At 40.4% G+C, this 57,671-nt stretch carries 45 protein-coding genes and 1 riboswitch (2 of these 46 cut by a window edge); of the genes, 19 read left to right on the top strand and 26 right to left on the bottom strand.

What is annotated here, in order from left to right:
- The 5 genes from astA to ATS74_RS12695 all read right to left on the bottom strand — a co-directional run.
- Window positions 1–156, bottom strand: the start of a protein-coding gene (astA, locus tag ATS74_RS12715; protein WP_058549263.1) for an arginine N-succinyltransferase. The gene continues 861 nt to the left of window position 1, outside the view; only the first 156 of its 1,017 coding nucleotides appear in the window; the start codon lies at window positions 154–156; its stop codon lies off the left edge, out of view.
- 85 nt (window positions 157–241) lie between these two features.
- Window positions 242–1,447 (bottom strand): aspartate aminotransferase family protein, encoded by a 1,206-nt coding sequence (locus ATS74_RS12710; RefSeq protein WP_058549262.1) that lies wholly within the window; start codon window positions 1,445–1,447, stop codon window positions 242–244.
- 379 nt (window positions 1,448–1,826) lie between these two features.
- Window positions 1,827–2,987 carry an HDOD domain-containing protein gene (locus ATS74_RS12705; protein ID WP_058549261.1) on the bottom strand — a complete coding sequence of 387 codons (1,161 nt, stop codon included), beginning with the start codon at window positions 2,985–2,987 and terminating at the stop codon, window positions 1,827–1,829.
- A gap of 43 nt (window positions 2,988–3,030) precedes the next feature.
- Complete coding sequence (locus tag ATS74_RS12700; protein WP_058549260.1) at window positions 3,031–3,612, bottom strand: anthranilate synthase component II; 582 nt, start codon at window positions 3,610–3,612, stop codon at window positions 3,031–3,033.
- A 179-nt stretch (window positions 3,613–3,791) separates the two neighbouring features.
- Window positions 3,792–4,781, bottom strand: coding sequence for a zinc-dependent alcohol dehydrogenase family protein (locus ATS74_RS12695; RefSeq protein ID WP_058549259.1), 990 nt, complete (start codon window positions 4,779–4,781; stop codon window positions 3,792–3,794).
- A gap of 304 nt (window positions 4,782–5,085) precedes the next feature.
- Between ATS74_RS12695 and ATS74_RS12690 the strand changes: the two genes are divergently transcribed.
- Complete coding sequence (locus ATS74_RS12690) at window positions 5,086–5,325, top strand: YdcH family protein (RefSeq protein ID WP_058549258.1); 240 nt, start codon at window positions 5,086–5,088, stop codon at window positions 5,323–5,325.
- A gap of 77 nt (window positions 5,326–5,402) precedes the next feature.
- Here the strand turns inward: ATS74_RS12690 and ATS74_RS12685 are convergent, their stop codons facing one another.
- On the bottom strand, window positions 5,403–5,756 hold the full coding sequence (locus tag ATS74_RS12685; RefSeq protein WP_058549257.1) for a putative quinol monooxygenase: 354 nt from the start codon (window positions 5,754–5,756) through the stop codon (window positions 5,403–5,405).
- A complete protein-coding gene (locus tag ATS74_RS12680; protein WP_058549256.1) occupies window positions 5,756–6,586 on the bottom strand; it encodes an SDR family NAD(P)-dependent oxidoreductase in 831 nt (276 codons plus the stop codon). Before ATS74_RS12680 ends, ATS74_RS12685 begins: the two co-directional genes overlap by 1 nt.
- Window positions 6,587–6,922: 336 nt before the next feature.
- Between ATS74_RS12680 and galE the strand changes: the two genes are divergently transcribed.
- The 7 genes from galE to glpD all read left to right on the top strand — a co-directional run bounded on the left by galE (window position 6,923) and on the right by glpD (window position 15,938).
- Entirely contained in the window at window positions 6,923–7,936 is a 1,014-nt protein-coding gene (gene galE, locus ATS74_RS12675; protein ID WP_058549255.1) for a UDP-glucose 4-epimerase GalE, read from the top strand.
- Between the two features lies 1 nt (window position 7,937).
- Window positions 7,938–9,002: a UDP-glucose--hexose-1-phosphate uridylyltransferase gene (locus tag ATS74_RS12670; protein ID WP_058549254.1), complete on the top strand. Its 1,065-nt coding sequence runs from the start codon at window positions 7,938–7,940 to the stop codon at window positions 9,000–9,002.
- Window positions 8,992–10,140 carry a galactokinase gene (gene galK, locus ATS74_RS12665; RefSeq protein WP_058549253.1) on the top strand — a complete coding sequence of 383 codons (1,149 nt, stop codon included), beginning with the start codon at window positions 8,992–8,994 and terminating at the stop codon, window positions 10,138–10,140. Before ATS74_RS12670 ends, galK begins: the two co-directional genes overlap by 11 nt.
- Before the next feature lie 19 nt (window positions 10,141–10,159).
- Window positions 10,160–11,161 carry a Gfo/Idh/MocA family protein gene (locus ATS74_RS12660; protein ID WP_058549252.1) on the top strand — a complete coding sequence of 334 codons (1,002 nt, stop codon included), beginning with the start codon at window positions 10,160–10,162 and terminating at the stop codon, window positions 11,159–11,161.
- 31 nt (window positions 11,162–11,192) lie between these two features.
- Entirely contained in the window at window positions 11,193–12,521 is a 1,329-nt protein-coding gene (locus ATS74_RS12655) for an alpha/beta hydrolase family protein (RefSeq protein ID WP_058549251.1), read from the top strand.
- Window positions 12,522–12,730: 209 nt separating this feature from the next.
- Window positions 12,731–14,233, top strand: a complete 1,503-nt coding sequence (glpK, locus tag ATS74_RS12650; protein WP_058549250.1) for a glycerol kinase GlpK — start codon at window positions 12,731–12,733, stop codon at window positions 14,231–14,233.
- Between the two features lie 199 nt (window positions 14,234–14,432).
- Window positions 14,433–15,938 (top strand): glycerol-3-phosphate dehydrogenase, encoded by a 1,506-nt coding sequence (gene glpD, locus ATS74_RS12645; protein WP_058549249.1) that lies wholly within the window; start codon window positions 14,433–14,435, stop codon window positions 15,936–15,938.
- A 62-nt stretch (window positions 15,939–16,000) separates the two neighbouring features.
- On the opposite strand, the gene ATS74_RS12640 is transcribed toward glpD, so the two are convergent.
- Together ATS74_RS12640 and ATS74_RS12635 are read right to left on the bottom strand one after the other, a co-directional pair.
- A complete protein-coding gene (locus ATS74_RS12640) occupies window positions 16,001–16,951 on the bottom strand; it encodes a 2-dehydro-3-deoxygalactonokinase (RefSeq protein WP_058549248.1) in 951 nt (316 codons plus the stop codon).
- A gap of 3 nt (window positions 16,952–16,954) precedes the next feature.
- The gene (locus tag ATS74_RS12635; RefSeq protein ID WP_058549247.1) at window positions 16,955–17,713 is read right to left on the bottom strand and encodes an SDR family NAD(P)-dependent oxidoreductase; all 759 of its coding nucleotides are present in this window, start codon (window positions 17,711–17,713) and stop codon (window positions 16,955–16,957) included.
- 186 nt (window positions 17,714–17,899) lie between these two features.
- Between ATS74_RS12635 and ATS74_RS12630 the strand changes: the two genes are divergently transcribed.
- Window positions 17,900–18,601, top strand: a complete 702-nt coding sequence (locus tag ATS74_RS12630) for a FadR/GntR family transcriptional regulator (protein WP_058549246.1) — start codon at window positions 17,900–17,902, stop codon at window positions 18,599–18,601.
- A 63-nt stretch (window positions 18,602–18,664) separates the two neighbouring features.
- Here the strand turns inward: ATS74_RS12630 and ATS74_RS12625 are convergent, their stop codons facing one another.
- From ATS74_RS12625 to ATS74_RS12595, 7 genes are all read right to left on the bottom strand, one after another.
- Complete coding sequence (locus ATS74_RS12625) at window positions 18,665–20,797, bottom strand: alpha-galactosidase (protein ID WP_058549245.1); 2,133 nt, start codon at window positions 20,795–20,797, stop codon at window positions 18,665–18,667.
- A 472-nt stretch (window positions 20,798–21,269) separates the two neighbouring features.
- Window positions 21,270–22,748 (bottom strand): SLC5 family protein, encoded by a 1,479-nt coding sequence (locus ATS74_RS12620; RefSeq protein ID WP_058549244.1) that lies wholly within the window; start codon window positions 22,746–22,748, stop codon window positions 21,270–21,272.
- Window positions 22,749–22,800: 52 nt separating this feature from the next.
- Window positions 22,801–23,562, bottom strand: a complete 762-nt coding sequence (locus ATS74_RS12615; protein ID WP_058549243.1) for a SapC family protein — start codon at window positions 23,560–23,562, stop codon at window positions 22,801–22,803.
- Between the two features lie 12 nt (window positions 23,563–23,574).
- Window positions 23,575–25,101 (bottom strand): tryptophan halogenase family protein, encoded by a 1,527-nt coding sequence (locus ATS74_RS12610; protein ID WP_058549242.1) that lies wholly within the window; start codon window positions 25,099–25,101, stop codon window positions 23,575–23,577.
- Between the two features lie 185 nt (window positions 25,102–25,286).
- Entirely contained in the window at window positions 25,287–28,031 is a 2,745-nt protein-coding gene (locus tag ATS74_RS12605; protein ID WP_058549241.1) for a TonB-dependent receptor, read from the bottom strand.
- A 186-nt stretch (window positions 28,032–28,217) separates the two neighbouring features.
- Entirely contained in the window at window positions 28,218–29,198 is a 981-nt protein-coding gene (locus ATS74_RS12600; protein WP_373864949.1) for an aldose epimerase family protein, read from the bottom strand.
- A 176-nt stretch (window positions 29,199–29,374) separates the two neighbouring features.
- Window positions 29,375–29,764 (bottom strand): acyl-CoA thioesterase, encoded by a 390-nt coding sequence (locus ATS74_RS12595; protein ID WP_058549240.1) that lies wholly within the window; start codon window positions 29,762–29,764, stop codon window positions 29,375–29,377.
- 33 nt (window positions 29,765–29,797) lie between these two features.
- Here ATS74_RS12595 and ATS74_RS12590 point away from each other — a divergent pair, with 33 nt between their 5' ends.
- Window positions 29,798–30,502: a 2OG-Fe(II) oxygenase gene (locus ATS74_RS12590; RefSeq protein ID WP_058549239.1), complete on the top strand. Its 705-nt coding sequence runs from the start codon at window positions 29,798–29,800 to the stop codon at window positions 30,500–30,502.
- A 20-nt stretch (window positions 30,503–30,522) separates the two neighbouring features.
- On the opposite strand, the gene ATS74_RS12585 is transcribed toward ATS74_RS12590, so the two are convergent.
- The 7 genes from ATS74_RS12585 to ATS74_RS12555 form a co-directional block, all read right to left on the bottom strand.
- Window positions 30,523–31,758, bottom strand: coding sequence for a cysteine desulfurase-like protein (locus ATS74_RS12585; RefSeq protein ID WP_058549238.1), 1,236 nt, complete (start codon window positions 31,756–31,758; stop codon window positions 30,523–30,525).
- A gap of 9 nt (window positions 31,759–31,767) precedes the next feature.
- Window positions 31,768–32,400, bottom strand: a complete 633-nt coding sequence (locus ATS74_RS12580; protein WP_058549237.1) for a 2OG-Fe dioxygenase family protein — start codon at window positions 32,398–32,400, stop codon at window positions 31,768–31,770.
- 196 nt (window positions 32,401–32,596) lie between these two features.
- Window positions 32,597–39,685 carry a leucine-rich repeat domain-containing protein gene (locus ATS74_RS12575; protein WP_058549236.1) on the bottom strand — a complete coding sequence of 2,363 codons (7,089 nt, stop codon included), beginning with the start codon at window positions 39,683–39,685 and terminating at the stop codon, window positions 32,597–32,599.
- Between the two features lie 227 nt (window positions 39,686–39,912).
- Window positions 39,913–42,510, bottom strand: a complete 2,598-nt coding sequence (acnB, locus tag ATS74_RS12570; RefSeq protein ID WP_058549235.1) for a bifunctional aconitate hydratase 2/2-methylisocitrate dehydratase — start codon at window positions 42,508–42,510, stop codon at window positions 39,913–39,915.
- Window positions 42,511–42,807: 297 nt separating this feature from the next.
- On the bottom strand, window positions 42,808–43,869 hold the full coding sequence (locus ATS74_RS12565) for an OmpA family protein (RefSeq protein WP_058549234.1): 1,062 nt from the start codon (window positions 43,867–43,869) through the stop codon (window positions 42,808–42,810).
- A 420-nt stretch (window positions 43,870–44,289) separates the two neighbouring features.
- Complete coding sequence (locus ATS74_RS12560) at window positions 44,290–45,699, bottom strand: protein adenylyltransferase SelO (protein ID WP_058549233.1); 1,410 nt, start codon at window positions 45,697–45,699, stop codon at window positions 44,290–44,292.
- 2 nt (window positions 45,700–45,701) lie between these two features.
- Window positions 45,702–46,406 carry a DNA-3-methyladenine glycosylase I gene (locus tag ATS74_RS12555; RefSeq protein WP_058549232.1) on the bottom strand — a complete coding sequence of 235 codons (705 nt, stop codon included), beginning with the start codon at window positions 46,404–46,406 and terminating at the stop codon, window positions 45,702–45,704.
- 194 nt (window positions 46,407–46,600) lie between these two features.
- Window positions 46,601–46,797, top strand: a riboswitch (Lysine riboswitch).
- 128 nt (window positions 46,798–46,925) lie between these two features.
- Here ATS74_RS12555 and dapA point away from each other — a divergent pair.
- From dapA to ATS74_RS12530, 5 genes are all read left to right on the top strand, one after another.
- Window positions 46,926–47,810, top strand: coding sequence for a 4-hydroxy-tetrahydrodipicolinate synthase (gene dapA, locus ATS74_RS12550; RefSeq protein WP_058549231.1), 885 nt, complete (start codon window positions 46,926–46,928; stop codon window positions 47,808–47,810).
- Between the two features lie 15 nt (window positions 47,811–47,825).
- The gene (locus tag ATS74_RS12545) at window positions 47,826–48,566 is read left to right on the top strand and encodes a 2,3,4,5-tetrahydropyridine-2,6-dicarboxylate N-succinyltransferase (protein WP_058549230.1); all 741 of its coding nucleotides are present in this window, start codon (window positions 47,826–47,828) and stop codon (window positions 48,564–48,566) included.
- Window positions 48,566–49,771: a PLP-dependent decarboxylase gene (locus ATS74_RS12540; RefSeq protein ID WP_058549229.1), complete on the top strand. Its 1,206-nt coding sequence runs from the start codon at window positions 48,566–48,568 to the stop codon at window positions 49,769–49,771. Before ATS74_RS12545 ends, ATS74_RS12540 begins: the two co-directional genes overlap by 1 nt.
- A 5-nt stretch (window positions 49,772–49,776) precedes the next feature.
- A complete protein-coding gene (locus tag ATS74_RS12535) occupies window positions 49,777–50,898 on the top strand; it encodes a succinylglutamate desuccinylase/aspartoacylase family protein (RefSeq protein WP_058549228.1) in 1,122 nt (373 codons plus the stop codon).
- 209 nt (window positions 50,899–51,107) lie between these two features.
- Window positions 51,108–52,142, top strand: coding sequence for a phospholipase A (locus tag ATS74_RS12530; RefSeq protein ID WP_058549227.1), 1,035 nt, complete (start codon window positions 51,108–51,110; stop codon window positions 52,140–52,142).
- Window positions 52,143–52,208: 66 nt separating this feature from the next.
- Here the strand turns inward: ATS74_RS12530 and ATS74_RS12525 are convergent, their stop codons facing one another.
- Window positions 52,209–53,102 (bottom strand): bifunctional GNAT family N-acetyltransferase/hotdog fold thioesterase, encoded by an 894-nt coding sequence (locus ATS74_RS12525; protein WP_058549226.1) that lies wholly within the window; start codon window positions 53,100–53,102, stop codon window positions 52,209–52,211.
- A 313-nt stretch (window positions 53,103–53,415) separates the two neighbouring features.
- On the opposite strand from ATS74_RS12525, the gene ATS74_RS12520 reads away from it, so the two are divergent.
- Window positions 53,416–54,129, top strand: coding sequence for a spermidine synthase (locus tag ATS74_RS12520; RefSeq protein ID WP_058549225.1), 714 nt, complete (start codon window positions 53,416–53,418; stop codon window positions 54,127–54,129).
- Here ATS74_RS12520 and dtd read toward each other — a convergent pair.
- Both dtd and ATS74_RS12510 read right to left on the bottom strand, forming a co-directional pair.
- Complete coding sequence (gene dtd / locus ATS74_RS12515) at window positions 54,126–54,563, bottom strand: D-aminoacyl-tRNA deacylase (RefSeq protein WP_058549224.1); 438 nt, start codon at window positions 54,561–54,563, stop codon at window positions 54,126–54,128. The genes ATS74_RS12520 and dtd overlap by 4 nt on opposite strands.
- Complete coding sequence (locus ATS74_RS12510) at window positions 54,564–55,466, bottom strand: virulence factor BrkB family protein (protein WP_058549223.1); 903 nt, start codon at window positions 55,464–55,466, stop codon at window positions 54,564–54,566.
- An 85-nt stretch (window positions 55,467–55,551) separates the two neighbouring features.
- Between ATS74_RS12510 and ATS74_RS12505 the strand changes: the two genes are divergently transcribed.
- The 3 genes from ATS74_RS12505 to ATS74_RS12495 form a co-directional block, all read left to right on the top strand.
- Complete coding sequence (locus tag ATS74_RS12505; protein ID WP_058549222.1) at window positions 55,552–56,208, top strand: DUF2959 domain-containing protein; 657 nt, start codon at window positions 55,552–55,554, stop codon at window positions 56,206–56,208.
- A 130-nt stretch (window positions 56,209–56,338) separates the two neighbouring features.
- Window positions 56,339–57,430 (top strand): MBL fold metallo-hydrolase, encoded by a 1,092-nt coding sequence (locus ATS74_RS12500; protein ID WP_058549221.1) that lies wholly within the window; start codon window positions 56,339–56,341, stop codon window positions 57,428–57,430.
- Window positions 57,431–57,493: 63 nt separating this feature from the next.
- A protein-coding gene (locus ATS74_RS12495; RefSeq protein ID WP_058549220.1) for a CBM9 family sugar-binding protein crosses the window boundary here: on the top strand, window positions 57,494–57,671 show its 5' end (the start). It continues 551 nt past the right edge of the window; the window shows 178 of its 729 coding nt (coding positions 1–178); its start codon is at window positions 57,494–57,496; its stop codon lies beyond the right edge, outside the window.

The following is a 57,671-nucleotide window of genomic DNA, read 5'->3' as shown; positions in this document are numbered from 1 at the left end:
TGACGTTTGTTTAGCAAATGAGCTTACTGAATGGTCAATCTTCTTTTGTAATAGCTCTTCATTTAAAGGCAAAGACGTAAAACCATGCCCTGATTCGTGGGCAATTTTCAGTAATGCTGAGTAATCATTTTGCTGGATTGGGCGAAGGATCATCATGAGTCCGCTTGCTCCCTTATAAATAACGGTAAATAGGATTTACAGGGCAAACAGGGTTTGCCCTTAATTACTTAGCTAGAGTAGTTTATGCGTTTACTACGCTTGCTACTGCTTTTTCAAAGCGTGCCATACCTTCGCGAATGTCTGCTTCGGTAATGACTAGTGAAGGAGTAAAACGAACTACGTCAGCGCCTGCCACTAATGACATTAAGCCTTGCTCAGTACCCGCTACTAAAAACTCTTTAGCACGGCCTTTATATTGCTCGTTTACTACTGCACCAATTAATAAACCTTGGCCGCGGATTTCGCTAAATACGTTGTATTTTTCGTTTACCGCTGCAAGTAGCTCGTTAAATAGCGCTGCTTTTTCTTTTACGCCAGCAAGTACTTCAGGTGTATTTACAGTATCAAATGCAGCTTCTGCAACAGCACACGCTAGTGGGTTACCACCGTATGTAGAACCGTGAGTACCTACTTTAAGATGCTGTGCAATCTCAGTAGTTGTGATCATAGCGCCAATAGGAAAACCGCCGCCAAGTGCTTTAGCTGAAGTTAAAATATCAGGTACTACGTTTAAGCCTTGGTATGCGTATAAATCGCCAGTACGGCCAACACCTGTTTGTACTTCATCAAAAATAAGCAGTGCGTTGTGTTTAGTACATAAATCGCGAACACCTTGAGCAAACTCATCAGTTGGCGAAACAATACCGCCCTCACCTTGAAGTGGCTCCATCATTACTGCACATGTTTTGTCGCTAATTAGTTTTTCAAAAGCAGCTAGGTCGTTGTAATCACAATGAACAATATCGCCAGGCTTAGGACCAAAACCATCTGAGTATGCCGCTTGGCCGCCAACAGTTACGGTAAAGAATGTACGACCGTGGAAACCTTTGTTGAATGCGATGATTTGTGATTTTTCTGCGCCAAATTTATCAAGTGCAAAACGACGCGCTAGCTTAAGTGCGGCTTCGTTTGCTTCTGCACCAGAGTTGGCAAAATAAACTTTGTCGGCAAAGGTAGCATCAACCATTTTTTTAGCTAGACGAAGTGCTGGCTCGTTGGTCATTACATTTGAAAGATGCCAAATTTTTTCGCCTTGCTCTTTTAATGCGCCTACTAATGCAGGGTGGCAATGGCCTAGACAGTTAACTGCAATACCACCAGCAAAATCGATAAATTCTCGACCTTGTTGATCCCATACGCGAGAGCCTTCGCCTCGAACAGGAATTACGCTTGAAGGTGCGTAGTTAGGAACCATTACTTGATCAAATAATTCGCGATTGACTGTCATTTTATTTCCTCTTAATTGTGAGCAACACAAAACATCAAAATAGGTGTTTGGTTAATATTTGTAACCAACTTTATAGGCAAAATCAGACTCTGATAATTGCGCAAAATTGCTTTGTGGTTCAATTTTCAGACGCACATTATTTCAGAATTAATGAGTACTGTCTCGTTAAAAACTTTCATCTACCCCTTGAAAATAAAGGGCTTGGGATATTATTTCATAGATAGTGAATAACTATTAGCAAAGTGAATAAACATCTTTTTTTAGGCTCTTTGCGGCTGCGCATTGAACTGCGGCTAGCTTTGAGCGCTAATAAGTTACTATAGGAAAGCGTGTAGGATGAATGATTAGTCGCAAAAAAATTAACAAAAAATTCAGATTTTTAGTCAATTTGGATAGCTAAATTGGTAAAATTACTTGTTTGAAGGGTTTTTAGTTCCGTTTTAGTGAACTTAAAATACGAAAACCACGACAGTGTTTCGTCGGGCTCAATAAGTTGGTGCTCTTTTAAATTGAGATATTGAGAGTAACAACGTGCTTTTAGCATAATGTTGGTTAAAGGTAGCATTTCGTCATTTTTATCTACACCATGAACAAGCTGCTGCATTACTCCTTTAAACGGTAAATACTTAAACGCCATTTGCTCAATAACTTGAGCGCTTATCGCTAAAGACTTATTACTAAGTAACGTAGTTAAAAATAGCGGGTCGGGTTTTAGCTCTAATAAAGCAGTGTGTAAGTCTTTTTGTTGCTCTTGTCGTGCAATTTGTACTTTGCGCTGCCATACCTGCTCAAACGTTTTTAAATATAAACGTACTAATGCAATTCGCCCTACATCTAATAACATACCCAAAGTAAAAGCATGTATGGGGTTTACCTCGTTAAGCTCTGCTATTTTTTGTGCTGCAATAGCATTGGCCATCGCGCTGTCGCGTAGCCTGCGCTTTAAAAGTGAAAATGGATCAGTACTGTGTGGCATCCAATGACGTACTGCAAATGTAGGAATGACTAGCTGTAAGTTATCAAGCCCAATATAACGAAGCGCCAATGAGGGGCTGTCTACTTTAACTGAAGTGTTTTTACTGCGTTGATTACGGTAATAAGGCAAATTAACCAAGGTTACAAGCTCGCGACCTAGCCAGCTTAAATCGTTAACTAAGGGCTCAAGGCGCCCAACAGATGCCGATTTTACTGCAAGTATATCGAGTATACTGGCAATGCCGTCTTCAATACCTATGGTGCTGTGTATAACACCGTCCATATCTTCGAGCTGTTTAAAAATTGCGGTTTCGATTACTTTATGCAGCTGTTCACTCGCTTGTGCACGATATTTATGATGTGCTGTACTGCTTTGCTGGCGCTTTTGTTGCGCGGCCACTTCAACCTGCAACAAGGTGCGCTGCTTCATCGGTTCGCCGTAATCTATATCAAGGGTATGAATGAAACCAATTTGCTGATGTGCAAAGCTGTGCCCAAGCAATAAATCATGTGCTCGTTGGTCTAATACTTTGGCAATACGCTGCTGGGTTACAAGTTCAGTCATGGCATCCATTCAATTAATATAAAATGCGTTTTGTATTATAACATTAGAAGCGAGTTAAAAAGTTATCAAGCAATTGCAGACCATGCTCAGTTAAAATTGCTTCAGGGTGAAACTGCACACCTTCTATTGCAAGCTCGGTATGAAGTAAGCCCATAATCTCGCCAAACTCACCTTGCTCGGTTTGGCTCCATGCTGTTATTTCTAATTCACTCGGTAGGCTTTGATGCTTAACCACCAGCGAATGATAACGACATACCGTTAATGGATTTACCAAACCTTTAAATACACCTTTATTAGTATGCACTATGGGCGATGTTTTCCCGTGCATTACTTTTTTGGCTCTAATTACGTCACCGCCTAATGCTTGCGCAATAGTTTGATGCCCTAGGCAAATGCCTAAAATAGGAAACTGCCCTTTTAGCTGCTCAACAACACTCAGTGATACGCCCGCCTCATTAGGCGTACATGGCCCAGGTGAAATAACAATATGCTGCGGGTTTAGTTGCTTTATTTGTGCAACAGATATTTCGTCATTACGCTTTACCAAAACGTCTTGGTCTAAGCGCTGAAAATATTGTACTAGGTTATACGTAAACGAATCGTAGTTATCGATCATTAACAGCATTACACAACAAACCTTATTAAATTATCGACCACTCATGTTACGTAGGTGGCGCCAAGCGTTGCATTCTATCACTATTAATTCGTCAATATAAATGAGGTTTGTTTTTCTTGCGTTAGGGCTAAATTTGGAAGAGCTATGAGGATTATAAAGAAGCCGGCTAAAAAGCCGGCCTTAATACATTATTGTACATTTATAACCACTTTACCTATTGCTTGACCGCTAGCTAAACGGTCGTGTGCTTTAGCAGTATCGACAAGTGTAAAGTCTTGCTCATCAAGTACTGGGCGCATGCCGCCTGCTTCAACAATTTGTGCAAGCTTTGCTAGTTTGTCGCCATGATCTTGACGGTTAAAGTCGTGGATCATGGGTATAAGCATAAAGATTACATTTAACGATAAGCCTTTAAAGTGCACAGGGCTTAAATCAAGCTCTAATAAAGAAAGCGTTGTAGATACCTGAGCATTTAATTTTGCCGCTGCAAAAGAGTTAGTCAGGTTACCGCCACCTACAGTGTCAAACACCATATCAAAACCAACGTTGCTTGTGTGTTTTTCAACGTATTGCTCTACAGTTTCGTCTTTAAAGTTAATGCCTGTTGCGCCAAAGCTTTCAATAAGGGCTAGTTGCTCAGCGTTACCGCCTGTTGAGTAAACATCTGCGCCAAAATGCTTAGCAAGTTGTACCGCTAAATGGCCTACACCACCCGCTCCGCCGTGCACTAATACTTTTTCGCCTGCGCTTACATTTGCACGTGTTAAACCTTCAAGTGCTGTAATACCTACAAGTGGAATAGCTGCTGCTTCTTTCATTGTTAGGTTTTTAGGTTTGTGAGCAATTAAACGCTTATCTGCAAGCATAAACTCTGCAAGCGCACCTGGTAAGTCGCCTAGTCCACCCGCACAACCGTAAATTTCGTCGCCTACTGCAAATTCTGTTACGCCTTCACCAACTGCTTCAATGGTACCCGCAAAGTCCATCCCTAAAATACCAGGTAACTTTGGAGCAAATGGTAAGTCAGCACCCATTTGACGAATCATCATATCAATTGTATTTACGCTTGTTGCGGCAATACGAACTAACACATTACCTGCTGTTACTTGTGGTTTTGCAACCTCAGCTGCTACAAACTCTTCAGTGCCACCAAAATTATTAATTGTCATTGCTTTCATGGGTATTGCCTCTGTTATTTGTTGATGTGTAATCTTGTAATGAGGCTTCATTGTAGTTTTACTTGATATAAATGATAATAAAGCTAAATGTACAATCTGTTTCAAAATAATATTTATAGTAGAGTATGAAAATTCTCGCACCACTTTTTTAAAAGTGTAGGCATTAAATAAAATTCTACCCAATTTTTGCGCTATATCAATTTAAGCGCGTTATGGTTGATTTATGATTGTGTAAACCCCAGAGTAATAGATGAAAAGGTAGTAATTCACTTAAGTAACTCATTTTTCCTACTAAGGAGCGAATATGTTAGGCGAAGACCACTCACTCACCAATGACTTCCCGCAATATCTAAATACCATTGCAGAGCTAAATAAAAGCGATACCGAGTTTGCAAAAAAAGCAGATAAGTACGACAAGCTAGACAAAGAAATAAGAGTATTAGAACTTAAAGATGCCCCGATCAGCGATGAACAAATGCACCAGCTAAAGCATGACCGTTCTGAGTTAAAAGATTGGCTCTACGAACGTTTACAACAAGAATAGTATTGTATAAACGAAAAAAGAGCTCACTGATGAGGTGAGCTCTTTAGATCAACAAAGGGTAAAACGTTTACTACTTTCTAATTTACAAACCCACCTATAGGCTTCATAAATATAGTGCTTGGACCTGTAAAGGCTTTGGCAAATTCTTCACTAAGCTGGCTATAAACAGTCACTCGCTGCATATCAACCACACTTAAAAATAACGGGCCGCTTTCGCCCCACCCTTGCAGGTGTAACTTTGCTGCGGCTTCATTTTGGTAACGCTCATAAATATGTACGCTGCGGCTATTCTCGCTAATCGTCCACTCATACATCACCGTACCTGCTTCACTTTTAGCTGAGGTAATAAGTTGCTGCATTACCTCTAAAAATTGATCGTACTTGCCATCTTTAATTTGGCCCTCTACGGTCCAGGTAATTTGCTCACTCACTATACATTACCTAATTTATGCTGCGCTAATACAGAATCTAAGGTATCTACAAGCTGCTGGTTTTTAGCGTTGTTAAGTGCATCAGGGTGTGGAGGAGCAAAGCGCTCTGCATCGTTATCAAAGTAAAGGCCTGTAGCCTCTTTAAATTCATCACTTAAAGCCGCACGACAAAAAATATCAGCGCCTAATTTTAGGTCGCCGCCATCAAGTCCGTATGCATCTTTTACCATTTTACTACCTAGTAACGATTTAGGGTTTACCGATACAACTAGTGGCCCTGTGCTTTTGAGCGCAAGCCCTAAATGACGTGACCACATAGTAATAGCCAACTTACTTTGTGCATAGGCTGCGCTATCTGAAAGTGGCTTATTACCTACTAAGGACTCAAAGTTAACGCTTGATTGCGCAGCAGATGATACGTTTATAACACGCGATTGCGCATTCATAGCAGGCAATAGCAATTTAGTAAGTAAATAAGGGGCAATAGTATTTACCGCAAAACGAGCATCTAGCCCTTCTTTTGTCGTTATATCAGCAAGCTTGTACACACCTGCATTATTAATAAGTACATCAAGTATTTTATCTGCTTGTTGTAAATCGCTCAGAACGCTTTGCGCTAATGTTTGTACTTGCGCCATATCGCTTAAATCAGCAACGTAGGTTGCAGTGCTTGCCTGCGGGTATTGCTCATTTAAGGCACTTTGTACGTTATTTAATTTATCTTGGTTACGGCCATGCAATAATACTGTGTGACCTTGGGCTAGTAACATTTTTGCTGTTTCTAGGCCTATGCCATCAGTAGCACCTGTTAATAAAATTGTTTTATTCATGTTGATCGCTCCTAATTTATTAAATGTTTTTTAACGCACAGTGCACTTTACGGGCAAACGTTTAAACGTATTGCGATGACTGCTGTTTATCAATTTATATTAGCACTGCTTATCTGTGGTGATAATTAGGTCGATAAGAGAATCAGTTTATAGAATTAATTGATAAATCTAAGTATTTGTAAGCGTTTATAAAACAATGTATTTGTATGCTTTACCCTCTGTAAGGTATGTACGTTTTTTAAGCTTTTATTTGTAATAACGCGCAATCATAACTATTGTTTTTAAATCACCTTAATAGTAGTATTTATCATATAAATACACTTTTCGAGAAAACACATGAAAGTTTTAGTTACTGGCGGTATGGGTTACATAGGTAGCCACACATGTATTGCATTACATGAGGCGGGTATTACGCCTGTTATTTACGATAATTTATCTAATGCTAGCCCTCGCGTACTTGACCAGCTCGAAAAGATTACAGGCACTCGCTTTGAGTTTATCCTAGGTGATATTCAAGACGAGCAGCAATTTAAACTTGCGCTTAAACACACCCAAGCTGAGGCTGTATTTCACTTTGCAGCACTAAAAGCGGTTGGTGAATCAACCGAGCAACCACTGCGTTATTACCAAAACAATGTGTCGGGCACATTAAGCATGCTACAAAACATGCAAGATGAAGGCGTTAACCACATTATATTTAGCTCATCGGCCACTGTGTACGGCGAGCCAGACTACCTCCCTATTGATGAAAAACACCCTATACGCGCTACTAACCCATATGGTTGGACTAAAGTGATGGTTGAGCAAGCCATGCAAGACGTATGCAATGCTAACAGCAAATTTATGGGTATAGCGCTTCGTTACTTTAACCCAGTAGGCGCACACCCAAGCGGTTTATTAGGCGAAAGCCCAAATGGTATTCCAAATAATTTAATGCCCTTTATTGCCCAAACTGCGGTAGGTAAACGCGAGGTGGTTAATATTTTTGGTGATGACTACGACACCGAAGATGGCACTGGCGTGCGCGACTATATTCATGTTTTAGATTTAGCTAAAGGCCATGTAGCGGCCTTTATGCAGCACAAAACAGATACCGCCTTTCATGCTTATAACCTAGGCACAGGCCAAGGTTATTCAGTGCTTGATATGATCAAAGCATTTAGCGCATCAGCCAATAAAGATATTCCTTATAAAAGTGCACCGCGCCGAGCAGGCGATATTGCCTGTAATTACGCCGATGCCACAAAAGCGCAAAACACCCTTAACTGGCACGCAGAACTAACACTTAGCGACATGACCAACGATACATGGCGCTGGCAAACTAATTACCCAAGTGGGTTGGAGAGTTAACATGGCTTTATTAGAAAGTACTCACAGACGTAAAAACCCGCTAACGGGGCGTTGGGTATTAGTTTCACCGCATCGTAATAACCGCCCATGGTTAGGCGCAACAGAAGCAGTAAACGAAAGCGTACTGCCAAAACACGATGAAAGCTGCCCACTTTGCCCAGGTAACACCCGTGCAAATGGCGATAGCAACCCAGATTACAAATACACACATGTATTTAGAAATGACTTTGGTGCACTGACGCCTAATGAGAGCGAGCAATCGCAAAGCTTAGAGTCAGACAACGATCTATTTATTGCTGACGAAGCAAGCGGCGAATGCCGTGTGATTTGTTTTTCACCAGAGCATAACAAAACACTACCTGAGCTTGAGCACGATGCCCTGCACGAAGTAGTAAAAACCTGGAAAGACAACTACACAGAACTTGCACAGCACTATGAGTGTGTTCAGGTATTTGAAAATAAAGGCGAGATAATGGGTTGCTCGCAACCTCATCCGCATGGCCAAGTATGGGCACATTCGCACTTATCAACTGAAATAGAAGCCGAAGATACGCAGCAGCTTACCTATTTTAAAAAGCATGGCAGCGCAATGCTTGCCGATTACGTGCAAAAAGAGCAAGCAGATAAAACCCGCGTCGTATTTGAAAACGAACATTGGCTTGTTGTGGTGCCATTTTGGGCAGCGTGGCCGTTTGAAACAATGATCGTAACTAAAGATAACATTCAAAACTTTAGCCAGCTAAACGATGCGCAAACAGACTCTTTAGCACAGGCACTTAAAGTATTAACCACTAAATACGACAACGTATTTAATTGTAGCTTCCCGTATTCTATGGGGTGGCACAATGCACCGGCTAATCGTAGCTCAGATGAGCAACATTGGCGCTTACATGCTCATTTTTACCCGCCGCTACTTCGCTCTGCTACTGTGAAAAAACACATGGTTGGCTACGAAATGCTAGGCGAAAGCCAGCGCGATTTAAGCGCAGAAACAGCTGCCTCTATTTTACAAGCAGCCAGTACCACACACTATAAAAAAACAGCAGGACACACAGATGACGCTTAACGATTTTCAACAACAATTTTTATCACTGTACGGTACGCCTGCTCAAGGTATTGCTGCAGCACCAGGGCGTGTAAACCTAATTGGCGAATTTACCGATTACAACGACGGTTTTGTATTTCCGTGCTCGTTAGAGTTTCGTACTCAAGTTATGTTTAAAGAGCGCGACGACAACATTATTACCGTGCATTCGTTGAATTACCCAGGCGAAAAAGACAGCTTTAGTGTTGATGAAGACATCAGCGAAGGGCAATCGCAATGGGGTAACTATATTCGTGCCGTGTCATTTGTATTAAAGCGTGCGGGCCATACATTACGCGGCGCCGATTTACTGATCGACAGTAACTTACCGCAAGGCAGTGGCTTGTCGTCATCGGCTGCGCTAGAAGTTGCTGTTGGTGGTATGTTTAACCATATTGCACAACTTGGTTTAAGCGAAGAAAAAATTGCATTACTAGGCCAAGAAGCCGAAAACGACTTTATGCATTGCCAATCGGGCATTATGGATCAGCTTATTTCGGCAAAAGGCGAAAACGGCCATGCTCTTTTAATTGACTGTGAAAACCTAGCCACTGAGTCTGTAAAAGTACCAGATGACTTAAACATTGTTATTGTGAACTCTAACTACCCACGTAAATTGGTAGATAGCGAATACAACCAACGTCGTGTTGACTGTGAGCAAGCAGCTGCAAAAATGAATGTAGCCACACTTCGTAAAGCAACCATGGCCACACTTGAAGCAACAAAAGACGCATTGAGCGAGAACGAATACAAACGTGCACACCATGTAATTAGCGAAAACGACCGTGTAATTGCAGCAACTAAAGCGCTGCAAAATAATGACATTGACGCGCTACGTGAGCTAATGGCTGCATCGCACCAGTCGCTTAAACATTATTTTGAAGTAACCGTACCTGCGACCGATGGCCTAGTAGAAATTTGTAAAGAAGCCATGGGCGAACGCGGTGCAGTACGTATGACCGGTGGTGGCTTTGGTGGTGCTATTGTATGTTTATGTCGTGATGCAGAAGTGCCACTAATTAAAGCAGCAGTAGAGCAGCACTACTTTGAACGCTTTAACTTAAATGCCGACATTTACGTATGTTCAGCAGGTTCAGGATTACAAATTACGTCTTTTTAAATTAAATTAAGGAATAAGCATGGCAAAGGTTAATTGGGGAATTATTGGGTGTGGCAATATTGCTCACACCTTTGCTAAGAGCATTGCGCATTGCGCTGATGCTCAGCTTATTGGCGCTGCATCGACGAGTTTGCAGCGCGCAAATGAGTTTGCTACAAACTATTCAATTAAAGGCTATGAGAGCTACCAAGCCCTTATGCAATGCCCAAACATTGATGCCATTTATATTGCCAATACCCACGAGCAACACTTTAAAAGTGTTGCACAATGCTTAACACACAATAAGCATGTACTAAGCGAAAAACCCATTACTGTTAATGCTCAGCAACTCATTACACTTAAAGAACTAGCGCAGCAGCAAAACCGCTTTTTAATGGAAGGTGTTTGGATGCGCTTTTTACCAGCCATAGTAAAACTGCAGCAGCTATTAAGCGAAGGCGTAATAGGCAAAGTACACAGTGTTAATGCCAACTTTAGTCTAGCGGGTGAGTTTGAATCATCACACCGATTAATGAACCCTGCAACCGCTGGCGGCGCATTGCTCGATTTAGGTATTTACCCTATATCGATTGCCGATGTGGTATTTAATAAAACCCCTGAGCAAATTAAATCATTAGTACATAAAAGCACGACCGGCGTAGATGAGCGAAGCGTAACCCTTATAAATTACGGCCAAGGCCAATTTGCACAGCTAAGTAGTGCTTTACAACAAAATGGCCCTACTCAAGCCTGTATTTTAGGCGAGTATGGATATATTCGTATTGATGAATTTGTGGGGGCTCAGTCACTAGAGCTACATTTAAACGCACAACAAATGCAGCGCTTTGATTTTAGCTTTAATGACGATGAAAACTTTAAGTTTGAAATTGATCACGTTAGCGAGTGTATTTTACAGCAGCAAACACAAAGCAGTGTATTACCGCTCAGTACTAGCCTAAGAGTTATGAATATAATGGATGAGCTACGGGCGCAGTGGCAGCTCAAATACAGTGATAGCGTTGAGTCTAACAATCTAAATTAATAATAAAAAATACACACAACAAGGATACACAATGACAACCACACACACATTTAAAGCGCTTTCAAAAGCCTTAGTATTAGCAACGAGCTGCTTATCGGCAAGTGCCGTTTTTGCTGCTCAAAACACGCCAGAGCAACTCTACCCGCCAATAACCAGCGAAGTACTTCCAGAGCTTGCTGCCAAAGGTAGTTACAGCGTTGGCGTAAAAACGCTTGATTTAGTAAACCCAGCGCAGTTTGACCCAGCAACACAAACTCAAAAAGATCGTCCTTTAAAAGTAGAAGTGTGGTATCCCGCAGCGAACACGGCAAAGGCAGCACTAACTAGTTACAGTGATGTAACGCGCACAGGTAAAGCATTTACCCTACAAGCCGATGCAATGCGCGATGTAGCCATTAATAATAAAGAGCACTACCCTGTTATTGTGCTTTCGCACGGTTATACAGGCTATCGCACCATTATGTACTACCTTGGTGAGCACTTAGCGTCGCATGGGTACATAGTTGCTGCCCTTGATCATACCGACTCAACCAATGCTGATGTTGATTTTAAAAACGCACCGTTTTCGGGCTTTTTTAGCACGCTTATAAACCGCTCTCGCGATCAGCAATTTGTTATTAATTACTTTAATGAGCAAAATAACTTTGCCAGCAAGCAAGTAGATAACAACAGCGCAGGTATTATTGGCTATTCTATGGGTGGCTATGGCGCGGTAAATACAATTGGCGGTTGTTATGACTTTAATGAGCAAACAACAGCAATGTTTACGGGCATGAAAGACCCAGCACAAATTAAACAAGTTCAGCAATTACTAAATAGCTGTGCTGGTGGGCAGTATAAAAACCCACAAGTAGATACACGCATAAAAGCCATGGTGGCCTTTGCTCCGTGGGGCGGGCAGCATAACTTATTTAAAGCCGGTGCTATGCAAAACATTAAAGTACCTTCGCTTTATGTAGCGGGCAGCTTAGATGATATATCGGGTTATGAAGGTATTAAAAACCTTTACAATCAAACAGGCAGCTCAGATAAGTACATGCTTACTTACAAAAATGCTCGCCATAATATTGCACCGCACCCTGCGCCTGCTATTGCACAAAGTAGTAGTGAACTAGATATTGGCCATTACTACGAGCCATCGTGGTCTATGCGCACTCTAAACGAGACCAACAAACACTTTGTACTTGCCATGATGGATTGCCATGTAAAAGGCATTACCAGTCAATGTAAATACCTAGATTTACCACAAAACGGCGACCAAGCGGTTGTTGATGGTAAACCATTGCCACAATGGCACGGGTTTGATAATCGCTTTTCAACGGGTATGGATTGGCAACAAGCTAAACCATACACCAAATAATATTAAGTTTTAAGCGGCTATTTTTATATATATAGCCGCCTTCGCGCTTAAAATAATCACAAAATAAAACGCCTGTTATTTAAAAGAGTTAGCAAATAAAACCTGCGTGTTTATTTTTTAATCGGCTATTTTAAGAAAAAACCATTGCCATTAACCTTAGTTAAAGGCAATCTAGTCATATATAAGATAAGATAAATAACACAAATATCATGTCCAAATACATACTCTCAATTGATCAAGGAACCACAAGCTCTCGGGCCATCTTGTTTACAAAAGATGCAGACGTCTTTGGTACAGCACAACAAGAATTTTCGCAGCATTTTCCGCAAAATGGCTGGGTAGAACACGATCCCAACGATATTTGGCAAACAGTGCTAAGTACAAGCCGCGAAGTGCTGGCTAAAAAAGACGTAAAGCCTGAAGAAATTATTGCTATTGGTATCACCAACCAACGCGAAACCACACTGGTATGGAACAAAAAAACAGGCAAACCAATTTATAACGCTATTGTTTGGCAAGACCGCCGCACCAGCGCTTATTGCGAAAGTCTAAGTACTGACGAGCTTTGCCAAACGATTAGCGATAAAACAGGCCTACTACTAGACCCTTATTTTTCAGCCACTAAAGTGCGCTGGATTTTAGACAACGTAGAAGGCGCACGCGAGCAAGCCCTTGCTGGCGAACTGGCTTTTGGTACTGTTGATACTTACTTGCTTTGGCAACTAACGGGTGGCAAAGAGCACCGTACCGATGCAACTAACGCATCTCGCACTATGTTATTTAATATCCATACTCAGCAATGGGATCAAGAGTTACTCGACTTATTCGAAATTCCTGAATCTATGCTGCCACAAGTCATGGACTCAGCAGACGAGTTTGGCTCAACCAGCGAAGATATTTTTGGCGCGCCTATTCGGGTTTGTGGTATTGCCGGCGATCAGCAAGCAGCCCTTGTTGGCCATGCATGTTTTGAACAAGGTATGGCTAAAAGCACCTACGGTACGGGCTGTTTTTTAATGCTTAATACCGGCGAAAAAGCGCTCACATCTGAAAACCGCTTACTGACAACCGTTGCATACAGGTTAAATGGCAAGCCAACTTACGCCATTGAAGGCAGTATTTTTATGGCAGGCGCCACTATGCAGTGGATTGTTGAAGGCTTAAAACTACTAAGCCATGCCGGCGAGAGCGAGTCATTAGTAAAAGATGTACCGCTTGATCATGGGGTATTTTTAGTGCCTTCGTTTACAGGTTTAGGCGCACCGTATTGGGACCCTAACGCACGTGGTGCCATTTTAGGTTTAACGCGCGACTCAGGCATTAGCACCATTGTTGCTGCTGCGTTGCAATCGGTGGGTTATCAAACCAAAGATTTACAAAAAGCAATGGAACGTGATGGCCTTCGCCCAAGCGTGTTGCGTGTAGATGGCGGTATGGTTAAAAATAACTGGGTGCTTACCTTTTTATCTAACATTTTAGGTGCAACCGTAGAGCGCCCAACAGTGACCGAAACCACCTCTTTAGGCGTAGCATACTTAGCAGGCTTACAAACAGGTATTTACGAGTCGACTGAGCAGTTGGCAAAAATGTGGACCTGTGACCGTCGTTTTGAGCCAACAATGAGCGCCGATGAGCGTAACGATTTATACGCAAAATGGCAGCACTGTGTAGCACAAGTTCGTTTATCTAGTGACGATTGCCAGCAGCAATAAAAAATAAGCTGCTAATTTAATTAGCGGCTTATAAATCACAGATAACGCCAGTTAAATAGCGTGTTTTACGCAAAGTGTTTTAAAACGATCAGGATTAAAAATTAACAAGCAAAAAGCGCGGTTATCTATTGTCAAATAAGAGCCACAGCTTTATGATGCTATATGTCTTATTTATATTACAAATAAAAAGGTTAGCTCGGTGGAATTAGCAGATAACGAATATGACTTACTAGTCATCGGTGGCGGAGTAAACGGCACCGGAATAGCAGCTGATGCAGCAGGCAGAGGATTAAAAGTACTTTTGTGCGAACAATCAGATTTAGCCTGCGCAACGTCTTCAAACAGTTCAAAGCTGATCCACGGTGGTTTGCGCTACCTTGAGCATTACGAATTTAGATTAGTAAAAGAAGCGCTAGCCGAACGTGAAGTGTTACTTAAAAATGCACCGCACATTATGTGGCCGCTGACCTTTAGACTTCCACATCAAAAACACCTTCGCCCTGCGTGGATGATTCGCATTGGCTTATTTATGTACGACAATCTAGCCAAGCGCGAAACACTGGCTGGTTCTCGCGGTATTAAATTTGGCGAAAATAGCGTATTAGAACCTTCAATTACTAAAGGCTTTGAATACTCTGATGGTTGGGTGGATGACTCTCGTTTGGTTATTTTAAATGCCCTAGCCGCTCAAAATAAAGGCGCTACCATCGCTACGCAAACTAAGTGTGTAAACGCTAAACGCGAGCAAGACAAATGGCAAGTGACGCTAGAGCAACAAAATAGTAAGGCTAAATATACTATTTCGGCTAAAGGTATAGTTAATGCTGCAGGCCCTTGGGTTGCTAAGTTATTTGACGAAGCACTTATTGAAAAGTCACCACAAAATATTCGACTTGTTAAAGGCAGCCACATTGTGGTGCCTCGCATTCATGATGAAAAACAAGCGTACATTTTACAAAATAAAGATCAGCGTATTGTGTTTGTTATTCCGTTTGAGGATGACTACTCACTGGTAGGCACCACCGATGTTGAACATAAAGGCGCAGCACAAGACGTTAAAATTAGTGATGAAGAAATCGATTACTTAATCGATATTACTAACAGCTACTTTAAAAACCACATTAAACGCGAAGACATAGTACATACCTTCTCAGGTGTGCGCCCATTGCTTGATGACGAGTCAGTTAATGCGCAAGCCGTAACACGCGATTATAAATTAGAGCTTTCAAGCGAAGGTAAGCAAACACCATTACTGAGTGTATTTGGCGGGAAAATTACTACCTACCGTAAACTTGCCGAAGCTGCGGTTAATAAGCTTGAAGAGTTTTACCCGCAAATGAGTGAAGCATGGACTAAGCACAGTGCGCTTCCTGGCGGCGATTTTAGCTCGGTAGAAGCGCTTAAGTCTGAACTTAATGCTGCTTACAGTTGGTTACCAGAAGTGACTCTTAAACGCTTTGTACGTACCTACGGTACTCGTGCAAAACTAATTTTAGGTAGTGCAACACAGCTCAGTGATTTAGGCCAAGACTTTGGCCATGGCTTATTTGCAGCAGAAGTAGATTACTTACTAAGTGAAGAATGGGCAGAAAATGCTTACAACATTTTATGGCGCCGCAGCAAATTAGGACTACGCTTTAATGACGCGCAAGTAGCGACGCTTAATCAATACATTGATAACAAACAAGCAGCTATAAGCGCTTAATGACATTGCTGCTATAACAGCTTCCCGTTAACCCCTTTATAATTTAATCCTTATAAAGGGGTTTATTTTTTTGACTCTAAATTAAACAGGTAATTAAAACCACTCAAAGTGGCTGTTTTAATATCAAACTCAACGCACTTAACGCCTATTTGTTTAAGCGCGGTGGTAAAGCATTTATTAAGCTGCGTTGTGCCAATAACTACGACTTGTGTATCGCTTAGTAATTGCCATTCGCTAGCATGGCGTGCTGCACGTACATCGCTGCCGATTAACACTCCCGATAAGTATGCTTTAGCTTGCACTGGCGTTAACTCTTTTGAAAGCTGGCGAGTTCTTACACTAAAAATGCCATGCGCTAAGTTACCGCTATCGCTGCCTAGGGTCAGCTCACAACCTTGCTCAAATGCCTTAAAGTCAAACTCACCCTCTGCACAGTCATTAGGTATTAATACGCTTTGATGGCAAAGTAAGTCATATAACTCGCCGGTCATCGCCGTTTTAAAATAGGTTATTTGCCCGTCATTTAATAGCACCCACTTTGTGTGAGTACCCGGTAAACAAAGTAATATTTTGCCTTGCTGATACTCGGGGTTTTGCTTTAAAAAACCGAGTATTTGCAGCTCTTCCCCGCGCATAACGTCAAATAAACCATTTTGCAGCGTGCACTTTGTGCCAGGCAATGCCTTTATGGTGTGCCCGTTGCATTCAAAAGTAACAGCCGCACTAAGCAAACCTTCTGGGTTAATTGGGCATTCTAAATAAGGGGTTTCGTGCCAGCCTATACTTGAAGTTATTTGCCCGGCTATATAAATAGGCAAATTTCCATACTGCTGCATCCATACAGCAACAGTATCAATTAGGGTTTGCTCAAAGTTTTGATTAGCTTTAACAACACCTAACCCATCTCTTTGCGCTAATAGTTTAAGTGTTGATTGCGCGTTTACTTCGCACAAATAAGCCCTTAAATGGCTTGTGCCCCAATCAACAGCAATAAAAAAGGTTGAAGTAGCCAAGCTTTAAAGCCTCCCACCGTCAATTTTAATACTTTGACCGGTGATCATACTGCTTTCGTCAGCGGCTAAAAAGAGTGCTAAGTTAGCAACATCATTAGGAGTTACGAGCTTTTTAAGTGCCATGGCTTCCATCCACTTTACTTGCTCTTCTTGTGTAAACCAGCTTGCAAGCTGACGGTCGGTGGCAACCCAGCCGGGTAGTATTGCGTTTACGCGAATACCATGTTCGCCATAATCGCGAGCCAGTGCTTTAGTCATGCCTATTAAACCCGCTTTAGCTGTTACATAACCGGCCATTTGAGGTTGTCCCATAATAGCATTAATAGAACTAAAGTTAATAATACTGCCCGCGCCCTCGCCTTTCATAAAAGACATAGCAACTTGAGAGGCAAAAAAAGCTGGGTTTAAATTTATTTGTAAGCATTGATCCCAATCTTGTACGGTAACGTCTTCACTTGCTTGACGACGATCATTTGCTACATTATTGACCAAAATATTAATAGTACCTAAGGCTGCGCACGCATCGACCAATGATTGCTGGAGTGTGTGTGAGTCGGTTACATCAACCTGCCTGTACCATAAATTTGCATCAGGTAATTCGCTAATAAGCGATTGTGCTGCAGCATCGTCAATATCTATAAATGCCACTTTTGCATTTTGCTTTACAAAGGATTTAACCATTGCTCTGCCAATGCCTGATGCGCCACCCGTTATAAAAACAACTTTGCCAGAAATACTATGATATTGAGCTAGGGTGTCCAAATTAAACTCTCCAAACAACAACTTGCATCAATGTTTTGCTTATTAAAAACGCCAATAGTCGTTATAACGCACTAAAACACTGTGTTAAAATATTTAACTGATTAAAAGTTTATATCATATCCTTGAGTACATTAATATGATATATGATATATAATAAAGTAATGTTTCAATACGGAATCCTACGCAATGAAAAGCCAACCCCGTCAAAATTTAACACAACAATTAACCCATGATCTGGGCTTTGCTATTGTGCGTGGTATTTACCCTGTTAGTGAAGGACTACCGTCTGAAGCTGATTTATGTATAAAGTACGATGTGAGCCGCAGTGCAACGCGTGAAGCGGTTAAAATGCTCTCAGCTAAAGGGCTTATTTCTTCTCGTCCTAAACAAGGTATTCGTGTTTTACCAGAAAGTAGCTGGAATATGTTTGACACCGACGTACTACGTTGGATTTTAAGCAGCAAACCATCACTCTCTTTATTAAAAGAATTTACTCAAGTACGTGTAGCACTTGAACCACAAGCAGCCGCTTTAGCCGCTGTAAATGCCACAGCTGAGCAACTTGCTGAAATAGATAACGCACTTGCTCGCATGGCCGATGCAGATGAAGGCTTGGACGATCCGCTAGAGGCTGACATTGCCTTTCATACCAGTATATTAGTGGCCAGTAATAATCGCTTTTTTGTGCAGTTAACGGAATTTATTAGCACTGCGCTGCGTGTAAGTATTCGTTACACAAACCATATTAAAGGTGTGCCAGGTGCCGATGTAGCAAAACATGCTGATATTTTAGATACGATTAAATCACGTAATCCAGAACGCGCTAAAAAAGCAGTAGAAACTATCTTAGAAGAAGCCTTAGAGCTTATTGAATCTAAACTCGACTAATGGCTTAAAAAACATCATTAAAAAAGGGAGCTAATTAGCTCCCTTTTTACTGGTTATTATATTTTAAGCTTTGTTAAGCTCAAAAATAAGTGATGTTTGCGGGAATGAAATTGGCATTTGCAGGCCAAATTCCATTAGTGCTTCACCGGTAAATGTTTGCCCGTTAACAGCCGCAATAGATGAAGGACGATACTCTTCAAATTTAACAGGCCATACTAAATTAAGTGTGTACTGTGTATCAGCATCTAAACCAACAAAACGAAGCTTATTAGGCGCTGTGCGCGGTGTTTCGCGCACGCTGTTATAAGCAAACAACGCTTTTGATTTTTGCTCGTCGATTAAACCAAAATTAATTGATAAATCGTCACTATCTAGGCGGTATAAATCGGCAGCATGAATAAATTCACGATGTTCTTTATGCAGTGCAATAGCCGCTTTAAGGGTATTGTATTCGTGTTCGGTCAGTTCACGTGGGTCCATTTCGATTCCCATGTGGCCAAACATTGATACCGCAGCACGCATTTCAATACTTACATTACGACCAGTAATATGACAATCACGTGGGCCTACGTGTGCCCCCATAACCGACGATGGGAAGAAGAACGAACAACCACGTTGAATTTCAAGGCGATCGAGCGCATCGTTAGAATCCGACGTCCAAACACGGTCTGTATGTGCTAGTACGCCGTAATCTACACGTGCACCACCTGATGAACAGCTTTCTATTTCAAGGCCTGGGTGCGCCGCTTTAATACGATCAATTAAACGATACAGTGCCAGTGTTTGTTGATGCACGGCTGGCTTACCATCAAAGTTACCTGCATGGTTAATATCGCGGTTCATATCCCACTTAATGTACTTAATAGTTGGGTATTCAACTAAAATATCGTCAATGGCTTTGTATAAGTATTCAACAACCTCAGTGCGCGTTAAATCAAGCACCAACTGGTTTCTAAAGCTTAATTGCTCGTTATTTTCTGAGCCTAATACCCAATCAGGGTGAGCACGGTATAAATCGCTATCTGGGTTTACCATTTCTGGTTCAAACCAAATACCAAACTCCATGCCTAAGCTATTTACATGGTCAATTACTGGCGATAGGCCGTCTGGATAAATTTCGTAATCTACCGTCCAATCGCCTAAGCCTGCGTTGTCGCCTCGACGACCTTTAAACCAGCCGTCATCAAGTACAAAACGATCAATACCTAGTGGGGCTACTTTATCGGCTAACTGCTTTAACGTGTCTACATCGTGGTCAAAGTAAATACCTTCCCACGTGTTGTAATGTACAGGGCGAGATTTTTCACGCTGTGCTTGAGTAAGTAAATTTGCTTTAACAAAACGGTGGAAATTGCGTGAAAGCGCACTAAATCCGTCGCTTGAAAACGAGCCGTAAATACTAGGGCTTTGATACGTTTGACCTTTAGCAAGCGTAAGCTCACCAGGTAATAATAACTCGCCCATTTGCACGTATCGACGACCTTCAGGTAGTAGCTCTGCACGTAGTTTGTTGTTACCACTCCAACCTAAATGAAAGCCGTAACATTCGCCGTGTTGCTCACCTGCACTTTCGTTATGTACTAATAAACCAGGGAATACATCATGTGACGTTTTACCTTTACGGTTTTCGCGTACAAAACTGCCAAGCACTAAATCAACAGATTGACGTTGGAATTCGTTTGACCAGCGCCCTTCAAAACTTACAATTTTGCTTACGCTATCTGGCAGCTGGAACGTTGGCGCTGCACAAAAGTTAACGCTTAGTGGTGAGTCACCTAAATTAGTTAATACAGTATGTGCACTTAAAACATTTGTGTTGTTATCAAGCGTAATGCTGTGAACGACTTCAATACCACGAAGCTCATCTACGCTTACAAACTCAAGCGTTGCTGATGATGGCTGACGAACCTCTTTTAGCTTTGGCCCTACAGACCAAGCAATAGAGTCGTTTACAAGCTCAAGGCCTGGCGCACCAGTAAAGCCTTCACCTAAAAGTGGAGAAAGAGAAATAGGTGCTTCTTCAACCACGGCACATTTTACTTCTTGACGAGTTGCAAGCTGAGTAAGCATTGTTTCAGTTGTTTGCACAGATAGACGCTTACCAAAGTACAGTAATGCCGGTGTTTTGCTCTGGCAGTCGAAAATAACGGTGCTGTTTACACTGTCCAATCGATAAAATGATTTAGTGTCGGCCATGATTTTCCTATCCTCTTCTTCATTGTGTGAGTTATAAATGTTACGAAAGTTGCCTAGCTATATTACTTTCGATGCTTGAGACACAATCTAGCAGATGGTGACATTCAATAATAATAGTATATATCATATAAATTAGATTTTGATAGTCTTTACAGCTTAAATTCCCAGATAAACTCACTGGAAGTACCACTACTACCTAAAGGTTAAGACTAACTTTAGCTTTAATACCAATCTGCTTATATATGAGGTCTATTTAATGTGAAGAAAATTACGCTAGAACCAGGCAAAAACTTTTGTATCTAGTTGTTGTAAATAAAAAATTTTTAACAACGTTATAGGGCAACTTAATTCGTTAAATTGATCAAAGATTTATGCCGGTTGGTATAAAGCCCTGCTACTGCTTTTAATAGATATAAAAAAATCGGTCAGAGTTGCCCCATGACCGATTTTGTCAGCTTAAACTTTTTATATATTATTTTTGTACTTGCGCTTGACCTGAATCATCTAAAGCAGGTGTTTTACCGGCCCATTGCGCGCTCAAACCAAATACTACTTTATTTACAGTTAGTGCAAAGGCTACACACACTATCAGTGTAATTGGCATTAAGTGAATGTAGTGCAAATCAGTATGCAGTGGTGAATTTTCAAAGGTTAGCATGCCATACATAACCACACCTAAAATCACTGCGGCGATACCCGCACGTGCATCAACATTTTTAAATAACAAGCCTACAACAAAGATTGAGAATATAGGCATACTTAGTAAGCCATTTAACTGCTGTAGTAAATTAATAATGCTATCTGCTTGCTGGTAAATTGGCACTAATACTAGCGTTAAGCTTGTAAGTAACAACGTAACGTAGCCGCTTAGCTTTACAACACTTGGCTCTTTATTAAAGTACGCTTCGTGAATGTCACATACATATAATGCTGTTGCTGAGTTTAATAAGCTGTTGTAAGTAGATAACACCGCTGCAGCCATTGCCGCTGCAAATACGCCGGTTAACCATGCTGGCATTACGTCACCTACAATTCGGCCATAAGCTGCATCACCAATGTCGCCATACAGTTTGTACGAAATAATACCTGGCAGTACTACAATTGCAGGGACGATTAAAAAACGAATACCTGCTGCTGCAAAAATACCTTTTTGCGCTTCTTTAACATTTGGCGCAGCCATTGCTCGCTGTGTAATTGTTTGGTTAGTACCCCAGTAATACATTTGAATAAAGATCATACCGGTTAATAGTGTTGGCCAAGGAATTGGTGAATCAGCATCACCAATTAGTGTTAAACGCTCTTGTGGAATACCGCTAAAGTCGTAATCAATTGCATTAAGCGCCAAGAACACAACAAGTATTGCCATACCGAGCACCAGTAGCCCGTTGTAAGTATCTGATACCGCAACAGCGCGTAAGCCACCAAAAAATGCATAAATAGCACCTACAAGAGCAAATGCGGTCGCTATATACATTAGCGGAATATCTACTTTAAACATGGTTTGCATAAATAGCGCACCTGAGTAAATTACCGCTGGCATATAAATAAGTGCATTACCTAAAAAAAACAAACCACCAATAACAGCACGAATGTGCTTGTTGTTATAGCGTTTTTCTAGTAGCTCAGTGGTAGTAGTACAATTGTATTTGTAATAAACAGGAATGAAGACTTTAGCTAAAATAATGAGGCCAATAATCGCTGCTAATTCCCACCAAACAAGCAAGGCCATTTGGTTACCATTCATACCTACTAGTTGGTCGGTACTTAAATTAGTTAGTGTGATTGAACCGGCAACAAACATCCAAGTAAGGCCACCGCCCGCTAAAAAATACTCTTTTGTTTCGCTGTTTCCGCTATTTCTATTTTGGCCGCGGCACTTCCAATATGTAAGCCCACCAATTAAGGCGGTCACAAAGAAAAAAACCACCAACTGCAAAATGTTGTCTGACATGTGTGTGTCTCCTGCGCGTTAACGCAATGTCTGTGTAATAAAAAAGTGCACGCTACAGCGCGTGCGCATCTCGACTTAGTTCTAACTTAATTTGCTTTAAAGGCATAAGTTCGGGACGTTGGTTATGCAGCTTTACCAGTGCGTTGAGTTGAAACAATGAAATAAGCATGCTGTTAAGCACACTTAGGTAACCTTGCTTGTGTAAGTTTGCAATGGTATCGCTATCTAAAGTTTGTAGTTTGTCTTCATCAACGGTGCTTAAACCTTGAATAGTTTGCGCTTCGCCTTGCTCAAACTGCAAAACAATATCTATGTTTTTTATAAGCCCTAACCGCGCAGCTTCTTGGGTAAATTGATACGTTTGGTAATCATTTTTTAAATCGCTTTCAAGTAGCTTTTGCTGCGAATTTAAAAATAAACTTGGGTTACCTTTAGCATCAAATAGCGGCTCACCTTGTTCGGTGCTTAGTGCAGAGCTTTGCTCATCAAAGGCAATAAAATAATCGCTGCTATTTGCTTCACGAGTCATTAAATAAAGGGGATGTGTTTGTATACATACAGGTGTGTAAAGTGCCTGCCACTGGCTGTTATTAACCAATAAACTTTGCCCAGCACTAAAACTTGTTAAACCCGATACGGTATAACTGCCGTTTTGCGCATTCCGCGCTAAAAATATAGGTAAGTCGCACGCGGCTTTTGCCACTTCGTTAGCTCTTAGATTAACTAAGTGCTGCGTTTTTGCGTATTCAACACCTGCATTATGTTTAACTTTTAATGCTTGGTGCTGTGTACTAGATAGTTCACTAATAGCCATAGTTACACATCCTTAAACTGGGTTAGCCGCTAACCACTGCTCAATATAAGCGCGGTGTGGCGGCAAAGTTTGCAACATCTGCTGTGTAAGCTGGCTGTTACGTTCAATTATTTGTTTAGCTTGAGCATCTTGTGAGTACAAATATGCTTGCTTAGTAAAGTCTGGTTTAAAGCCCATGCCATACAACACGTACTGGTAGCTGGCAGCTGGGAATAACTCTAAAGCGCCATGAAAGTCTTGTATCAGTGGGCCACGCGTCCCCCAAAGTAGTAAGTCTTCTTGTAAGCTTTGTGGAATAGTTTCTGGCTGAACATGCGCCTGCCAATATGGTTCAGTGCGTTTAGTAAGCATATAGTGCAGCTTTAAAAAGTCGATAATGCGTTGCCAGCGGTAATCCATTTGTTCGTTAAAACGCTTAGCAACAATAGGCATTACTTGAGTATCGGCTGGCATGTGCTCTGCAACAAAGCGAGACGAAATTTCAACAAGCATGATTGCGGTTGCCTCAAGCGGCTCAACAAAACCTGCCGACATCCCTACTGCAACACAGTTTTTATGCCAAAACTTTTCTCGGTAGCCCGACTCAAAGCTAATTTTTCGGGCGGTTAAGCCGTTTGCAGCATCACCTAAATAGTTACGCAGGTTTTGCTCAGCTTCTTCATCTGATAAGAATTTACTTGAATATACATGACCTACACCACGACGATGCGTTAAGCCTATATCCCAGATCCACCCTGCATTTTGCGCAGTAGCAATGGTATGGCTGGCCAAGGAGTTGTCGTTTTCATCGTAAGGTACTTGCATAGCAAAGGCGCTGTCGTTAAATAATACGTGATCCATTTTTTTAAATGGCACGTTAAGGGCTTGGCCTAATAACAGCGATGAAAAACCAGTGCAGTCTATGTATAAGTCGGCATTTATGGTGCGGGTTTGCTCTTTTAAAGTCAGCGTATCTATAGCGCCGTTATCATCAAGCTTTACTTGTTCTACTGTGCCAATAACATGCTCAATGCCAAGCTTGCTTTTACAGTGTTGTTTTAATAATTCAGCAAAAGCACCTGCATCTAAATGATAGGCGTAGTTACAATTACCTTGATATTCACCTTGAGCAATACCTCTTGGTGCTAGGCTTGCTTCGCAAATATCATGCTGAAAATTAGTTTGTTGTGCGTAATCTTCAACATTATCTAAATAAGGGGCTAAATCTATACGGCCGTATCCTAGCGGTACAGTAAATGGATGGTAGTAAAAGTCGTTATTGCCGTGTGTCCAATTTACAAATTTACCGCCTTGCTTAAAGGTGGCATTACAGGCTTTAAATATATCAACTTCTCGCAAACCAATTTGCTGAAGCGTATTTTTCATCGTTGGCCAGGTGCCTTCACCTACACCAATTGTTGGAATATCTGACGATTCAACCAACATCACTTTTAAGCCATCACCATTTTTACCTTGGTGATACGAAGCTATAATTGCAGCGCTCAGCCATCCTGCTGTACCACCACCAATTACTGCGACTGTTTTTATTGCTTTATTCATAATGGACTACTCTTTGAGTATTTTTTGATAACGTTTTATACAACAAATGCCCGGTAGGGCATTTGGATATAATGTGGTTTCATTTTAGCCAATTAGGTTAACATTACTGCTAAATTAACCTAATTGGTATTAGCACTAATGTGCTGCAATGAAACAAGAGGCCAGAAATTCGCCTCAAACATTAATTAAAACGATCCGCGAATACCAAACGCGTAACGTGAGCCATTATCTTCTACTGAATAGATTTGGTTAGCAAAACGACCTGTTTGAACTAATTCTTCTTCAGTGATGTTGATGCCTTCAGCGAAAACAGTGAAGTTTTCGTTAATATCGTAGCTTGCGCTGATATCCCACTGACCGTATGTTTCAACGTTCACTGGTTCACCATTAAAGCCGTTATCAACTAAGCGTAAAAAGCCTTCACGGTTGTTAAATGCAACACGTGCTTGCCAGTTTTCTTGCTCATAAAACAATACTAAGTTTTGCGAATCGCCTAGGCCTTCTAGCGCAAATGTTTGTGTCGTATCGTCACCTACACTGATGTCGCTATTCACAACCGTCGCATTAGCAATAAAACCAAAACCATTTTCAAACATGTGAGTAACACCCACTTCGAAGCCGGTTACAGTTGCAGACTCACCATTTTGAGGGCGGCTTACAGTGTAAATTTCTGAGCTACCATTTAGTTCGTCATCAGTTTGATCTGTACATGTAGTACACGCATAATCAGGGCCTGAACGGTCAGACATTTCAAATGTTTCTGCACCTGTTAGGGTAACAATAAAGTCGTCAACTTCTTTACTAAATACTGCAAAGCTAAATAAGTTAGCGTCGTTGTAGTACCACTCGTAAGAGATATCCCAGTTTTCTGATTGGAATGGCTTAAGTGCTGGATTACCACCACTTGCCGTTAAGTTTTGACGACGAGGCTCATTAAAGTTAGTTGCTGGAGATAGCTGAGACATAGTTGGGCGAGTAATACTGTCGTACGCGGCAAAACGTAAAATCATATTATCTTGTAGCTCAAGCTTAACATTGAAAGACGGTAGTAAGTTTGAGTAACTTGTACCTTCTTGGATGTTAGTTGCTGGGCCAAATACATTCTGAAACAGTGTTGCATCAGATGTTGGCACTACATCACTAATGAAGCTTTGTATTGCCTCTACTTCAATATCTGTTTCAGAGTAACGTGCGCCCATATTAACGGTTACTGGCATATCAGCTAGGTCAAAGCCAAGCGTAAAGTCCATGTATAAACTAGTAATGTCTTCGTTAATTGTGTAACGGTTATTTTGTAGTGTAGGTTCTACTGGGAAACCTTGATCGGCTAAGTAATCTAGCATTTTATCACCGTCGTAGGTGTAGAATGTATCGATTAAACCTGGGAAGTAATTGCTTGCTTGGTATGCTTCAAAATCAATCTCATCAAGCGGTGCTTGTGTACCGTAACCACAAAACTGACATTGGCTACCAAAAATTTGGAAGCTAGATTTTTCACGTTCTTGACGATAAGCACCAAAGTTAATGCGATCAACTGGACCTTTATCTGGCACGTATTCAAAATCAGCTTTTAGCTCAGTGATTTCATCTTCATCAGTAAATTGGTTACCAATTTCGTTGTAATGAAGGCGTGCAAGGCTAGGATCTGGTAATGAACCATTATCAAAACCATCGTGCTGAACCGTTGGTACACTGCCTGTGCCATCAAAGCTGTAGCTGTTAATAATACCTACAACGTTAAAGCGGTCATTGCCAGCACGGTCGTTTTCAGCCGTTGAACGAGATACATCAAATTTAGCTTTTAATGACTCATTTACTTGCCAATCAACGTTTATACCAAATGCTTTATTAGTTACATCACGTGAATTACGCGTATGAGATACAAAGTCACTTGCAGGGTCGCCACTTGGTGCGCCTAGGCCTACATCTTGAGAGAAAGTTAAAAGTGTCCCTGTTTCAGCATCAATTGTTGCGCTGCCTACACGATCTGGTTCAAACCAAGATGCAAGGTCACGTACTGTAGAGTCAACTTCAAATTTTGAAATCATACCATCAACAGTAATTGTAATATCATCAGATGGTGCGTATTGAAGTACTAAGCTTGCGTTTGTACGTTCACGGTCTTGCTCATCAACTACTTGGTCCCAGTTACGTGGAATGTATGCATTTTCAAACAGTACACCATCAGTAGGGTTAGAAATTGTTTGGCCGCCGCGCCAACCTGCCGTTAAAATTTGGTTATTTTGAAGCTTACGTTGCTGATTAGTAATAGCAAAAAGCACACCTAATTTGTCATCATTAAATGTATTACTAATTAAAAATGATGCTGAAGGTGATACTTCTTCAGATAAGCTTTCGTACATGCCTTTCACAGAACCTAAAACATGTAATCCGCCAAAATCAAAAGGACGAGCTGTAGTTACGTTTACCGTACCACCAATACCGCCTTCTTGAAGCGTTGCTGTATTACTTTTATAAATATCAGCACCGGTGATTTGATCTGCTGCTAATACATCAAAGTTGAATTCACGACCAGCACTGTCTGTCGCAATTTGACGGCCGTTAACAAGTACCGTATTGAACTGTGGGCCAAAGCCACGAATTGTTACCGCTTGGCCTTCTCCACCACTACGGTCAATTGCTACACCTGTAATACGCTGCAGAGACTCTGCTACGTTTAAATCAGGGAATTTACCAAGATCTTCTGCTTTAATTCCGTCGGTTACAACGTTAGATGCTTTTTTATCTAACATTGATGAACGCAAGCTGCTGCGGATACCCGTTACTGCGATAACTTCAACATCTTGATTTACTGTAGGTGTGTCGCCTTCAGCGCCTTGAGCTGCAACGTTGCCGCTTGCCAATACACCAGTGATAGCAATACTGAGCGCGGTTTTCTTGTTGAACGATAACTTATTGTTAATTATCATTTTTTAAAAACTCCTGATTGTGTGTAGTCATTGTGTCGTTGTGGTAGTAAATATATTTCAAATACTATTTATATTATAAATACTTTAAACTAAGCAAAAGTGCAACCTTTTCCTTAATTATAGGTATCATTCAATTACTGTATTTTTGCTTTTAATTTTCTTTTAATTAACATTGGCAGGTTGAATTTACTCAGAAAACGCGTAAATAATAACCTGCTCATAATTTTCTTCTGGCAATAAATTTGCTTTGGGGAAGTTTTCACGATTTGGCGCATCAGGCCAATTTTGCGCTTCAAAACACACAGCTTGGCGTGCTTTAAAAGGCGCACCAACAAAGTTTGCGGTATAAAGTTGCATGCCTGGCTGCGTACTTTTAAGGGTTAAACTAACGTTCGTGTGTGGCGAAGTTAATGTAGCCATCGTTTTTAAACTGCCGTCATTATTGAAAATATAGCAGTGATCAAAACCATTACCCGCTTCTAACTGTGGGCTTGCTGCACAAAGTGCATCGCCTAACTGCGTTGCTGTGCAAAAATCAAAACAAGTACCTGCAACTGTTTGGCCGTTATTAAGTGGAATACTGGTTTTATCTATAGGAAGAAAGTGATTGGTATTTATTTGTACAAAGTGCTCATTAATAGAATCGCTACCATCGAGGTTAAAATAACAATGGTTAGTAAAATTAACGAGAGTTTCTTTATCGGTAGTAGCTTTAAAGCGTAAAGTTAGTTCGCCATTTTTAGCACTAATAGTTTGCCATACCTTTAACTGCCCCGGAAAACCCTGATCGCCATCAGGTGAGCAATAATATAGCTCCACCTCACTTTCGCTTTGCTGAGTAACTTGCCAAAGCACTTTATTAAAGCCTTTAACACCGCCATGTAAGCTATTTGGGCCGTTATTAGTATCTAGCTGATATTCAGTACCCGATAGACTAAAACGTCCACCAGCAATGCGGTTAGCGTATCTACCAACAGTTGCGCCTAAGTAAAATGGGTTTTCAAGATAGTATTGCGAATCGTCAACGCTGAGCGTCATCTCTTGGTTATTAAATTTAATGCTTTTTATAATTGCGCCAAAGGGCAAAATTTCAGCTGTTAAAGATTTACCATCATTAAGTTTAATAACCTCTAAAGGTTTATTAATAGATATAGACGCCACACTCATTCTCCACCAAATTACCGCATTAACAATTCCTGTCATAACGGTGCAACAATATATATTATAAATAGTATATAACTGAAGCCTGTAACTCAATCTAAATGCGTTAAAATATTGCTACAAAAATTCACAGCTGTCTCGGGCTGTTTACAAAGTGGTTGGTAACCGCTAATTGATAACGTTTAATTTAAGTGCTCATTTAATGCATTTTTTTCTTGGCTTGAAAGTGCTTGCTTAGTTTTAGCCACAAAGTCGTACCTGACCATAACTGCTTTACCTATTGCGCAGCATTTATCGTGCTGAAATGCCTCTTGTTTAAGTACAAAAGAGCTATTGCCTATATGCTCTACAGACGTTTTAATAGTGATCTCGTGGCCATAAAATAGCTCGCCTACAAACGATACTTCTATTTTAGCAATGATTAGTTTCCAGTCATGTGGGTTTAAATCTGGTGTAAAAAATTTAAAAATAGGTACGCGAGCGGCTTCAAACCAAACGGGGAGTACGGTATTGTTAATGTGTCCGAGTGCATCTGTTTCGCTAAATCGCGGCATCACTTTTTCAATAAACATATAAATCCAATAATAATTATATAAAGGTAAACCATGACGGACTTTATTCGCGTATACAACAACGCATTAAGCGATGACTTTTGCGATAGCTTTATTACGACCTTTGCGCAAAGCCCGCATGTAAAACAAGGGGTAACATCTGGCGGTGTCGATTTAAAAAAGAAAGACAGCCACGATCTGCATTTAAATAACCACCCCGAATACGAACAACAATTAAAACATATACAACAAACGACTGCACAGCATGTTTTTAACTATGTTGAAGAGCATATTTTTATGATGATTGGTGCATTTGGCTTAAAGGTTTATCATCCAAAAACTGGGGAAGTAGTAGATTTAACTCAAGAAAATTTTGATGAGGTAGGTAAACCACAGCTCCCTATATTAGTGCAGCAAATATTTAGACTGGGGAACATTCAAGCGCAAAAATACGAGGTAAATAAAGGTGGTTATCCTTACTGGCACAGTGAGGTGTATCCGCAGTTACAACACAATGAAGCGCTGCACCGGGTATTATTGTTTATGTTTTACTTAAACGATGTAGAAGAAGGCGGTGAAACTGAGTTTTATTATCAAAACCGTAAAATAGCTCCTAAAAAAGGCACTATGGTGATAGCTCCTGGCTACTTTACGCATACCCACAGAGGTAATAAACCTGTCTCTAACGATAAGTATATTTTAACCTCGTGGGTGCTATTTAACCGTGCAGAGCAAATATATGGTGCGCCTAAAAGTTAGCGCACCAAAATTAGTATCATTTAACCGAGCAGTTCATCAAATAAATTAAACAACTGATCTAGCTCTTCAATGGTGTTGTAGTGCATACAACCAATACGTACTACACCGCCTTTATCAAGCACACCTAATTGCTTACACAAACCTTGCGCGTAAAAATGTCCATCCCATGCACAAATATGCTGTTTACCTAAAAACTCAGATACTTGGCGAGGCTCTAAACCCTCAAAGGTTAAAGCAAAAGTAGGTGTACGTTCGTTTAAACGATCAAAATCGTCAATACCAAACAATTTAATACGCGGGTAATTGACCAAGCGTGTTAAAAAGTGCTCGCTGAGCGCCATTTCGTGTTGCTTAGTTTTAGCAAAAGCCACGGTTAGCTTTTCACGGCGAGTGTGGCTGTCATCAAGCTCACTAATTGCAGCAATGTAATCAACAGCGGCAATAAAGCCAGCCATTGCTTCAAAGCTTTGCGTTCCAGTTTCCCAGCGACCAGGCGCTACATCTTTAGCAGGTTCAACTTTATAAGGAGTAAACCCTTCAAGGTGCTCCTTTTTACCGTAAACCATACCTAAGTGTGGGCCAAAAAACTTATACGCCGAGCAGGCTAAAAAGTCGCAATCAAGCGCTTGCACATCAACTAGCTCATGCGGCGCGTAATGTACGGCATCAACATAAACTAGAGCGCCTACAGCGTGAGCAAGCTCTATAATACGTTTTATCTCGTTTATAGAGCCTGTGGTATTTGAAGCGTAAGTAACAGCCACTAGTTTAGTATTACTGTTAAGCAAGCTTTCAAATTGAGCCATATCTAAGCTGCAATCAGCTTCGTTAATTAAAGCCGTATTAACTTTAACGCCTTTATCTTCTGCGGCTTGCTGCCAAGATGATACGTTTGAGAAGTGATCAGCGTTAGTAACAATGATCTCGTCATCTACCTGCCAATCGCGCGAAATAGCTCGGCTAAAGCTAAAGGTAAGGCTTGTCATGTTAGGGCCAAACACAATATTTTGTGCGTTTGGTGCATTAAGTAAATCTGCTGCGGCTTGGCGAGCATTTGCCATTAGCTCTACCGTTTTATCGCTTGAAAAAAATGCGCCACCTAGGTTTGAGTTGTAATGCCCTAAATAAGCAGACATTGCATTAAGCACTGACTGCGGCACTTGAGAGCCACCTGGACCATCTAAAAATATCGGCGATTTACCATTAACGCTTTGCATTAATGCCGGAAACTGCTCACGTAATTGCGCTATGTTCATGCTTATTCCTTAAGAAGTAAGTACAAAGCAATCAAGGTAACCTGATTTGCTGGCATCAATTTTATTCATTGGTGTGGCGTTATGCCACACTTGACGGTCGTTTATAAGCGCAAACATTCCGTCTTTAATTTCCATTTTAAAACATGGTTCAGCTTGCTTGTTTTCATATACAAGTAGCTCGCCACCTTCCAGGTTTTCGTGCGAAACACCGCATATACATACATGGTCAAAACCATCTTGATGCACACCTTCAGGCGCGGCTGGCGTGTCGCTATCAATTGCTAGCATTCTAAATTGGTGTATTTCAATATCACGGTCTTCATCTATACCGGTAAGCTCACAAAACTCACTTACAATACTTTGCATACCTTGAGACTCTAGTAAGCTTTGCTCTAGGTTTTCGTAAGTACGCTCAACATTACCCTGAAAGGTGTTAATAGAATCGTCTTGAACAAATGCTTTGGCAGCTTGTAGTTTAAGCTCACCATTTTGAAACTTAATTACTGAGTAACGACGTTTACGAAATTCACCATCTGCATAAGGGTTAGCAGGCAGGTTATCAAAAGAAGGCTTAACCAAATCAATATTTGCTTGGTTAACAAAACGTAGTTGCAGTAAATTCTGGTTGTTTAATGCAGTCATAAAATCTCGCCTAAAATAATGAGAATATTAAAAGAGATTTTAATGCATGTGTGGAGGATTTTCTGAGCATAAATTGGGGTAGAAAAGATTAAAAGTTAAATTTTAAGATCTAAATATATGCTTTTATGAAATTTCAATTCAAAAACAAAATAGCCGTGAAACACAGCTATTTTGTTTCAACTGATTTTATTGCTGCCTAAGGGGTTTGCTCAATAAATTCAACACCGATTTCACATGATGATGTTAAAGGGCCAAATTCATAATAGTTATCTGATATCCATTGGATACCACAACCAGATACTGAATCAACAACATAATTGTAATCTGGGAAAACATGTAAGCCATGGACTTCAGAATCCCTTACAGTATAATGGTCGTTACTTCCCCCGCCACCAGCGGTATAATTAACGGTCGCGGTAAAAGCCCTGCTAAACACAATATTTGTAAATCCTTGATTATCTCTCAGATCCTCTAAATAAGTAATTGTAGAATCTAAAAGAGGATTGTCCTCAAAGTGGATAAACGCCTCTTTATTTTCAAAAAACTCAATTCCAGTCACAGTTTCAAGCTGAGTATATGCAATATCCATTGAAAACATTTGTGTATTAAAAGACAAATCAACATGCGTTAGCGGGTTACCGTTTAAGTGCAAACTACGTAAATTGGTAAAAGGAGATAAATCGATTGTATCAAAGCGGTTACCGCCTAAATGTAATAGCTGTAACTTTTCTGGGTTGGGTATAAAAACTTCAGATAATTGGCTATCAGATAAATTTAATTCAACAAGCTCGGTGAAAGAGGTTAAATCAAAACTAGTTAAACCCATGCCAGTATAAATCAAACTATTAACTGCCTGTAACTCAACCCAGTTAATCAAGCGCTCATCAACATAACTAATATCAATATATTGCAAACTATCTAGTTGCGTAAAATCTAAATTGGTAATTTGAGTACCAGCTATATTGAGATCGGTAAGTTTAGGAAGGTTACTTAAATCCAGTGAGTTAATTCCACTATGTGATGCAAATAAGTAAATAAGGTTTGTTAAATTACTAGTGTTTAGCTGAGTTAAGTTAGACAACCCCCATAAATATAAATACTCTAGATTAACTAAGTGACCGATTTCCAGCTCTGTTATAGCCGGACTATTTAAATGTAATTCACTAAGCAGAAAGTTACCGCTTAAATCTAAGCTACTTATTTCTGTGTCTTGTAAGTCTAAATATCTAAGTAGGCCTTGCGCGCCAATATCAATAGCCTGAAGAGGGTTATTGTACATAGATAAACGTTCAAGTTGCGTATATTCAGATAGGTCAAACGCTGTGATGTTTTGATCGCGTAATTCAAGCTCTGTAACTATACTCGGATCAAACACTGTTAAGCTTTCAATAGCCCCACCACCTTGAAGATGAATTACAGATAGATTCTCTAAAGCTGATAAATCTAAGTGGGCCCCCACCTCTAGGCTTGAAAGGTAAATACCACTTAGGTTAGAAAAGCTCTCGAGACCCACTAAAGATGTAATTTCACCACTGTTTGTATGATAACAAAATAGCTGTTCTACTTCTTCAAGTTGACTATACCCAGAATTGTTAACGCACTGACCCAAAGCAGTATCTGAAATGCCTGCTTTTGTAGCAAGCGGTATTGCAACTACAAATTCTACATTTACTTCGCAAGATGATGTTAGCAGGCCAACTTCGTAATAGTTTCCTGCAATCAATTGAATACCGCAACCCGATACCGAGCCTACTTCATAGCCTGTATCTGGGAAAATATTTATACCCCGAACTTCATTCTCAGCTACGGTGAAATCATTATTATCTACATAGCCATTTTCAGATGTGGTAACCGTTACCCGATAAGCAAGGCTAAAGTAAATATTATTAAACCCTTGGTTAGTTTGTAAGTCCTCTAAATAAATAATTGTTGTATCTGAAAGTGGATTATCTCTCAGTTGAATATTAACCCAAGTGTTTTGTATAGATTCAATACCTGATATTGCTGTTAACTCAGAATTGGAAATATCTAGCCACTCTAACTTTGAGTTATTGGATACATCAATCATGGGAAGTTTATTTTCGTATAGGCTTAAATTACGTAAATTACTCATAAGTGATAAATCAATTGATTCAAACTGATTATGACTCAAATATAAAAATTCTAATTGCTCTGGGTACGGTATATAAAGTTCAGATAATTGGTTATCAGATAAATCTAACTCATTTAAATTCAAAAATGGCGTTAAATCAAAGGAAGTTTGTTCTGCACCACGATAAATTAAGCTGTACACACTATATAATTCGGACCAATTAAATAAACTCTCGCTTACATGGCTAATATCAATATATTGCAAACTATCAAGTTTCGAGAAATCTAAATTATTAATACTTGTACCAGCAATATTTAAATCAGTAAGCTTAGAAAGGTTACTTAAATCAAGTGAGTTAACTCCAGTGTGCGAAACAAATAAGTAAATAAGGTTTGATAAGTTACTGGTGTTTAGTTGAGTTAAGTCAGATAACCCCCATAAAAATAGGCGTTCTAAGTTAACTAAATGCCCTATTTCAAGCTCTGTTATAGACGGACTATTTAAATGTAATTCATTGAGCAGAAAATTACTGCTTAAATCCAAACTGCTTATTTCTGTATTTTGTAAATCTAAATAGCTAAGTAAGCCTTGAGCACTAATATCAATAGCCTGAAGAGGGTTATTGAACATAGATAAGCGCTCAAGCTGTGTATATTCAGATAGGTCAAATGTTGTGAGATTTTGATCGCGTAATTCAAGCTCTGTAACCATACTCGGATCAAACACAGTTAAGCTTTCAATAGCCCCACCACCTTGAATATGAATTACAGAGAGGTTTTCCAAAGCTGATAAGTCTAGGTGAGTACCTATATTTAATTCAGGAAAATAAATAGCACGCAAGTTTACTAAGTTTTCCAATCCTACTAATGAGTTAATCTCAGTATAACCTTGCCAAGCACAATACAGGTATTGTGCTTGCTCTGGGTTGCTATTGCCTGAGTCATTTACACATTGTGCTAAGCTTTGGTCTTCAATACCTGCTTGTATTGCTAATGGAATGACCTCTTCAAAAGAGACCTGTATTTGGCAGTCTTGCGTTATATTTTCTACTACAAACTGCTCTGTATCTATATTATAAAAGCCATCGCATCCGGAGATTTCAGCTAACTGATAACCTGTATCAGGGTGAATATCTATATAAAGACTTTGCCCGTAATTCACCTGAGTACCATCAAAAATACTCAACTGACCATTTGTACTTGACTCAACAGAGATGGAGTATGTTGGTGGGCTAAAAGATAAATTAATTTTATCTGCTTCAAGGCAACTATTTCCCTTTAAATATTTACAAAAAGTAATATTCTCACGGTCGTTGTCAATTAATTCTATAACGGTTTCTTGACCATCTAGAATGAGCTCTAATTTACCATCAATAAGCTCAACGTTTACTTTTTCAGCATCGTCAATTTGGAAAGTTAAATATTGCTTATCTAATTCTTCATTGTAATCACCATAGCCAACAGACCAGCGCCTTACACCATTACTACCACTTTCATAAAGGTTAAAAGTAGATTGGTATTCTTTAAACTGCTCAACCGTAGTTGAAGGTAAGTAATCATGGATATATAAATGTGCACTTGAAGTTATTTCTTGAGTGCTATCATCGTAAAAATGCGTAATACGTTCAACATAATAACGATTATTATCAACAGCAACCAAGGTGTATACGAATTCACCGTATAAAATGCAGCTATCTAGCGTGGCATCACACCAGTCAACTCTTTGCCAATTATTAGTGATATCATAATATAAATCACGTTTTAAATGTCCGTCCTCAAACCCTCTTTGATAAGCGCTCGTACCAAAAGTAAAGAACACCTCTCCATCATCGTAAACTTGTATTTCAGACCAGTAGCTATCAAGGCTGTGCCCTTCTCTAAATTGATGGCGCCCAGTGAAATTTGCTGCATTAATAGCTTGCTCGTTACGACGGATCATAATACCCGAATCAGTATGTTCCGTAGTATCAAATAACCCCTTAGTAATAACCTGATAACCAACGTTTAAGTCTTTTATTATGTGAAAAGATTCCACCCCATCATCATTATTAAAAGTGAGTTCAATAGTATTTTCTAATAACTGCCACGTGAATTGTTCACTATCTAAGTTGCTTAGGTTTTGGGTTGTACCTGACCCATTTTCGTTAAACAAAACTTTATAAACTGTTTCTTCGCTAACTAAATCAATAGACCATTCACCAACAACATCATTATTAGTAATAGATAGGTAGTCATCAGCTTTGATTAGTGACAGATCGTCATTGCGAATGTAGTGCTCTATTAGAGCATCGTTTTCATATTTAGAAATAGCGCTTTGTAAATTAAACCAATCACTCCCCCTATCAGGTATTGGTGTTAAAGTTAAAGAGGTTGCAATGTCTCTAAACGCCTCTTGCATCCCTGTACTATTAGAGAAACCTTGATACTCTCCAAGCACAAAGTCTTCTAATGGGGTTATTTCAATACTGCCATCAATATTTACCTGCCAAGTAAGGTCTACTTTAGCCTTATAAGTTATAGAGCCCGTGTAATCTTCATTAAGCTCAATTGAATAGGCTGAAGCGTAGTAAATATCTGAATTATTTAATACATAATTACCTGCAATATTTACTTCTTCTTTAAATGTTGCAGTAATCTCACAATCAAACTCACCACTATCAACAATATAGTAATTTTCATCTATATAGCCGTTACAGCCATCGATAGAATTAACGATATACCCTTCATCTGGGATAATTTCAAAACTAACGGGATGATATCTGAATGAGCTTTTTTCGATAGGTGATAATTCGCCATTACCCGTTGAGTTAACACTGAGGGTTACTTTAGGCCGTTTAGCACTATAACTAATTTTATCATCGTCTTCACAGCTAGCCCCTTGTGCATAGTTGCATATGATAAAACCGTCTTCATCGTGAGAAAATATTTCAAAGACCCACATTTCACCTTCTTTTTCATAAAGAAGTTGACCGTTAATTAACTCAACTGAGAAGTGTTCATTATTTAATTCAAGCTCATAGAATTGCTCACCATTTTCATTGAAATAAGTAGTAATAAAGTCACTGCTACCGTCACTGTTATAAAGCTCAGTATAATTTTCTAATAGTTCCTCGTTAAAATGACTGTATGTGACATCTTGGCTGTAGTCGTAAATTAAAATAGTAGGCGCACTAGATATAACTTCGCCTTGTTGGTTTAAGTTTTCAAACGTACGTAGTACAAAGTAGCGGTTATCTATTACATTTAAAAATTCATGGCGCATTTGCGACTCTAAGTAACAGTTGCTGTCGAAGCCTTCGCAGTCAGTTACAGTGCGGCCATTGTATCTGAACCGTTTACGTGTAAAGTTTCCACTATTAATTACACCCTGATAAGATGTAAATCCTAGCCCAATCATAATTGTGCCATCATTGTAAACGTTCATATCAAACGACTGTGGTGTGCCAATGTACCCATGCCAGCGCCCAACAAAATCACTATCTGATAAAGACACCGTTTGTCTTTTTATCATTAGGCCGTATTGGCTATCGGCAGGATCGGCTGATGTAGTATCTAAGGAAACTAATTGATAGCCTGCTTTTAAATTTTTAGTAAACCAAAAATTTGTTGTTCCAACGCTACCATCTTCATCATAGGTTACAGTTAATTTATTATTAGCCAGCTCCCATTCAAATGGTGCTGAGTTATCACTTAAAACAACGCCTGTACCATCCTCATAAAAGGCAATAGTCTCTAGGTGGCTATTATAGTTAAGGCCCTCAATGCGTTCCATTACCCACTCACCAACAATATTCTCAATATTTAAACTTAGAGTTTTATTTTTAAGAATTAGGTTGGTGGTTTGTATTTCTTGCTTGTTTTGCACCTCAACGTTGTTTTCGTAAACTGTAATATCGTTTTTAATATCTATTGTTTTAAAGACATCGTTTTCACCGAGTACTTGCAATGAAAATGAATTTAAATGCTCCTCATAAACAGTCTCAACATCGTCTTCGACTTGGGAGTACCTATTAATAAGTACAGGAGACTGTAAAGTAACTTCTATTTTACCACTCACTTCTTGCCACATTAGTGAGCTGCCCGTAACTGCATGATATTGACCAGTACCATTTTCGTTTAAAGTTAAGTGGCTGGCTGTATTTGCATAGTAGCGCGGGGAGTTAATTATATACTCACCAACTAATGACTCTTTTGAGCCTGTAACTAAGTCTTCATCTTCTTTAATTTCGGTTTTTGTTTGCTCTATTAGGTCAGGATCTTGCGCATTAACGTCTTCTTCAAACTGCTGTGCAGCTTCTTCATCGGTTACTAAATCAAGCGTACTATTTACGCCCTCTGGCAGCTCATAATTTGGGTTGTCTACAATAATTTTAATCAGGCTCGCAAGTTGTACTTTCTCGTCTGCATCAACATTTAAAAGTGCATTATCAAGCTCATCTTCACTTGTTGGCTCATCACCTTCTCTAACAATAAGTGCGTACTCTGCGGTTGTTACATTGGTTGTATTTACTCCAAAATTTTCATCGCTATCTAAAATACCATCATCACCAGCTTGAGTAGCTAATTTTTTAACTGAACTAAGCTGAGAAATAAACTCAACACCAGGGTTTAAATCATCTCGTCCTTTGGCTTTAACTTTTACTAGAGCTTGCTCTAAAGCCTCATCGACATCTAATACTATTGTGTAGACACCATTTTCGTCTGCTGTAGCTGAATAAGTTTTATCACCTATGGTTATTTCTACACTTGCAAAGCTAATCGTGTTGTCAGTAATTAAGCCATTTAGAGTAACAGCCGTTGAATTTCGCTTTATTAATACTTGTTGAGTAGCTGTGGTGGTTGCGCCATCGTCATCTTCTACGGTTACGCTAAAATTAACGGTTACATCTTCTGTAATGTCGGGTGAGAGGTAAGTGATTTCGTTTGAGTCGGGGTTTTGTGCACTTAAATTAAGTGTTGAATCATGCTGCCAACTATAATTAATAATTTGACCATCTGTATCAATAGCGTTGGCCGATAGGGTAAAAGCCGTTTTTTCTTGTGCTTCATCTTGTCCTAAAATTTGAACAGAAGGAGCTAGATTTACCTCCTCAGAAACATCATCATCTTTGTCAAAACTACAACCAGATATTAATAAGCTTGCACTCACTGCGCTCGCTATTAACTTTAACCGGTAGTTATTTTTATCTTCCATTATATGCTCCGAAACTATAGTTAAGTGGAGCAAAAAAAGACCTGATGATCGCTCCCTCAATCATTAACAAGTGTTATCAATACATATAATTGTTCATTTTTTGTTAATATTCAAATTTATTTCATGATTTTTTAAATACACTTCATACAGTTAACCCTGTATTAGGTACTTGGGTTTCAGATAATAAAAAACCCGCCTAAGCGGGTTTTTTTTAAAACAGGTTTAAATTATACAGCTTGCTGAATAATTACGTTGTCTGCTTTTTTAGTGTACTGAGGCATACGGTGGAAGTTCAAGTAACGGTATGTATCTGCAGCCGTTGCATTGATTTTCGCAGCATACTCTTGGTATTCAGCTGGCGTAGGTAATTTACCTAAAATAGCAGCAATTGCTGCAAGCTCTGCTGAAGCTAAGAATACGTTCGCACCATTACCTAAACGGTTCGGGAAGTTACGTGTAGAGGTTGAAACAACCGTTGCTTTATCTGCAACACGTGCTTGGTTACCCATACATAGTGAACAACCTGGAGTTTCGATACGTGCACCAACACGACCAAAGATACCGTAGTAACCTTCGTCAGTAAGCTGATCTTTATCCATTTTAGTTGGTGGAGCAACCCAAAGTTGTGTTGGGATACGACCGGTGAAACCATCTAGTAATTTACCAGCAGCACGGAAGTGACCAATGTTAGTCATACAAGAACCGATGAATACTTCATCAATTTTCTCGCCAGTAACATCAGAAAGTAAACGTGCGTCATCAGGGTCATTTGGAGCACAAAGGATTGGCTCTTTAATCTCTGCTAGGTCGATTTCTACAACGTGTTTGTATTCTGCGTCAGCGTCAGCTTCCATAAGTTCTGGGTTAGCTAACCAATCTTGCATTGCTGTAATACGACGCTCGATTGTACGTACATCGCCGTAACCTTCAGAGATCATCCACTTAAGCATAACAATGTTTGATTCTAGGTATTCACTGATAGACTCTTTAGAAAGCTTAACAGTACAACCTGCTGCTGAACGCTCTGCTGATGCATCTGATAATTCAAACGCTTGCTCAACAGTTAAGTGCTCAACACCTTCGATTTCTAGTACGCGACCAGAGAATTCGTTGATTTTACCTTTTTTCTCTACTGTTAATAAGCCTTGCTTAATACCGTAGTAAGGGATTGCGTGTACTAGGTCACGTAAAGTGATACCTGGTTGCATTTCACCTTTAAAGCGAACCAAAATAGACTCAGGCATATCAAGAGGCATAACACCGGTTGCTGCTGCAAATGCTACTGCACCTGAACCCGCTGGGAACGAAATACCTAATGGGAAACGTGTATGTGAATCACCACCAGTACCTACAGTATCTGGTAATAACATACGGTTTAACCAAGAGTGAATTACACCGTCACCAGGGCGAAGTGAAACACCACCACGGTTCATGATGAAATCAGGAAGCGTATGGTGAGTGTTTACGTCAATTGGTTTAGGGTAAGCAGAGGTATGACAGAATGACTGCATTGTTAAATCTGCAGAGAAACCTAAACATGCTAAGTCTTTAAGCTCATCACGTGTCATAGGACCTGTAGTATCTTGCGAACCTACAGTGGTCATTTTAGGCTCACAGTATTGGCCTGGGCGAATACCTTCAACGTTACATGCTTTACCAACCATTTTTTGCGCTAGTGTAAAGCCTTTATCTGAAGCTTCAGTTACCGCTGGTACTTTAAATACGTCAGTTGCGCCTAAACCTAGAGATGTACGTGCTTTGTCTGTTAAACCACGACCAATGATTAGAGGAATACGGCCACCGGCACGTACTTCATCTAAAATTACGTCTGATTTAAGTTCAAAAGTAGAGATAACGTCATCAGTACCGTGACGCTTAACAACACCTTCGTATGGGTAAATATCAATTTGATCACCCATGTTGAACTCATCAACATTTAATTCAATTGGTAATGCACCAGAATCTTCCATTGTATTGAAGAAGATAGGCGCAATTTTATTACCTAAACATACACCACCAACGCGCTTATTTGGTACAAATGGAATATCGTCACCCATAAACCAAAGCACAGAGTTAGTAGCAGACTTACGAGAAGAACCAGTACCTACAACGTCACCTACGTAAGCAAGTGGTAAACCTTGAGTTTTTAACTCTTCTAATTTAGTAATTGGACCTACTTCACCCGCTTTATCAGGAACGATACCGTCGCGCTCATTTTTTAGCATTGCTAAAGCATGAAGTGGGATATCAGGACGTGACCATGCATCTGGTGCAGGAGATAAATCATCAGTGTTTGTTTCGCCAGTTACTTTAAATACAGTTACTGAAATTTTTTCAGCTACTGCTGGTTTGTTAGTAAACCACTGCGCATCTGCCCAAGACTGAATAATTTTTTTAGCGTGCTCGTTACCCGCTTTTGATTTTTCTTCTACGTCGTAAAAAGCATCAAACATTAACAAAGTGTTTGAAAGGCCTTTTGCTACGATTGGTGCAAGTGCTTCGTCATCAAGAAGTTCAATCATAGGAGCGATGTTGTAGCCACCTAACATTGTACCTAATAACTCAGCTGCTTTTTCTTTTGAAATAAGTGGAGACTGCGCTTCACCTTTTGCAACTGCCGCTAAAAAGCCTGCTTTGATATACGCTGCATCATCAACACCAGGCGGTACACGGTTGATTAATAAATCTAAGATGAACTCTTCTTCATCTGCCGGTGGCGTTTTGATTAGTTCAATAAGATCAGCCGTTTGCTGAGCATCTAGTGGCGCTGGTACGATACCTAACGCGGCACGTTCTTCTACGTGTTTACGATATTCTTGTAGCACAATATTGCCCTCTTGGTGACGTGAAAATATTCGGTAGCGCTTCATGCGCAAATAAGTTACCCAATACTTATAGTATTCTAACGCGTGATTATAAAGCTTTTATGATTAGATGAAAATCCATCCAACTAAGCAACTGATTATACCGACTATAAATATTATGAATAGTGGCTTTAATAAAATCTATTTTCATGAATGTTTGTTAAGTAATAATCATTACTATTTGATTGCTTGTTCACTTTATTCCGCCCATAAAAAAACCCAGCACATGGCTGGGTTTCTAGATTTAGTAAATTACTATTAACGCTTAACTTTTACACGTTCAATAGATTTTACATGCGCTTCTACACGACGGTTTTCTGCGTGAGCTGCTTTAGTATTTGCTGTATTCTTAAGACGTTCTTCACCTAGACCTACTGTAGTGATACGGTCTTCATCGATACCATCTTTAACTAATTCTTTCGCTACGTCATCAGCACGCTTTTTAGAAAGCATTTTGTTGTAGTTTGCATTACCTACAGCCGATGCATGACCTTCAAGAAGTACTGTTGTATCTGTATGCTCTTTTAAGAACTCAGATACTGATGCGATATCAGTGAAGTACTGTGAACCTACTTCTGCAGAGTCATGTGGGAAAGTAACTAATAGGCTAGTTGTTACTTCACGGTCTTCATATAATGTACAACCAGTACCATCTACAGCATCTTCCATAGGTGTATTTGGACATTGGTCATCAGCATCTAAAATGTTGTCATTATCGCTATCAGCAGGAACTACTGCTACTTCAACAACTTCAGGCTCTGGAGCTGGTTGAACCGGCTCAGCTGGCGCTGCATTTTGACCAAATAAGTAGTTAATACCTATTTTTGCACCAACATCTGTGTAACCACGGTCAAGGCCTTGGTATACAGCTGTTTCTGCATTAACAAATAAACCATCTGTAATAAAGTGTTGGTAACCAACACCAGCATTTAAGAATGTGTTGTCATCTACAACATCAATTTCTTTAATACCAAATAATCCGTAAAATGGACCACCATCTAAGTGGTATAGTGCATCAATACCATAACGCTCGCCGTCAATATTATTGCGATTGCCAGCTACTTTGTCAAAAGCGTTAAAATCCATGTCTGCGTATTCTAAGCGTGCGCTCCAGTAATCGCTGAAACGGTAACCAGCTTCAACACCCCAGCCTGTAGACTCATTTACGTCTAGGCCAGCTTGGTCACGCATGTTTTTCCAAGATGCGTCGTAGTAATCGCCAAATGCGCCAATGTAGAAGCCTTCTTCTTTATCAGCAGCGAAAGTAGATGCGCTAGTTGCAGCCAACGCGATTGCAATTGTAAGTGATTTTAATTTCATTGTTTTCTTCCCATTTTAACAACCAATAAATTGTAGCTAATCAATTCTAGCTCAACCAGTTTTTTACAGACTACCTGAGCTTTTGTTAATCGATACTTAACGAAAAATAAAGTTTATAAATTTTTTCAATGGTCTATGACGACATCCAACCATTTATTGTAGGTGAGATTAAACGCTTTACCTAACCTGCAAACAATAAATATAGTGGTTTTATTATAAATCGCTTACTTGTAAGCTAATACAAGGTAAATTCAACTATATGCACTGTATATACGCAAAAAATTACTTGGCTTTACGGTCGCGGATATTACCACTTGAATATACTTTGCTCAATCAATGAACCCTATTTAAAGCCAAATATAGCCGTATATAAGTAAATATGGCCATTTATAATCATGAACTTATGAGTTAACCCAGCACTTAAGTACCGCAAAATGTGCGGTAACCTTTGTCCTCTTTAGGCACTTCCTGATACTGAGCTATGTTTTTGCAAGTAAAGTATGGATCACTAAGCACTTCCATAAACGGTTTTAGTAATTCACTAGTCCCCATGTTTGTATATTCATCTAAAATTGTTTCAATAATATGATTACGAGGGATCACTCGAGGATTAGCAGCCCGCATAATTTCATAAGAACTGTTATCTGTTCGACTTTTCCAAAGCTGTGCCCATTGCGTTAATGGCTCAGGTATTACAGATTCACCTTTTAATGACTCAGTAAGGGCATCAAAGGTGTTGGTGTAATCAAGCTTATGCTCTTGAAATAAGAGTAATAACTTACTTACTAGTTCAACATCATTTTCACTTTGGCCAGCTAAACCTAGTTTTTGTGCCCACATTTGATTGTATCTATCGTTAAATAGCATTGAGAACTGGCTGATTATGGGCGTCATTAAGTTTACAGCTTGCTCGTCATCGTCATTAATAAGTGGTATTAAGCTCTCGGCTAAACGAGCGCAGTTCCAGCTCGCTATGTTTGGTTGATTACCAAATGCATAACGCCCTTGCTTATCAATAGAGCTAAATACGGTATCAAAATCAAACACATTCATCATCGCGCATGGGCCATAATCTATGGTTTCACCGCTTACTAGCGTGTTGTCGGTATTCATAACACCATGAATAAACCCGATTCTCATCCAGCTAATTATTAAGTCTAATTGGTTTTTTATCACTGCATCTAAAAAGGCTAAGTAACGCTCTGGCCCGGTTATGTTAATTTCAGGGTAATGGCGCTCAATGGCTGTATCGGCAAGCTTTTTAAGACCCTCAGTATCCCCTTGGGTTGCTAAATATTGAAACGAGCCAACCCGAATATGACTACTTGCTAGGCGAGTGACAACTGCGCCAGGTTGCGGCGGATTACGGTAAACGGCTTCGCCTGTCCCAACCACAGCCAAACAACGCGTGGTTTTAATACCTAAGCCATGCATTGCCTCGCTCATAATATATTCGCGAATAGCAGGACCTAGTGCACACCGGCCATCGCCTCCTCTAGAATAAGGCGTAGCGCCTGAGCCTTTTAATTGAATATCCCACAGCTGATTTTTATCGTCGCTTACAGCACCGAGTAAATGTGCTCGCCCATCACCCAAGCGCGGCGAAAAGTGCCCAAACTGGTGCCCAGAATAACCAAGTGCTACCGCCTTTATTTGCAGTGATTCGTTGCCTGCAAACGTACTAGCACGCAGCTGCGGCTCAATATCTATATTAAACTGCTTAGCTAAAGATGCGTTCCACAGCAGTAATTGCGGGGCAGCAACGCTTGAAGGTTGATCCTCTATTGCAAAGTTATCTGCTATGTCTGTATATCTTGGCACTAGTTTCATCATTAATCCTCTGCTTGTTGGCTTACACCTACACGATTGTCGCCCACACCGTAGGCCACAATTAAACTCAGCTCTTGCATGCTTAAACCACTTTGCTTTTGCATTTCGTTAAAAAATGCCTGTGCAGCAGTGAGTGATTTTTTAGTTTGCAGGCCGCCATCGATAATTTTGTGCGCTCTTAGGTAACTTTCTACATCTCGCGAAAGTAAAAAAGTATCTTTACCAAGCGCTCTTAAGGCATACGGGCCAGTATTTCCACCCAAACGGGCGCCGTGTTTTTTTAAATATGCCCATAAACCAATAATGTCATCGCTTGGCCAGTTAGCTACGAACTTGCTAAAACTGCCATGTTGCTGTGCTATTTCGTGGATCATGTAGGCATTTTCAGGAATTGTTTTTACCTTTTTATAATTACGAATAATGCGCTCATCAGTTGCTTTTTGCTCGAGCATATCGGGCGGCATCATAAGTAATTTATCAACACTAAACTGCCAAAAAACCTCTCTAAAACCTGGCCATTTACTGTTTATTACCGACCAGTAAAACCCGCTTTGAAATACTTTACGGGTAAACTCTTCAAGCCAGTCGTCGTCACTTAATGCGCTTAATGCTTTTTTAGATAAGGGTTTTGCGAGTAATAACTTAAGCATTTTTTCAGAGCCTTTTCGCTCTACTGCTCGCTTATAAATATCGCTAAATTTTTCCATACTTATTAAATACCTCATCACTGCTCATAGGGTTAGTTTACGAGAAAAGCAGCCAATACGTAACCACCCTCATTTTCGATGAACTAATCTGTATCCTGCAACTTGACACCTAGATGGCTAAAATGTTTTAATCGCCGCAATTACCCTATTTAAATTGTATTTTGTTAAACCTTTTGCGGTTAAACAAAATACAAAGGGCTAGAAGAGGTGCGTTATTCAGGTAGCGTATGTTAGGAGCGCAAACTCCAGTGAGCATATGTGAGGGGAATACCGCCGAGAGGTAAACGCTTTTGCGAAGCAATTACTTCGGGCGACTAGGTTGAATCCTAGCGACTGTCACCAATAGCTGTTTTAAAACAGCTTATTAGTTTGGTGGAGAGCTTCTGGTCTTAAATAATAAGGCCGTGCGCCCTATTATTTTAAGCCCATTCGCTCTTCGAATACTGTTCGAACGACGTTAATGCGGCTCACATCATACAGCCTCCTTAATATCTCGAACACCTTATAGGTTCGTAAGAGATGATTCACAACTTCAATTTAGACGACTACGCACTGTGGACAGCGCTTGTAACGCCGTTTGATCAACAAGGTAATGTTGACTACGACACACTGACAACACTTGTTAGCGAACAAGAAGCGGCACACAACGGCATTTTACTGCTCGGTAGCACAGGTGAAGGCTTAGCCCTTACGCTTAAAGAGCAGCAAGGCATTGTTGAGCACGTGTGTCAATTAAAACCCAGTGTACCGCTTATGGTTGCTGTTGGTGGTAGTAACTTGGCCCAACAACAAGAATGGGTTAGCTACTGTAACCAATTACCTATTCACAGCTACTTATTAGGCTCGCCTCTTTATGCAAAACCAGGGGCTGTAGGTCAAACACATTGGTACGAAAGCTTATTAAACGTAAGCGCGTACCCGTGTATGTTGTACAACGTACCAGGTAGAAGCGGTGTAAGCATTCCGGTGCAAACCATTGAAAACTTAAAAGCGCACCCTAAACTGTGGGCTTTAAAAGAAGCCAGTGGCAACATCACCCAATTTGAAGCATACCGACAAGCCGCGCCTAATTTAGCGCTATACAGTGGCGACGATGCGCTTATGCCCTACTTTGCCCAAGCAGGTGCAAAAGGCTTAGTATCGGTTGCTGCAAACGCGTGGCCAATACAAACGCACGAGTTTGTAAAGCGCAGCCTAAGTGGCCAACACCCCAATTTATTTGCTCAGTGGACTCGCGCTATTAATAGCCTTTTTGCTGTAGCAAACCCTATTCCCGTTAAAGTGTTAATGCACCAACAAGGCCGCTTAAGTAGCCCGTTGCTGCGCCCACCTTTAACACACCTTGAGTTAACGCAAACCGATTGCATTACCACTGCAAACGACACCATTTTATCTTGGCATTAAATACAGGTTTTTATAATGAGCTGGTTAGAACTACTAAATAATTTAGAATCGGGCGCAGTACGCGCAGCATCACAAAACGAAAGCGGCCAATGGAAAGCTAACGTAGAAGTAAAACAAGGCATTTTAGAAGCCTTTAAAAATGGCACTAACACCGAGTTTGCAGGCGGGTTTGTTGATAAGCACAACCTTGCACCGCAAGAATTTAGCACTGACGATGGCGTGCGTATGGTACCAGGTGGTTCAAGCGTTCGTCGTGGTGCATACGTAGCTAAAGGCACTATTATTATGCCACCAGCATACGTAAACATTGGCGCATACATCGACGAAGGCACGATGGTTGATAGCCACGCATTAGTTGGTTCGTGTGCACAAGTAGGTAAAAACGTACATTTGAGCGCAGCTGTGCAACTTGGCGGTGTACTTGAGCCAATTGGTGCAAACCCTGTAGTAGTTGAAGACGATGCCTTTATTGGCGCAGGTTGTGTCATTGTTGAAGGCGTAGTTATTAAAAAAGGTGCGGTACTGGCACCTGGCGTACGTTTATCTGCAACCATTCCGGTATACGACTGCGTTAACGAGCGTCAGCTTGATAAAGGCGAGCCAATCCCAGAATACGCAATTGTAATACCTGGCTCTCGCCCGGCGTCTAACGAATGGGCACGTGAGCAAGGCTTAAGCATGTCGTGTGCGTTAATTGTTAAATACCGCGACGAACAAAGCGATGCATCATTATTGCTAGAAGAGGTTTTACGATAATGAGCTTTTTGAGCACGCCAATCAAAACCGCTGTTAATACGCTTACACAGCAGCTTGATACTCCTTTTTTTGTTTACGACTTAGATAAACTAAACGCACACCTTACGCGCTTAGTTGCGCAAACCGATGTAAAACTTTGGTATGCAGTAAAAGCGAACCCGCTTTCTAAGATTATTCAAAGCTTAGATAGCGCAGGCTTTAACTTTGACGTAGCAAGTAAAGGTGAACTTGAACAAGTACTTGCACAAGGTATTAGTTCGCAGCGCGTGCTCAACACAGGGCCTGCAAAGAGCCCTAAACAAATTAAACACTTTATTGAGCGCGGCGTACGCATATTTGTTGCCGAAAGCCTCAATCAAGTACGTTGGTTAAACCAACAAGCGCAGCTGCAAAATACGCAGCTGCAAGTATTACTGCGTGTTCAATTACGCTGGCCCGAAGGTGAAAAAAACCCTCTGGGGGGCGACAGCCTTACACCATTTGGTTTGGGCTGCAATGAATGGCAAGCATTAAATACCGCCGATTACCCAGCCCTTAGCTTTGATGGTCTACATATATTTCAGTGGGGCAACATGCTTAGCACGCAAAAGCTAAGCGAACTGTGGTCGCAAATGATTGCACCGCTGACCACCTTGGCAAATAACTTAAATATAAACCTGAAAATTTTAGATTTAGGGGGCGGTTTAGGTATTCCTTACACCCCAAACGAAGTAACACTTGAGTGGGATGGCCTTATAGCCGCGCTTGCTAAAATTAAAAAAGATGCAGGTGTAGACGAGCTTTGGATGGAGCTTGGCCGCTATGCTGTGGGCGAATGCGGTCATTACGCCAACCCAGTCGTTGAGTGCAAACAAAACTACGGCCAACAGCAAGTTATTTTAACCGGTGGCATTAACCACTTATTACGCCCAGCTGTTACAAGCCAAGATTTTCCTGCGGCGCTATTGCGCGAATCAACTGCACCAAAACAGGCAATGAGCCTATATGGCCCGTTATGTACGGCCCTTGATTGCTTAGGCGAGCACACCCTACCAAGCGATTTAAACGCGCAAGACTGGCTGGTATTTAGCCAATGTGGCGCCTATGGTTTTACCGAAAGCATGCCGTATTTTTTATGCCATGAGCTGGCAGCAGAATACGTTTTACAAAATGGTGAGCTCACCTGCGTACGCCAAGCAGAAGATGCCAGTCACTACTTAAGGTAATAAACATGAGCATAACAACACCCATTAGCCAAGAAAACATTGTAGTAGGGGAAGTAGCAAACGGCTTACCTCTCACTATTCCGGTGTATCGCTTAAAAGGCGATGGCAGCGGGCCAAGCGTGTATATTCAAGCCAATATGCATGGCGCCGAGGTACAAGGTAACGCGGTTATTTTTCAGCTGCTAGAGCAGTTAAAACAGCTCAATTTAAAAGGCGACATTACCTTAGTACCTTATGCTAACCCTATAGGTTGTAATCAAAAATCAGGGGAATTTACCCTTGGCCGATTCGACCCGATTACTGGCACTAACTGGAACCGTATGTATCACTACAATAGTGATTTAGTCACCCAGTTTGCCAAAGATCATAGCCAGTACGACGATGCAGCTTTAAAAAATAACTTTAAACAAGCCCTGATTGATGAAATAGATACCAAACTTAACGGCCCAGCTTATTTACTTAATACGGGTAAACGCATTGCGCTTAATTTGCAAAAGCTTGCGCACCAAGCCGACATAGTCCTTGATTTACACACGGGGCCTATTTCAAGTAAGCACCTATATTGCCCAACATATGCAACCGAGAGCGCCAGTTATTTTAATATTGAACATGTACTGCTGATCCCAAGCGACTTTGATGGCGCCATGGACGAAGCAAGCTTTTGCCCATGGTGGCACCTAAGTGATGCACTTGGCGCACAAGGCAGGGACTTTAACGTACAGGTAGAAGCCTTTACGGTTGAGCTAGGTAGCCAAGAAAAAATAGACTTAACAGAAGCACTCAACGATGCAAATAGCATTTTAAGTTACTTAAATCATAAAAATGTATTGGTAGACGCACGACACAAACCGAGCAATATAACACGCTACGCATGCCATTTAGATGACTACTTTGCTTACTATGCGCCTATTGGTGGAATGGTTGAATATGTAGCGTCACTAGGTGAGCATATTAAAGCAGGCGAGCCAATTGCACATGTTTTACGTATGGAGCGCTACCTAAGCGAGCAGCCACTACAAACATTAAGCTTAGATTGCGATGCTATTGCAATATTGCATTTTGCCTCGGCAAGTGTGAACCAAGGAACTGAACTGTATAAGTTTTTTACAAACGTATTTGAGCTATAGCTCACCCTTCTCATTGCGTGAGAGTAAATTAATGATTTAAAAGTTAATTTACATTAGATAAGCGGCTTAGGCCGCTTTTCTTTTGATCTAAACACTACAAGCAAACGTAAATAACATGGTATAAACGTAAATTCAGTAAAAGTTCACCGTTACAAATGTAAAAAGACGTTATAATTTATAAATCTACCCTACTCTCAAAGGAATAAACAATGAGCTGGCGTTATTGGATTGCACTCACGGCTTTACTTAGTACCCCCTCTTTTGCCCAAGAAGAGGTAAATGAAAACGAACAAGACAACGATATAGAGCTTGTTAAGCAATGTATTTTAAACGAAGTAATTGGTGGCGACGGAAAGCAAACCTTAGACGAACTCCGTCAAAAGTGTTCAGCTCTTGAAGAAAACAAACAACTTACCGCACTTGATAAACGTAAAGCCCGCGAAGAAGTAAGCAAAAAAAACCGTAACGTGATTACACCGCATAAACGTAACTACATTTTGCCACTGTCGTATGTATCGCATCCAAACGATCGCCCGTATGATGGCTTTGACGAGCTAACAGATGAAGAAAATGGCGAACCACTTGATAACTTAGAAGCTAAATACCAGCTGTCTATTAAAGTGCCACTATACGATGATTTTGCTGATGACGACCAAGCTATATTCTTTGGTTTTACACTGCAGTCATATTGGCAGATTTATAACTCAGAGATTTCATCACCGTTTCGTGAAACCAACTACGAGCCAGAAATATTTTGGGTAAATTACCTAGATGAAGAGCATGTGCTTTGGGGCGACGAAATGGCAATTGCACTGGGTATTTCGCACCAATCTAATGGCCGCAGCCAGCCAAACTCTCGTTCATGGAACCGTATTTACGCGGATTTCATTTGGGAAAACAGAGGTTTTGTTTTTAGCTTTAAGCCTTGGTACCGAATAGCTGAAGATAAAAAAGAAGATCCACTAGAAGCCGATGGCGATGACAACCCAGACATTTACAAATACATGGGTTACTTTGAATTTAGCGGCGCGTACCGTTACCAAGATCATGAGTTTAGTTTTATGACTCGTAATAACTTAAATTCAGATAACCGTGGTGCGATTCAATTAGATTGGTCATTTCCTATGTGGGGCCGTTTGCGTGGTTATGCACAATACTTTAACGGCTACGGCGAAAGCTTAATTGATTACAACGCCGATATTGAACGTATAGGTGTAGGTATATTATTAACTGATTTGTTATAAAATTAGCGCATAAAAAAGCCAAGCATTAATTACTTAGTGCTCGGCTTTTTTAATGAAGCATTGCCCTTATTTCTTAACGGCAAATACACCTTCAAACTCTGCAACTACGTTGTCACCATCATAAATAGTTACTGGCACTACGTAACTTGTTTTACCAGCGGTTTCTAAGTCGCTCAGTTTACCTTTACATGTTTGTAATTCTACACAGCCTTTAGGGTCAGTATTTAGTGGTTTTAAGTACTTAATGCTCGCATCGGCCAGTACAATATTACCTTCAAGCCCCGCTTCTTTAAGCGCTAAATACGTTGCCCCCCAGCCAGTAAGCGTTGCTAAACTATAAATAGAACCTGCAAACATGGTGTTATGTAAGTTTAAGTTAGCATCTAAATCTGCACTAGTTGTAAACTGCCAATCTGTGTAGCTTTCTACTTTAATACCCATTGCATCACTAATAGGAATTGATTCGCGCCAAATATTTTGCAGTACTTGAGTCCAATTTGGGTGGCGGAACCAACCCGGCTCACTAGGTTTTTGCTTAATCATTTTAAAATGCTGCACATCGCCATACGCAAGGTGAGCTTTTTCTTTTAGCTCGTAACCATGGCGTTTATAAAACTCAAGTGCACGTTCGCGAGCAAATAGCACCAGTTCACCTGCATTTTGCGTCCACGCTATTTTTTCAAGCTCATGCAATAAACGGCTACCAATATGTTGGTTTCGGTTACCTTCAGCCACAGCCATGTAACGTACTTGCGCTTGTTCATGGTTATTAAAGTGCAAACGTGCAACACCCAATACATCGCCTTCTTTATTTTTTATAAAACGATGCTCAGAATCTTGCTCCATGTCGTCTTGTTCAGAGCCTCGAGGCTCGCCCCAAGGCGCACGTAATACTTCCCATCGTAATTGATAATACGCTTGCCAATCTTCGCTGCTTTGCGGTGTACTTACCTGAAACATACATACTCCTGTTGTTTGGCCGTAAATAAAAAATAAAGGCTACGGCATGTAATCCAACTGAATAACTCTTTAACCCACGCTCTGGTTATTAAAAAATTAAAGATTAAGTTGGTTGGAATTATTATGGCAAATACCATACTCCATCTTTGAAACACTGCCAATACGACTTTGGTAAGCGAGTGAAAAAATAACTAATTTAAAGTGTGAACACTAAATCCACCTTTAACGCTACTTTAAGCGCTAGCTAGATTAAATAATTTGGCTCATAGCTAAAATTTTAGTTAACTATTTTACCCAGTGCACCATGTAGTTTATGCTAAATGTTATGAGCGATTTTATAAACCCTTTAACGGGTGTAGTTAGTAGCCACTTTATTAACCACAGCCAAGATATTGGGCAACTAGTTTACTGGCATAAATATGCAGGCGATCACATACAGGTTCGCCAAGCCGGACTGCTTCGCTGGCTGCTGATTAACGATACTTTGCAATCGGTGATAGAGCTTAACAATCCACAGCGCCTGCTATTTCCACATTTAACCTATTTGGCTAAGCAGTGGCAAACCTTAGCACCACCAAATCGTGTATTAGAGCTTGGCCTTGGCGGCGGCGCTATACGTAATTACTTACAACACACCTACCCGCAGGCACAAGTAACATCAGTTGAAAAAAGTGCTGATATAATTGCCTGTTATACAGATTTTTTTGCGCTTAAAAACCAAAGTGATGTGCAGTGTGATGACGCGCAAAATATACTAAAAAAAGCACATAACAATGACTGGATTATTCTTGATTTATTTAGCCAGATAGACGCGCCACGGTTTTTATTTGAACACGCTTTTTATCAAAAAATATATAACGCCCTCAATGGTGGTGGCACGCTATTTATTAACTTTTTATCGCAGCATGAGTCGCAGTTAATTCAGTTACAGCAATTACTATTTAATGTATTTGGGGTAAAAGTAAGCCCGCATAAAGTAGCGGGCTTTGTGAATCATATTGTTATTGTTACTAAGTCTGATAATTAAACCGATAAGTTAAAGGTGACAGGCCCATCGTTACATAGGCTCACTTGCATATCTGCGCCAAACTCACCGGTTGCCACGTTAATATCCAGTGCTTTAGCTTGAGTTACAAAGTACTCGTAAAGCGCGTTAGCCTGGCTTGGCGTTGCTGCTGATGAAAAGCTTGGGCGCATGCCTTTTTTGGTATTAGCTGCCAATGTAAATTGCGAAACCACTAATAACTCTCCACCTATATCTTTTAGGCTTAAGTTCATTTTGTCGTTTTCGTCAGTAAAAATACGATAATTGCTTACCTTATGCAGTAACTTATCGGCGGCTTGCTCATCATCAGGTTTTTCTACACCTAATAACAATAAAATACCTTGGCTAATCTCACCTATAATTTGGTCATTAACTTCTACTTTGGCATTTTTTACACGTTGTATTAACCCCTGCATTTAGTGCGTATCCTTTAAGTGTGGCTCTTCTTCCAGTTCAATGTCTGGAGTATCTTCAATATCATTTGGGCTAATACACGCTGTAAATTCAGCGCCTAGCAACACCACTACCCAAGACAAATACACCCAAACAAATAAAATAGGTATGGTAGCAACAGCACCATAAATAACTTCGTACGATGGGAAATGGCTAATATAAAGGGCAAACCCTTTTTTAGTTAACTCAAATAATATAGCCGCAAAAAGTGCGCCGGGTACAGCCGCCCTAATAGAAACAGGCGTATTAGGTACTAAGGTGTATAGCATTAAAAAACCAATCATCGAAAAACCATAAGGCACCAGCTTTAACAAAAAGCCGCTAAACCCAGGTATTCCCTGATCAGCAAACGAGACTAAAGATACAATATATGATGTAACACCAATACTTGCGCCAAGTAGTACGGGGCCTAGGCTTAATACCATCCAATACACTGCAAAAGAGATCATCATTGGGCGTTTTTTCTTAATTCGCCAAATCCGGTTTAGCGTGGCATCAACATTACGGATAAGCAGCAATGCAATAGCCGCTAAAAAGCCAATACCTACTGCGGTCATTTGATTAGCATTACCCGCAAAGGAGGTTATGTGCTCTTTAATGACATCGGACGAAGTAGGTACAAAGTTAGTAAACAAAAAGCTCTCTATTTCCATACGAGTCGATTCAAACCCAGGAAACGCCGAAAAGATAGCGACACCTACTGCAATTAGCGGTATTAAAGAAAGTAGTGTTACGTAAGCAAGGTAACCTGCATTAACCGTTATTTGATCGTCTATACATCGATTTATATATTGCATCCACCAGCCGGGTTGCTGGCGCATAAAGGACTTAACTTGCTGTTTGTAATGGGAGAGCTTATCATTCATACAATTGACTTGTGCTTATCGAGTTTTGATTATAATAACAATCAGTACCATAATTTACAGCACTTACACGTAAATAGGGATCCAAATGAAAAAACAAACACTACTTAGCGCCTCTATGCTCGCACTTACGTTAGCATTATCAGGCTGCCAATCAGCTTACTATTCTGCAATGGAAAAAGTAGGTGTTCACAAACGTGATATCCTTATTGACCGTGTAGAAGAAACAAAAGACTCACAAGAAGAGTCACAAGAAGAGTTTAAATCTGCGCTTGAGCGCCTAACTACATTAATAGATTTTAACGGCGGCGAACTGCAAGACACTTATAATCAGTTAAACGACGATTACGAGTCGAGCTTAAAAGCCGCAAACGAAGTATCTAGCAACATCAATAAAGTAGAAGACGTAGCAGAAGCACTTTTTGATGAATGGAGCGATGAGCTAGAGCAATATAAAAGTGCCTCACTTAAACGTGAAAGCAGTAAAAAGCTAGCCGCTACTCAGCGTCAATTTAGCCAGTTACTTAGCTCAATGCGCAGCGCAGAGAGCAAAATGGAGCCAGTACTAACGTCGCTTCATGATAATGTTTTATATTTAAAGCATAACTTAAACGCACAAGCGGTATCGGCTATTAAAGGTGAGTTCACTAACCTTAAGCGCGATATACAAATATTAATGAACGACATGAACAAATCGATTGCCGATTCAAACAAGTTTATAGAGCAAATGAATAGCGCAGGCTAATCACTTTAAACGCACTTATTAAGCCTGCAAAATTGCAGGCTTTTTTGTTGTTACTTTTTGTTACCTTTGAATTATTCGTTAATCTGCTGTTGTTGTTATACTTTTACAAAATAATAATTAAATTACGACAATGAAACTAACTACTTTTAGCCTCATCACTACCTGTATGCTGCTGAGCGCGTGCCACACACCCAATCAAATTGAAGTTATTGCAGGGGAAGATACCATAACTCCACTGCATCAAGATGGAGAACGAAAAGGACGCTTTCATAATCTCTATCCTGGTAAAAAAACGTACCCGACCACCTGCGAAGCCGACTGCTACCCAACGAGCCCTAAACTACAGTGCGAACAAGACAGCGAGAACTGCCAATATATTGCTGAGCAAGAAACGCCAAAATTAAATACTGGCTACACTGTTCGCTGGCTTGGTCATGCCGGATTTATGATCCGCACGCCTAACGGTCAAAAAATGCTATTTGACCCTGTCAAAGAGCAATTTGATTCACCTGTTGATTTAGCCTTTAGGCTAGCCTCTGGGTTTTACAGGCAGCCGGGCGATTGGCTAACGCAAAGTGAGCTCGAGAACTTAGACGCTGTGATGTATTCGCATATTCATTACGATCACTTTAATAAAGCAGATATAGAAGAGCTCGGTAATAAACCTCGCTACTTAACTCCACTAGGTATGGCCGACAACTTCCCTACTGGCGGATTTAACATTAGCGAAATGGCGTGGTACGCAAAAACAAATATTAGTGATTTAGCTATTCATGCCTTACCTGCCCATCACTTTAGTAGCCGAGTAATGGTACCCTTCATTTATGAAGATAACGATAAAGACCTCTGGAACGGCTGGCTGCTTGAGCAAAACGGTAAAACCCTATTCTTTGCAGGCGATACAGGTTACTCAAAGCATTTTAAGGACATTCAGCAAAAATATGGTGATATAGATATATGCTTAATGCCAATAGCGTCTTATTACAGTGAAGAGAGCCCTAATTGGTATCGTTACGTACACACAACACCAGAGGATGCACTAAACGCCGCAAATGATCTTAATTGTAAAGTAATGATACCTTGGGGATTCGGTAACTCAACGTGGAAAATGGGCGACCGCACTAGTCATTCAGCCTTACTGCGGTTATTGCATATGGTCGATGAAATGAACTCTCAAACGCTACTATATATTCTTAACGAAGGCGAAAGTATTTCACTGTAACTCATTGCTTAACTGTTTTAGGATGGTTGTAATATCAAGATAAATAATAAAATTGAGAAATTAATGAAAAAACAAGCATTAGCTTTAAGCTGTTTATTAAGTGCTCCGGTAATGGCCATTGATGTAGCGCATACCTCAACTCCTATTACCATTGATGGCGTATCTGAAAGCGCCTGGGATAAAGCCACTTGGCACGACATGCCGTATTTGATGGATGGCACGCTGCCCTCATCAGATGCCG

The organism is Pseudoalteromonas sp. H103 (genome assembly GCF_001469205.1).
Lineage (GTDB): Bacteria > Pseudomonadota > Gammaproteobacteria > Enterobacterales > Alteromonadaceae > Pseudoalteromonas > Pseudoalteromonas carrageenovora.
Note: the sequence above shows the minus strand (reverse complement) of the source record. Positions and strands in the feature narration are given on the sequence as shown.

Bases quoted from the DNA above. Each gene is read 5' to 3' on its own strand.
- ATS74_RS12710 (WP_058549262.1), bottom strand. From the start codon at position 1,447: ATGACAGTCAATCGCGAATTATTTGATCAAGTAATGGTTCCTAACTAC.
- ATS74_RS12705 (WP_058549261.1), bottom strand. From the start codon at position 2,987: ATGACTGAACTTGTAACCCAGCAGCGTATTGCCAAAGTATTAGACCAA.
- ATS74_RS12700 (WP_058549260.1), bottom strand. From the start codon at position 3,612: ATGCTGTTAATGATCGATAACTACGATTCGTTTACGTATAACCTAGTA.
- ATS74_RS12695 (WP_058549259.1), bottom strand. From the start codon at position 4,781: ATGAAAGCAATGACAATTAATAATTTTGGTGGCACTGAAGAGTTTGTA.
- ATS74_RS12690 (WP_058549258.1), top strand. From the start codon at position 5,086: ATGTTAGGCGAAGACCACTCACTCACCAATGACTTCCCGCAATATCTA.
- ATS74_RS12680 (WP_058549256.1), bottom strand. From the start codon at position 6,586: ATGAATAAAACAATTTTATTAACAGGTGCTACTGATGGCATAGGCCTA.
- galE (WP_058549255.1), top strand. From the start codon at position 6,923: ATGAAAGTTTTAGTTACTGGCGGTATGGGTTACATAGGTAGCCACACA.
- ATS74_RS12670 (WP_058549254.1), top strand. From the start codon at position 7,938: ATGGCTTTATTAGAAAGTACTCACAGACGTAAAAACCCGCTAACGGGG.
- galK (WP_058549253.1), top strand. From the start codon at position 8,992: ATGACGCTTAACGATTTTCAACAACAATTTTTATCACTGTACGGTACG.
- ATS74_RS12660 (WP_058549252.1), top strand. From the start codon at position 10,160: ATGGCAAAGGTTAATTGGGGAATTATTGGGTGTGGCAATATTGCTCAC.
- ATS74_RS12655 (WP_058549251.1), top strand. From the start codon at position 11,193: ATGACAACCACACACACATTTAAAGCGCTTTCAAAAGCCTTAGTATTA.
- glpK (WP_058549250.1), top strand. From the start codon at position 12,731: ATGTCCAAATACATACTCTCAATTGATCAAGGAACCACAAGCTCTCGG.
- ATS74_RS12630 (WP_058549246.1), top strand. From the start codon at position 17,900: ATGAAAAGCCAACCCCGTCAAAATTTAACACAACAATTAACCCATGAT.
- ATS74_RS12625 (WP_058549245.1), bottom strand. From the start codon at position 20,797: ATGGCCGACACTAAATCATTTTATCGATTGGACAGTGTAAACAGCACC.
- ATS74_RS12620 (WP_058549244.1), bottom strand. From the start codon at position 22,748: ATGTCAGACAACATTTTGCAGTTGGTGGTTTTTTTCTTTGTGACCGCC.
- ATS74_RS12615 (WP_058549243.1), bottom strand. From the start codon at position 23,562: ATGGCTATTAGTGAACTATCTAGTACACAGCACCAAGCATTAAAAGTT.
- ATS74_RS12610 (WP_058549242.1), bottom strand. From the start codon at position 25,101: ATGAATAAAGCAATAAAAACAGTCGCAGTAATTGGTGGTGGTACAGCA.
- ATS74_RS12605 (WP_058549241.1), bottom strand. From the start codon at position 28,031: ATGATAATTAACAATAAGTTATCGTTCAACAAGAAAACCGCGCTCAGT.
- ATS74_RS12600 (WP_373864949.1), bottom strand. From the start codon at position 29,198: ATGAGTGTGGCGTCTATATCTATTAATAAACCTTTAGAGGTTATTAAA.
- ATS74_RS12595 (WP_058549240.1), bottom strand. From the start codon at position 29,764: ATGTTTATTGAAAAAGTGATGCCGCGATTTAGCGAAACAGATGCACTC.
- ATS74_RS12590 (WP_058549239.1), top strand. From the start codon at position 29,798: ATGACGGACTTTATTCGCGTATACAACAACGCATTAAGCGATGACTTT.
- ATS74_RS12585 (WP_058549238.1), bottom strand. From the start codon at position 31,758: ATGAACATAGCGCAATTACGTGAGCAGTTTCCGGCATTAATGCAAAGC.
- ATS74_RS12580 (WP_058549237.1), bottom strand. From the start codon at position 32,400: ATGACTGCATTAAACAACCAGAATTTACTGCAACTACGTTTTGTTAAC.
- ATS74_RS12575 (WP_058549236.1), bottom strand. From the start codon at position 39,685: ATGGAAGATAAAAATAACTACCGGTTAAAGTTAATAGCGAGCGCAGTG.
- ATS74_RS12565 (WP_058549234.1), bottom strand. From the start codon at position 43,869: ATGAAATTAAAATCACTTACAATTGCAATCGCGTTGGCTGCAACTAGC.
- ATS74_RS12560 (WP_058549233.1), bottom strand. From the start codon at position 45,699: ATGAAACTAGTGCCAAGATATACAGACATAGCAGATAACTTTGCAATA.
- ATS74_RS12555 (WP_058549232.1), bottom strand. From the start codon at position 46,406: ATGGAAAAATTTAGCGATATTTATAAGCGAGCAGTAGAGCGAAAAGGC.
- dapA (WP_058549231.1), top strand. From the start codon at position 46,926: ATGATTCACAACTTCAATTTAGACGACTACGCACTGTGGACAGCGCTT.
- ATS74_RS12545 (WP_058549230.1), top strand. From the start codon at position 47,826: ATGAGCTGGTTAGAACTACTAAATAATTTAGAATCGGGCGCAGTACGC.
- ATS74_RS12540 (WP_058549229.1), top strand. From the start codon at position 48,566: ATGAGCTTTTTGAGCACGCCAATCAAAACCGCTGTTAATACGCTTACA.
- ATS74_RS12535 (WP_058549228.1), top strand. From the start codon at position 49,777: ATGAGCATAACAACACCCATTAGCCAAGAAAACATTGTAGTAGGGGAA.
- ATS74_RS12530 (WP_058549227.1), top strand. From the start codon at position 51,108: ATGAGCTGGCGTTATTGGATTGCACTCACGGCTTTACTTAGTACCCCC.
- ATS74_RS12525 (WP_058549226.1), bottom strand. From the start codon at position 53,102: ATGTTTCAGGTAAGTACACCGCAAAGCAGCGAAGATTGGCAAGCGTAT.
- ATS74_RS12520 (WP_058549225.1), top strand. From the start codon at position 53,416: ATGCTAAATGTTATGAGCGATTTTATAAACCCTTTAACGGGTGTAGTT.
- dtd (WP_058549224.1), bottom strand. From the start codon at position 54,563: ATGCAGGGGTTAATACAACGTGTAAAAAATGCCAAAGTAGAAGTTAAT.
- ATS74_RS12510 (WP_058549223.1), bottom strand. From the start codon at position 55,466: ATGAATGATAAGCTCTCCCATTACAAACAGCAAGTTAAGTCCTTTATG.
- ATS74_RS12505 (WP_058549222.1), top strand. From the start codon at position 55,552: ATGAAAAAACAAACACTACTTAGCGCCTCTATGCTCGCACTTACGTTA.
- ATS74_RS12500 (WP_058549221.1), top strand. From the start codon at position 56,339: ATGAAACTAACTACTTTTAGCCTCATCACTACCTGTATGCTGCTGAGC.